Origin of the sequence: Tessaracoccus sp. MC1756, from assembly GCF_014164735.1 — a bacterium.
In the GTDB taxonomy this organism is placed as follows: domain Bacteria; phylum Actinomycetota; class Actinomycetes; order Propionibacteriales; family Propionibacteriaceae; genus Arachnia.
On sequence record NZ_JACJFZ010000006.1, the window covers coordinates 57,672 to 113,169 of the forward strand.

Annotated in this window: 57 protein-coding genes (2 of these 57 only partly in view); 32 read left to right on the forward strand and 25 right to left on the reverse strand. The window is 68.7% G+C overall.

Annotation, left to right across the window (positions count from 1 at the left end):
• Positions 1-636 carry the final stretch of a hypothetical protein gene (locus tag H5393_RS12720; protein ID WP_182766972.1) on the forward strand. 1,101 nt of this gene lie to the left of the window's left edge, so 636 of the gene's 1,737 nt are visible here — the last part of the coding sequence; its start codon lies off the left edge, out of view; it ends in the stop codon at positions 634-636.
• Here the strand turns inward: H5393_RS12720 and H5393_RS12725 are convergent.
• On the reverse strand, positions 608-2,404 hold the full coding sequence (locus H5393_RS12725; RefSeq protein ID WP_182766973.1) for a hypothetical protein: 1,797 nt from the start codon (positions 2,402-2,404) through the stop codon (positions 608-610). The genes H5393_RS12720 and H5393_RS12725 overlap by 29 nt on opposite strands.
• 239 nt (positions 2,405-2,643) lie before the next feature.
• Here H5393_RS12725 and H5393_RS12730 point away from each other — a divergent pair, with 239 nt between their 5' ends.
• Positions 2,644-3,186 carry a WhiB family transcriptional regulator gene (locus tag H5393_RS12730; protein ID WP_076062507.1) on the forward strand — a complete coding sequence of 181 codons (543 nt, stop codon included), beginning with the start codon at positions 2,644-2,646 and terminating at the stop codon, positions 3,184-3,186.
• A 69-nt stretch (positions 3,187-3,255) separates the two neighbouring features.
• Here H5393_RS12730 and H5393_RS12735 read toward each other — a convergent pair whose 3' ends face one another.
• On the reverse strand, positions 3,256-4,086 hold the full coding sequence (locus H5393_RS12735) for an HAD family hydrolase (RefSeq protein ID WP_255436518.1): 831 nt from the start codon (positions 4,084-4,086) through the stop codon (positions 3,256-3,258).
• 125 nt (positions 4,087-4,211) lie between these two features.
• Complete coding sequence (gene serS, locus H5393_RS12740; RefSeq protein WP_182766974.1) at positions 4,212-5,489, reverse strand: serine--tRNA ligase; 1,278 nt, start codon at positions 5,487-5,489, stop codon at positions 4,212-4,214.
• A gap of 156 nt (positions 5,490-5,645) precedes the next feature.
• Between serS and H5393_RS12745 the strand changes: the two genes are divergently transcribed.
• Together H5393_RS12745 and H5393_RS12750 are read left to right on the forward strand one after the other, a co-directional pair.
• On the forward strand, positions 5,646-6,833 hold the full coding sequence (locus H5393_RS12745; protein ID WP_182766975.1) for an MFS transporter: 1,188 nt from the start codon (positions 5,646-5,648) through the stop codon (positions 6,831-6,833).
• Complete coding sequence (locus tag H5393_RS12750; protein WP_182766976.1) at positions 6,834-7,718, forward strand: diacylglycerol kinase family protein; 885 nt, start codon at positions 6,834-6,836, stop codon at positions 7,716-7,718.
• Positions 7,719-7,748: 30 nt separating this feature from the next.
• On the opposite strand, the gene pheA is transcribed toward H5393_RS12750, so the two are convergent.
• Positions 7,749-8,663 (reverse strand): prephenate dehydratase, encoded by a 915-nt coding sequence (pheA, locus tag H5393_RS12755; RefSeq protein ID WP_182766977.1) that lies wholly within the window; start codon positions 8,661-8,663, stop codon positions 7,749-7,751.
• A 98-nt stretch (positions 8,664-8,761) separates the two neighbouring features.
• Here pheA and H5393_RS12760 point away from each other — a divergent pair, with 98 nt between their 5' ends.
• Positions 8,762-10,057 (forward strand): S8 family serine peptidase, encoded by a 1,296-nt coding sequence (locus H5393_RS12760; protein ID WP_182766978.1) that lies wholly within the window; start codon positions 8,762-8,764, stop codon positions 10,055-10,057.
• A 15-nt stretch (positions 10,058-10,072) separates the two neighbouring features.
• On the opposite strand, the gene eccCa is transcribed toward H5393_RS12760, so the two are convergent.
• Entirely contained in the window at positions 10,073-14,134 is a 4,062-nt protein-coding gene (eccCa, locus tag H5393_RS12765) for a type VII secretion protein EccCa (RefSeq protein ID WP_182766979.1), read from the reverse strand.
• Positions 14,135-14,205: 71 nt separating this feature from the next.
• Between eccCa and eccD the strand changes: the two genes are divergently transcribed.
• On the forward strand, positions 14,206-15,636 hold the full coding sequence (gene eccD / locus H5393_RS12770; RefSeq protein WP_182766980.1) for a type VII secretion integral membrane protein EccD: 1,431 nt from the start codon (positions 14,206-14,208) through the stop codon (positions 15,634-15,636).
• Positions 15,637-15,651: 15 nt separating this feature from the next.
• Here eccD and H5393_RS12775 read toward each other — a convergent pair whose 3' ends face one another.
• Both H5393_RS12775 and eccE read right to left on the reverse strand, forming a co-directional pair.
• Positions 15,652-16,323, reverse strand: a complete 672-nt coding sequence (locus H5393_RS12775; protein WP_182766981.1) for a hypothetical protein — start codon at positions 16,321-16,323, stop codon at positions 15,652-15,654.
• Positions 16,320-17,492 (reverse strand): type VII secretion protein EccE, encoded by a 1,173-nt coding sequence (gene eccE / locus H5393_RS12780; protein ID WP_182762911.1) that lies wholly within the window; start codon positions 17,490-17,492, stop codon positions 16,320-16,322. Before eccE ends, H5393_RS12775 begins: the two co-directional genes overlap by 4 nt.
• Before the next feature lie 128 nt (positions 17,493-17,620).
• On the opposite strand from eccE, the gene eccB reads away from it, so the two are divergent.
• The 3 genes from eccB (at position 17,621) to H5393_RS12795 (ending at position 19,828) form a co-directional block, all read left to right on the forward strand.
• Positions 17,621-19,018 carry a type VII secretion protein EccB gene (eccB, locus tag H5393_RS12785; RefSeq protein ID WP_182766982.1) on the forward strand — a complete coding sequence of 466 codons (1,398 nt, stop codon included), beginning with the start codon at positions 17,621-17,623 and terminating at the stop codon, positions 19,016-19,018.
• 175 nt (positions 19,019-19,193) lie between these two features.
• Positions 19,194-19,502 (forward strand): WXG100 family type VII secretion target, encoded by a 309-nt coding sequence (locus tag H5393_RS12790; protein ID WP_076062478.1) that lies wholly within the window; start codon positions 19,194-19,196, stop codon positions 19,500-19,502.
• A gap of 35 nt (positions 19,503-19,537) precedes the next feature.
• Positions 19,538-19,828: a WXG100 family type VII secretion target gene (locus H5393_RS12795; protein ID WP_076062476.1), complete on the forward strand. Its 291-nt coding sequence runs from the start codon at positions 19,538-19,540 to the stop codon at positions 19,826-19,828.
• A 55-nt stretch (positions 19,829-19,883) separates the two neighbouring features.
• Here H5393_RS12795 and H5393_RS12800 read toward each other — a convergent pair whose 3' ends face one another.
• Complete coding sequence (locus H5393_RS12800) at positions 19,884-20,693, reverse strand: DUF1206 domain-containing protein (RefSeq protein ID WP_182766983.1); 810 nt, start codon at positions 20,691-20,693, stop codon at positions 19,884-19,886.
• Positions 20,694-21,068: 375 nt separating this feature from the next.
• On the opposite strand from H5393_RS12800, the gene H5393_RS12805 reads away from it, so the two are divergent.
• The 3 genes from H5393_RS12805 to H5393_RS12815 all read left to right on the forward strand — a co-directional run bounded on the left by H5393_RS12805 (position 21,069) and on the right by H5393_RS12815 (position 22,994).
• Positions 21,069-21,356: a hypothetical protein gene (locus H5393_RS12805; RefSeq protein WP_182766984.1), complete on the forward strand. Its 288-nt coding sequence runs from the start codon at positions 21,069-21,071 to the stop codon at positions 21,354-21,356.
• The gene (locus H5393_RS12810) at positions 21,349-21,879 is read left to right on the forward strand and encodes a hypothetical protein (RefSeq protein WP_182766985.1); all 531 of its coding nucleotides are present in this window, start codon (positions 21,349-21,351) and stop codon (positions 21,877-21,879) included. The genes H5393_RS12805 and H5393_RS12810 overlap by 8 nt, the downstream gene beginning before the upstream one ends.
• Positions 21,880-22,268: 389 nt before the next feature.
• On the forward strand, positions 22,269-22,994 hold the full coding sequence (locus H5393_RS12815; protein WP_182766986.1) for a hypothetical protein: 726 nt from the start codon (positions 22,269-22,271) through the stop codon (positions 22,992-22,994).
• 32 nt (positions 22,995-23,026) lie between these two features.
• Here H5393_RS12815 and H5393_RS12820 read toward each other — a convergent pair whose 3' ends face one another.
• The 3 genes from H5393_RS12820 to aat are packed head-to-tail and all read right to left on the reverse strand — an operon-like array spanning position 23,027 to position 25,821.
• Positions 23,027-24,211 carry an alpha-amylase family glycosyl hydrolase gene (locus H5393_RS12820; RefSeq protein WP_182766987.1) on the reverse strand — a complete coding sequence of 395 codons (1,185 nt, stop codon included), beginning with the start codon at positions 24,209-24,211 and terminating at the stop codon, positions 23,027-23,029.
• Positions 24,212-24,218: 7 nt separating this feature from the next.
• The gene (locus tag H5393_RS12825; protein WP_182766988.1) at positions 24,219-25,082 is read right to left on the reverse strand and encodes a DNA-formamidopyrimidine glycosylase family protein; all 864 of its coding nucleotides are present in this window, start codon (positions 25,080-25,082) and stop codon (positions 24,219-24,221) included.
• Entirely contained in the window at positions 25,075-25,821 is a 747-nt protein-coding gene (gene aat / locus H5393_RS12830; protein WP_182766989.1) for a leucyl/phenylalanyl-tRNA--protein transferase, read from the reverse strand. The genes H5393_RS12825 and aat overlap by 8 nt, the downstream gene beginning before the upstream one ends.
• A gap of 132 nt (positions 25,822-25,953) precedes the next feature.
• On the opposite strand from aat, the gene H5393_RS12835 reads away from it, so the two are divergent.
• Positions 25,954-26,634 (forward strand): EcsC family protein, encoded by a 681-nt coding sequence (locus tag H5393_RS12835; protein WP_182766990.1) that lies wholly within the window; start codon positions 25,954-25,956, stop codon positions 26,632-26,634.
• On the opposite strand, the gene alr is transcribed toward H5393_RS12835, so the two are convergent.
• Positions 26,631-27,752 carry an alanine racemase gene (alr, locus tag H5393_RS12840; RefSeq protein ID WP_182766991.1) on the reverse strand — a complete coding sequence of 374 codons (1,122 nt, stop codon included), beginning with the start codon at positions 27,750-27,752 and terminating at the stop codon, positions 26,631-26,633. The genes H5393_RS12835 and alr overlap by 4 nt on opposite strands.
• A gap of 91 nt (positions 27,753-27,843) precedes the next feature.
• Here alr and H5393_RS12845 point away from each other — a divergent pair, with 91 nt between their 5' ends.
• Complete coding sequence (locus tag H5393_RS12845; protein WP_182766992.1) at positions 27,844-28,647, forward strand: DUF4282 domain-containing protein; 804 nt, start codon at positions 27,844-27,846, stop codon at positions 28,645-28,647.
• A 66-nt stretch (positions 28,648-28,713) separates the two neighbouring features.
• Here the strand turns inward: H5393_RS12845 and H5393_RS12850 are convergent, their stop codons facing one another.
• From H5393_RS12850 to pdhA, 3 genes are read right to left on the reverse strand one after another with little or no spacing between them, the layout of a single operon-like run.
• Positions 28,714-30,252, reverse strand: coding sequence for a dihydrolipoamide acetyltransferase family protein (locus H5393_RS12850; RefSeq protein WP_209455177.1), 1,539 nt, complete (start codon positions 30,250-30,252; stop codon positions 28,714-28,716).
• Positions 30,253-30,268: 16 nt separating this feature from the next.
• On the reverse strand, positions 30,269-31,246 hold the full coding sequence (locus tag H5393_RS12855; protein WP_076062458.1) for an alpha-ketoacid dehydrogenase subunit beta: 978 nt from the start codon (positions 31,244-31,246) through the stop codon (positions 30,269-30,271).
• Positions 31,243-32,334: a pyruvate dehydrogenase (acetyl-transferring) E1 component subunit alpha gene (gene pdhA / locus H5393_RS12860; protein WP_370585990.1), complete on the reverse strand. Its 1,092-nt coding sequence runs from the start codon at positions 32,332-32,334 to the stop codon at positions 31,243-31,245. Before pdhA ends, H5393_RS12855 begins: the two co-directional genes overlap by 4 nt.
• Before the next feature lie 273 nt (positions 32,335-32,607).
• Between pdhA and H5393_RS12865 the strand changes: the two genes are divergently transcribed.
• Positions 32,608-35,061, forward strand: coding sequence for a bifunctional UDP-sugar hydrolase/5'-nucleotidase (locus H5393_RS12865; protein WP_182766993.1), 2,454 nt, complete (start codon positions 32,608-32,610; stop codon positions 35,059-35,061).
• 70 nt (positions 35,062-35,131) lie between these two features.
• Here the strand turns inward: H5393_RS12865 and argF are convergent, their stop codons facing one another.
• Both argF and H5393_RS12875 read right to left on the reverse strand, forming a co-directional pair.
• Positions 35,132-36,121 carry an ornithine carbamoyltransferase gene (argF, locus tag H5393_RS12870; RefSeq protein WP_182766994.1) on the reverse strand — a complete coding sequence of 330 codons (990 nt, stop codon included), beginning with the start codon at positions 36,119-36,121 and terminating at the stop codon, positions 35,132-35,134.
• A 115-nt stretch (positions 36,122-36,236) separates the two neighbouring features.
• A complete protein-coding gene (locus tag H5393_RS12875; protein WP_182766995.1) occupies positions 36,237-36,692 on the reverse strand; it encodes a low molecular weight protein-tyrosine-phosphatase in 456 nt (151 codons plus the stop codon).
• Positions 36,693-36,805: 113 nt separating this feature from the next.
• Here H5393_RS12875 and H5393_RS12880 point away from each other — a divergent pair, with 113 nt between their 5' ends.
• The 4 genes from H5393_RS12880 to H5393_RS12895 are packed head-to-tail and all read left to right on the forward strand — an operon-like array spanning position 36,806 to position 39,883.
• Positions 36,806-37,492 (forward strand): response regulator transcription factor, encoded by a 687-nt coding sequence (locus tag H5393_RS12880; RefSeq protein ID WP_182766996.1) that lies wholly within the window; start codon positions 36,806-36,808, stop codon positions 37,490-37,492.
• A gap of 32 nt (positions 37,493-37,524) precedes the next feature.
• The gene (locus H5393_RS12885; protein ID WP_182767028.1) at positions 37,525-38,907 is read left to right on the forward strand and encodes a HAMP domain-containing sensor histidine kinase; all 1,383 of its coding nucleotides are present in this window, start codon (positions 37,525-37,527) and stop codon (positions 38,905-38,907) included.
• Positions 38,904-39,578: an AzlC family ABC transporter permease gene (locus tag H5393_RS12890; protein WP_370585991.1), complete on the forward strand. Its 675-nt coding sequence runs from the start codon at positions 38,904-38,906 to the stop codon at positions 39,576-39,578. The genes H5393_RS12885 and H5393_RS12890 overlap by 4 nt, the downstream gene beginning before the upstream one ends.
• Positions 39,575-39,883, forward strand: coding sequence for an AzlD domain-containing protein (locus H5393_RS12895; RefSeq protein WP_182766997.1), 309 nt, complete (start codon positions 39,575-39,577; stop codon positions 39,881-39,883). Before H5393_RS12890 ends, H5393_RS12895 begins: the two co-directional genes overlap by 4 nt.
• Before the next feature lie 12 nt (positions 39,884-39,895).
• Here H5393_RS12895 and H5393_RS12900 read toward each other — a convergent pair whose 3' ends face one another.
• The 4 genes from H5393_RS12900 to H5393_RS12915 all read right to left on the reverse strand — a co-directional run bounded on the left by H5393_RS12900 (position 39,896) and on the right by H5393_RS12915 (position 43,735).
• Positions 39,896-41,791, reverse strand: a complete 1,896-nt coding sequence (locus tag H5393_RS12900) for a hypothetical protein (RefSeq protein ID WP_182766998.1) — start codon at positions 41,789-41,791, stop codon at positions 39,896-39,898.
• Positions 41,792-41,794: 3 nt separating this feature from the next.
• Positions 41,795-42,283: a SigE family RNA polymerase sigma factor gene (locus tag H5393_RS12905; RefSeq protein WP_182766999.1), complete on the reverse strand. Its 489-nt coding sequence runs from the start codon at positions 42,281-42,283 to the stop codon at positions 41,795-41,797.
• 84 nt (positions 42,284-42,367) lie between these two features.
• Positions 42,368-43,384, reverse strand: a complete 1,017-nt coding sequence (locus H5393_RS12910; RefSeq protein WP_182767000.1) for an LLM class flavin-dependent oxidoreductase — start codon at positions 43,382-43,384, stop codon at positions 42,368-42,370.
• A 129-nt stretch (positions 43,385-43,513) separates the two neighbouring features.
• Positions 43,514-43,735, reverse strand: coding sequence for a DUF4177 domain-containing protein (locus H5393_RS12915; protein WP_182767001.1), 222 nt, complete (start codon positions 43,733-43,735; stop codon positions 43,514-43,516).
• Between the two features lie 259 nt (positions 43,736-43,994).
• On the opposite strand from H5393_RS12915, the gene H5393_RS12920 reads away from it, so the two are divergent.
• On the forward strand, positions 43,995-44,255 hold the full coding sequence (locus tag H5393_RS12920) for a hypothetical protein (protein ID WP_220488412.1): 261 nt from the start codon (positions 43,995-43,997) through the stop codon (positions 44,253-44,255).
• A 222-nt stretch (positions 44,256-44,477) separates the two neighbouring features.
• Here H5393_RS12920 and H5393_RS12925 read toward each other — a convergent pair whose 3' ends face one another.
• A complete protein-coding gene (locus tag H5393_RS12925; RefSeq protein ID WP_182767002.1) occupies positions 44,478-44,924 on the reverse strand; it encodes an arsenate reductase ArsC in 447 nt (148 codons plus the stop codon).
• Positions 44,925-45,084: 160 nt separating this feature from the next.
• Here H5393_RS12925 and H5393_RS12930 point away from each other — a divergent pair, with 160 nt between their 5' ends.
• From H5393_RS12930 to H5393_RS12945, 4 genes are all read left to right on the forward strand, one after another.
• Positions 45,085-45,585, forward strand: a complete 501-nt coding sequence (locus tag H5393_RS12930) for an NUDIX domain-containing protein (RefSeq protein WP_182767003.1) — start codon at positions 45,085-45,087, stop codon at positions 45,583-45,585.
• A gap of 33 nt (positions 45,586-45,618) precedes the next feature.
• On the forward strand, positions 45,619-45,873 hold the full coding sequence (locus tag H5393_RS12935; protein ID WP_220488413.1) for a YtoQ family protein: 255 nt from the start codon (positions 45,619-45,621) through the stop codon (positions 45,871-45,873).
• 207 nt (positions 45,874-46,080) lie between these two features.
• Entirely contained in the window at positions 46,081-46,560 is a 480-nt protein-coding gene (locus tag H5393_RS12940; RefSeq protein ID WP_182767004.1) for an ASCH domain-containing protein, read from the forward strand.
• Between the two features lie 90 nt (positions 46,561-46,650).
• Complete coding sequence (locus tag H5393_RS12945) at positions 46,651-47,940, forward strand: MFS transporter (protein ID WP_370585992.1); 1,290 nt, start codon at positions 46,651-46,653, stop codon at positions 47,938-47,940.
• Positions 47,941-47,950: 10 nt separating this feature from the next.
• Here the strand turns inward: H5393_RS12945 and H5393_RS12950 are convergent, their stop codons facing one another.
• Positions 47,951-48,412, reverse strand: coding sequence for an ATP-binding protein (locus H5393_RS12950; RefSeq protein ID WP_220488414.1), 462 nt, complete (start codon positions 48,410-48,412; stop codon positions 47,951-47,953).
• Between H5393_RS12950 and H5393_RS12955 the strand changes: the two genes are divergently transcribed.
• The 3 genes from H5393_RS12955 to H5393_RS12965 all read left to right on the forward strand — a co-directional run bounded on the left by H5393_RS12955 (position 48,411) and on the right by H5393_RS12965 (position 49,862).
• Entirely contained in the window at positions 48,411-48,557 is a 147-nt protein-coding gene (locus H5393_RS12955) for a hypothetical protein (RefSeq protein WP_182767005.1), read from the forward strand. The two genes, H5393_RS12950 and H5393_RS12955, sit on opposite strands and share 2 nt — an antisense overlap.
• 67 nt (positions 48,558-48,624) lie before the next feature.
• Entirely contained in the window at positions 48,625-49,161 is a 537-nt protein-coding gene (locus H5393_RS12960; RefSeq protein ID WP_182767006.1) for a putative immunity protein, read from the forward strand.
• Complete coding sequence (locus tag H5393_RS12965) at positions 49,158-49,862, forward strand: class I SAM-dependent methyltransferase (RefSeq protein ID WP_182767007.1); 705 nt, start codon at positions 49,158-49,160, stop codon at positions 49,860-49,862. Before H5393_RS12960 ends, H5393_RS12965 begins: the two co-directional genes overlap by 4 nt.
• A 3-nt stretch (positions 49,863-49,865) precedes the next feature.
• Here the strand turns inward: H5393_RS12965 and H5393_RS12970 are convergent, their stop codons facing one another.
• A complete protein-coding gene (locus tag H5393_RS12970; RefSeq protein WP_182767008.1) occupies positions 49,866-50,273 on the reverse strand; it encodes an SRPBCC family protein in 408 nt (135 codons plus the stop codon).
• Between the two features lie 61 nt (positions 50,274-50,334).
• A complete protein-coding gene (locus H5393_RS14940) occupies positions 50,335-52,563 on the reverse strand; it encodes a fused MFS/spermidine synthase (protein WP_182767009.1) in 2,229 nt (742 codons plus the stop codon).
• Between the two features lie 145 nt (positions 52,564-52,708).
• On the opposite strand from H5393_RS14940, the gene H5393_RS12980 reads away from it, so the two are divergent.
• The 5 genes from H5393_RS12980 to H5393_RS13000 form a co-directional block, all read left to right on the forward strand.
• Positions 52,709-53,047 (forward strand): helix-turn-helix transcriptional regulator, encoded by a 339-nt coding sequence (locus H5393_RS12980; protein ID WP_182767010.1) that lies wholly within the window; start codon positions 52,709-52,711, stop codon positions 53,045-53,047.
• Positions 53,048-53,067: 20 nt separating this feature from the next.
• On the forward strand, positions 53,068-53,553 hold the full coding sequence (locus tag H5393_RS12985; protein WP_182767011.1) for an SRPBCC domain-containing protein: 486 nt from the start codon (positions 53,068-53,070) through the stop codon (positions 53,551-53,553).
• Positions 53,554-53,700: 147 nt separating this feature from the next.
• A complete protein-coding gene (locus H5393_RS12990) occupies positions 53,701-53,970 on the forward strand; it encodes a hypothetical protein (RefSeq protein ID WP_076063342.1) in 270 nt (89 codons plus the stop codon).
• A gap of 97 nt (positions 53,971-54,067) precedes the next feature.
• Positions 54,068-54,706, forward strand: a complete 639-nt coding sequence (locus H5393_RS12995) for an NUDIX hydrolase N-terminal domain-containing protein (RefSeq protein WP_182767012.1) — start codon at positions 54,068-54,070, stop codon at positions 54,704-54,706.
• A 10-nt stretch (positions 54,707-54,716) separates the two neighbouring features.
• On the forward strand, positions 54,717-55,498 hold the 5' portion of the coding sequence (locus tag H5393_RS13000) for a DUF2332 domain-containing protein (protein WP_182767013.1). It continues 226 nt past the right edge of the window; the window shows 782 of its 1,008 coding nt (coding positions 1-782); the start codon lies at positions 54,717-54,719; the stop codon falls past the right edge of the window.

Genomic DNA, 55,498 nt, shown 5'->3' on the forward strand with positions numbered 1-55,498 from the left:
AGCGCCCAGACCCGCATCGAGATCGTGCCCAACGGCTTCGACGAACGCGTGCCCGCTCCGCCTGTCGTCGACCGCCAGCCCGGGTCCCCCGTGCGTTTCTCGCACGCGGGGCAGATCTACAAGATCACCCCACCTGACAAGCTGCTCGAGGCGATCGCCGGCACCGATGCGGAGTTCCACCAGATCGGCGCTCCCGTGACGCAAGACTTCGGCGCCCACGTCGTGCGCCACCCGCGGGTGTCACGCGAGGAGGCCCTGCGCCTGCTCTCGACCACGGACTGCGGCGTCACCTTCATCGGCGACTCCGGCATCGAGACCCCCACCAAGATGTTCGACTACCTGGCGCTCGGCCTCGACGTGCTCATCCTGCACCGTGACCTGCGCGAGGGGACGGCCATGTGGGAGATGCTCCGCGGGGTTGAGGGCGTTTACTGGGTGCGCGACGACGTCGAATCCATCAGGGAGTTCCTGGCGACCTACCAACCGCGGCAGCACCCAGAGCCGGAGCGTGCGGAACCCTTCATGCGCCGCTCGTCGACCCTGCGGCTGATCGAACTCATCCGCGAACTGGGCGACCACGGTTTCACACCGCCGGCGGAGTTGCGCGCTATCGCAGAGCGGAGCAGCGCTCGCTGAGCGCAGCCCCGTCCACCGGTGCCCACACCTCCAGGTCGTAGCCGCCTGAGCGGGCGGGAGCCGTCTCTCTCAGGGCCAGGCGGTAGTCGTCCGGGAACTGGAGACCGGCCTCACCCAGCACCTCGGGGTCGATGCGACGCGCCCCGTCGGGGCTGACGAGCAGCCAGGAAGCGCCGATGAGGTCGCAATCGGTATGGAGCGTCAGTTCCCGGGCGAGCCGGTCACGGGATCCGGGATACCTGCCGATCACCCAGGAGTCCGCCGTGGCCCGGGCCTGCAGATGGTAGACGAGACCCGGAGACTCGCCCGTCAGGTCGAGCACCGGAGTGCCGGCCACGAACCCTTCAGCGGCCACGCCGTCTGCCACCGCGCCGAGGTACCGCGCCATGTCCGGCGAAAGGTCGACCAGTCCCTTACCCGCCAGGTCGACGGCGACGTCCTGGGCGGCGAGCGGCTCCTGCCGGGGCGCGGCGCCCGATGCGGCATTCAGGCACAACGCCGTCGCGAGCAGCCAAACTCCTGCGACGGCGGGGAGCGCGGCCCGGCTCTCCCTGGCCGCCCCCAGCGCGACCAGTGAGCTGGCCAGCCAGCAGAAGGCCGCGGAGCCGGCCAGTGCCACGGTGCTGTAGTGCGTACCGAAGGCGTAGACGTAGGGCAGCAGCAGAAGTGCGCCGACGGCGGCCAGCACAGGGCGGCGAAGCCTTCGGGCAGTCACCAGGGAGGCGACGGTGCCGCCCGCCCAGAGGAGGAGGGCCACCGTTGCCGAGCGGAGGACCCGGCCAGTGAGGGGGGTGGACCCGTCGGCCATGGCCCAGACCGTCGCCGCGCCCAGGAGCGCGGTGAGCCCGGCCAGGCAGTGGGGCGCGTACCGGCCGGCCCGGCGAAGCACCATGGCGATCGCCAGCAGCAGCCCGAGCAGCAGACCCCAGAGGACGTCCGCCCGTTCCCACCGGAGATCTTCGGTAAAGGTGTTGACCATGGCGTCCAGGGCACCGCGCTGGGTCTGGATGCTGTACAGCTCCAGCCCTTCAAGGACGCGCTCCAGGAAACGGACGGGGCTGCCGTCGATCAGGAGCGTCATGATCAGGAACGAGGTCAGGGCGACGCCTGCCGCCACGCCGAGCCCGCGCCAGGTCCATCGGCCTGCCACGACGAGCGCGATGAGCACCAGCACCAGGAGGAGAGCCCCGGCCGTGGGACGCGAGGCGAAGCAGACCACACCGCCGACGCCCAGTGCCGCCCAGGGCCAGAGCCCCGGCACCGGACGCCGGGTCGGAGTGGGGGCGGGCAGCGGGATGCCGGCGAGCGCCGCCCCGGACACGAGCAGACCGATGAGGCCCAGCAGGTTGTAGCTGGGGGTGAAGAACACCGACTGCGATCCCACAGCCAGCAGGACCGTCGGCGTCAGCAGCGCTCCCCACGCCAGACTGCTCCCCCGGGAAAGCGCGAAGGCCCGCCGGACCACGGCGGCGAAGAACCCCACGCCCACCAGCAGGAGCAGCAGCACCGTCCACCGTCGAATGAGCACCAGGTCCTGGCCCGCCAGACTCCACAGCGGATGGAAGAAGAACGCGAACTGCGTGCTGGCCCAGGGCCAGTCCCACGGGGAGGTCATCCAATTGAGGTACATGCCCTCGTCGGTGAGGTCGAGGCCACGTCCCGTCATCCACCAGACCTTGGAGAGGATGGCGAGATCCGCCACGATCAGGCCCATCACTGCCACCCGGCGCCAAAGTGGACCGGGGCGGATGGCAGACTCTGTGGACACGGGCACATCCTAGTGAGTACTCACTCGGCCTTCACCGCCCCACCCGGCGCCTCTCCCCCGCGTCGTCCAGCCTCGAGGATGCGGCCGATACACATCCCTGAGCCCAGATACTCAAAGCAGCCTAGGTCCGGTACCCAGAGAAGTCGGGTAGATCTCCCCATGCCGTGAGCACCCACGGCCCGCGTTTTCACGACAGTCTTGAACCAGCACTCCACAAGGGGATCTACGGAAGGGCTGACATGACTGAACCGACGACCGCCTGCGTCGCATACCCGAATGTGTTCCTGCACCCGCTCCTCGACGACGGCACGTCTCCGACGTCACGCGGCGAGCGCCGTGAGCAGCAGATGCTCCGTTCGCAGGCCGAGAAGATGTGTGCCGGTTGCCCACTCATGGCGCAGTGCCTGACAGACGCCGTCGCGAAGTTCGACGTCTCCGGCTTCGTGGCCGGCACCACGCGTCGCCAGCGCCAGGAGATCCGCGCCCGGCTCGGCATCACGGTCACCCCCGAAGACTTCGACACCTTCGCGGGCGTGAACTCCGGGCGCCAGTTCGACCGTTACGAGATCCACCGGATGCGTGCCGCCAACCCGGATCAGCCGCTGAGCGTCATCGCGGCCAAGGTGGGCTGCTCCGTCTCCACGGTGAAGCGGCACCTCCGCCGCATCGAGGCTGAGGGCGGCGTCGCCCGCCCCGTTCAGAGGACGGCCCCCACGCCGGCCCAGATCGTGGCCGTCGCCAACGACATCAAGCGCGGTACCCGTCGGGTCGCCGCCGCCTGAGACCCCCCCACAAGCCGAAAGGGCCACCCTCTCCCCCAGGGGTGGCCCTTTCTCTCTGCCCCGGCGAAGTCAGGCGGCGCCTTCGGTCTCCAGCGCGGGGAACCACAGGTTGAGCTCCTCGACGACGCCGAGGTCGGCGAAGCTGCCCGTCACCGCGTCTGCGGCCGCCAGCACCTCGTCCGGGGCGTCGCCCATGGCCACGCCACGCCCGGCCCATTCGAGCATCTCGATGTCGTTTCGGCCGTCGCCGATGGCCAGCACGTCCTTCTGCTCGATGCCGAGTTCCCGGCACACCATCGCCAGGCCGAACGCCTTGTCGATGCCCTTCGGGGCGATGTCCAGCCAGGCGGACCAGCCCACGAAGTAGGCCACCTCCTGGAGCCCGAGCCGCCCCACCAATTCGCTGAACGCCTCTTCGGTGGTGTCCGGGTCCCGCACGATGACGCGGGACACCTCCTCCTTGGCCAGGTCCTCCACGGGGACGACCTCGACGTCGCCGAGCAACTCCCCGGGTGGGAACTCCTGGCTCACCCGCCAGTGGAGCCCGTCCTGGACGGCGATGCGGGCATGGGGTGCGATCTCGCTGACCTGACGGATGACGTCGGTGGGGTCGAAGCGCGTCTCGTGCCGGATCTCGAGCTCGGGATAGGTGACCACCATCGCGCCGTTGGCCGACACGTGCCAGCCCTCCGGCAGCCCGATCTCATCGGCGATGGGTTGCGTGGCCAGCCACGACCGACCCGTGGAAAGAACGACGGTGACCCCCGCGTCGAGGGCCCTGCGCACCGCAGCGCGCACCTCGGGCGGCATGACGCCGAACGCATCGACGAGCGTGCCGTCGATGTCCAGCGCAACAAGTTGTGGTGTGAATTCCATGGCGTTGCCTCTCTTCCCTGCCATCAGGGACGCCTGGTTGCTTGATCTGTTACCAGCCCAAGCATGCCACCGTTGTGTCAACCAACGGTAGAGAGCAGGCAAACGACGCGCTTCATCCGCTTGTGAACCGCGCATCCAGCCCATGATCCTCAGGAAGCAGGCGGGGTGATCAGGTCGCGGCCACCGAGGTACGGGCGCAGCGCCTCCGGTACGTGGATGGAGCCGTCGGCCTGCTGATGGTTCTCCAGCAGCATGATGATGATGCGGGTCATGGCGCAGAGGGTGCCGTTGAGGGTGGCGACGGGGCGCACGCCGTCCTCGAACCGGCCCCGGATGCCGAGCCGGCGGGCCTGGAATTCAGTGCAGTTGGAGGTGGAGGTGACCTCGCGGTACCGGTTCTGGGTGGGCAGCCAGGCGTAGCAGTCGAACTTCCTGGCCGCGCTCAGCCCGAGGTCCCCCGAGGCGACATCGAGCACCTGGAACGGCACTTCGAGGGCGTTGAGGAAATCCTTCTCGTAGCCGAGCAGCTTCTGGTGCCATTCCTCGGCGTCGGCCGGATCGCAGTGGACGAACATCTCCACCTTGTCGAACCAGTGCACGCGGAAGATGCCGCGGGTGTCCTTGCCGTGGGAGCCTGCCTCGCGACGGAAGCACGGTGAGTACGCCACGTAGCGACGCGGCAGGGTTCCCGCATCGAGGATCTCGTCGGAGTGGTAGGCGGCGAGCGCGACCTCGGAGGTGCCCACGAGGTACAGGTCGTCTGCGGGCAGGTGGTAGACGTCCTGGGCGGCCTGGCCCAGGAAGCCGGTGCCCTCCATCGCCGACGGGCGCACCAGCGCGGGCGGGATCATCGGCGTGAAGCCCCACTCGGCTGCCTTGCTCATCGCCAGGTTCAGCAGCGCGATCTCGAGTTGCGCGCCGAAGCCCGTCAGCACGTAGAAACGCGATCCGGAGATCTTGGCACCGCGCTCCATGTCGATGGCGCCGTGCATTTCGCCGAGCTCCAGGTGGTCGCGGGCCTCGAAGCCTTCGGCCGCGAAGTTGCGCGGGGTGCCCACGGTCTCGATGATCACGCCCTCGTCCTCGCCGCCCTCAGGCACGCCGTCGATCACGAGGTTGCCCACCTGCTTCATCAGCTCGTCGAAGCGGTTGCCCGCCTCGTCGGCGTCGGCCTGGGCGCGCTTGACGTCTGCCGCCAGCTGCTGGGTGCGCGCGATCAGCGTCGCCTTCTCCTCACCCTTGGCTTTGGCGACGTCCTTGCCGATGGCCTTCTGCTCCGCCCGCAGCGTCTCGAACGACGCGATCGAGGAGCGTCGGGACTCGTCCGCCGCGATGAGGTCGTCGACAAGCTCGACCGAGGCGCCACGCAGGGCCTGGGAGCGTCGGACGCGATCGGGATCGACGCGAAGCCACTTGGGATCAATCATGCGCCCAACTCTAGCGAGCACCGGCCTCCCCCCGGGACGCGGGCGGTGTGCCCAACTCGGGTTCCACTCCCAGCCGAGTACGGCAGGGCGTGGCACTTCCCCCCGGGGATAGGGTGAACGTGGTCAGTTTCGTGGCCCCCATAGGAGAGGCGAAGAGTGGCTAAGGCGACACGTAGGGAGCCCATCCCGGCGGAGATCTGGGTGCTGGTGGCAGCCGCGTTCCTCATCGCGCTCGGGTTCGGCATCGTCGCGCCGATCCTGCCCCAGTTCGCCAAGTCCTTCGACGTGGGCGTGATGGCCGCCTCCGCGATCGTGTCGGTCTTCGCGTTCGTGCGCCTCATCTTCGCGCCCGCCGGCGGCGCCCTCATCGGCAAGTTCGGCGAACGCCGCATCTACCTGCTGGGCCTGAGCATCGTCGCGCTCTCCAGCGCACTCAGCGGCCTGGCACCCGACTACTGGACACTGCTGCTGTTCCGCGGGCTGGGCGGCATCGGCTCGGTCATGTTCACGGTGTCGTCGATGGGCCTACTGGTGCGGCTGTCGCCCCCCGGGCAGCGCGGCCACACGTCGTCGCTGTACGGCTCGGCCTTCCTGCTGGGCAACATCTTCGGCCCCATCCTCGGCTCCGCCCTGTCCGGCCTGGGCCTCCGCGTGCCGTTCTTCCTCTACGCCGCTGCCGTCTTCGCCTCGGTGCTCGTGGTGATGGTGTTCCTGCGCCGCGACACAGGCGCGCCCGAGGTGCCGGGGCAGGCGCAGCCGAGGATGACGCTCAGCGAGGCCATGGCCCTGCCGTACTACCGGGCGCTGCTGGTGACCGGCTTCGCCCACGGCTGGGCCAACTTCGGCGTGCGCATCGCGCTGCTCCCCCTGATGGCGGCGGCGGTCCCCACCATCGGCGCGGCGGCCGCGGGCATCGCGCTGACGCTGTTCGCCGTCGGCAACGCGATCACCCAACAGGCCACGGGGCGGCTGATCGACAGGCTGGGCAGGCGCCCGTTCCTGGTTGTCGGCCTGGGCCTCTCCGCCCTTGTCACGCTCCCGTTCGGCTGGTTCGACACCCTCACCTGGTTCTTCATCCTCTCGGCAGCGGCCGGCGCCGGCGCGGCGTTCATCGCCCCCGCCTCCCAGGCGCTGCTGGCAGATCTCATCGGGTCGAACCGCAACGGCGGCCAGGCGCTCTCGACCTACTCCATGGCCACAGACCTCGGCTCCATCGCCGGCACCCTGCTGGCCGGGGCCATCGCCGACATCCTCGGCTTCGGCTGGGCCTGGGCCGTCACCGCGTTCGTCCTGGCGGTCGCCATGCTGCCCTGGTTCTTCGTCAAGCGGCCGCGGCGGGCGTAGATGCGGGTCGCGGTCGTCGTCAATCCCGCCTCGGTGCGCCGGAGTGAGCGTTTCCGCGCGATCATCGACGGCGAACTCAGCGCCCGCGGCCTGCCTGCGGCCCGGTACCTGCTGACGACACCCGAGGACCCGGGCACCGGGCAGGCCGGGGCAGCCCTCGAGGCCGGCGTCGACCGGGTGCTCGTGGCAGGCGGCGACGGCACCGTGCGGATGGTGCTGGCGGCGCTGCGCCGAACAGACGTCCCCGTCGGGCTTTTGCCCTCCGGCACCGGGAACCTCCTGGCGCGTAACCTCCGGCTCCCGCTGCGGCTGCGCCCTGCGCTGGTGAAGGCGCTCGACGGCACGCCCCGCCCATTCGACCTTCTGCGCTACACGAATCTGGACACCGACGCCCAGGGCTACGCCGCGGTGATGGCGGGGCTGGGCGCGGACGCAGCCGTCGTGACCGACGCCACGGCCCGGCTCAAGCGGCTGGGACAACTGGGCTACGTGCTCGCCGGGCTGCGCCACGTGCGGGCCAGGCCGGTGGGCAGCAGGATCGCCGTCGACGGCGAGGTGCTGCTGCGCGACGCCTCGCTCGTCCAGGTGGGGAACCTGGGCGAGCTCCGTGCCGGAGTGCGGCTGCTCCCCCACGCGGACGCCTCCGACGGGCTGCTCAACCTGCTGGTCGCCTCGCCGCGTCACTCACGCGACGTGCTGCGCATGATGGCGGGCGTGCTGTTGCGCACCAGGCGCGAGCCGTTCGTCGACCGACGGGTGGCACGCGACGTGGTCGTCAACTGTGACTGCCTGGTGCCCTACCAGGTCGACGGCGACGTCATCGGCGCCGTCAGCGCCATCCGGTTCGAGGTCCTGCCCGGCGTTGCGCGGGTCGTGTCGGCCTAGGCCCCCTCGACCAGGCGCCGGGCGCCTGGCTCAGGGCAAGAACGGCAGGCCGAGGCTCTCCACCCAGGCCGCGGCCGCGTCGTACGAGTCATCGGTGAAACCGTCGCCCACCTTCGGCCGCGACTCATCGGCCCGCGGGTAGGAACCCAGGAAGTGGACGCGGGGGCAGACGCGGTGCAGGCCTTCGAGGGCCTCGCCCACGCGCTTGTCGTGCAGGTGCCCCTCGACGTCGATCGAGAAGCAGTAGGACCCCAGCGTGGTCTTCGTCGGGCGCGACTCGATCCGGGTCAGGTTCACCCCGCGCACGGCGAACTGCTCGAGGATCTCCAGCAGGGCACCCGAGTGGTCCTCGCGCATGTAGGCGACCAGCGTGGTCTTGTCGGCGCCCGTGCGCCGGGCGACCGGCCCGGCCTTCCCCACCTCGACGAAGCGGGTCACTGCACCCGGGTTGTCCTCGATGGCGTAGGCCAGTTCGGTCAGGCCGTAGGTGTCGCCGGCCACGCGCGCGCAGACGGCCGCGTCGTAGCGCGACTCCGGGCGTGCGACCTCCGCAGCCGCGCCGGCCGTCGAGCCCGCCTCCGTGACCTGCGCCCGGGGCACCTTCTCCGCCAGCCACTGACGACACTGGGCCGCGGCGTGCCCGTGGGTCAGCACCTGCCGCACGTCGGCGAGCTGGGTGCCTTCACGGGCATAGAGCCCGAACTCGACGGGGATCACGATCTCGGCACGGATGGCGAGCGGCTCGCCGGCGATCAGCTCGTCGAGCGTGGCCGACACCCCGCCCTCGACGGAGTTCTCGATGGGCACGACGGCGCCGCTGACTTCACCGTGGCGCACCGCATCCAGCGCCTCGCGCACGCTCGAGAACGCCACCGCCTCTTCGTCGGTGATCATGCGCAACGCCTGATGGGTGAACGTCCCTGCGGGACCGAAGTATCCGAGCACGTCCCCATCCTCCCCCTTCCGCGCCCGCGCCCGCCAACCAGATCCGAAATGGGGGAGCCAGATTCGCGCTGGCCCCGCGGGCGACTACCCTGACCCGCGTGAAGCGATACCTCTGGCGCGCCACCGCGGCCGCGATGACGGCGGGCATCCTGCTGTCCAACGCCGCCGTCGGGGCATCCGCCGAGGAGGCCGATGTCTTCCGGCCCACCCGCTGCGAGATCAACCAGCCCACCCCTGAGGGACAACTGCTCGACGCGTGGCACCTCCAGCGCCTCAACATGGATGAGGTCTGGCGCCTCGCCACCGGCAAGGGCGTGACGGTGGCCGTGATCGACACCGGCGTGAGCACGGCCGGCAGCCTGTACTTCGATCCGGACCAGGTCCAGGGTTTCGACTTCGTCGGGGTCTCTGACGACGAACGCGACAAGAAGGTGAAGGTGGACTGCCTGCACGGCACGTTCGTCACCTCGTTGCTGGCGGCCGGGCTGCGGCCGGACGGCAGCACGGTCCATCCACTGACGAACTTCGCCGGCATCGCCCCGGACGTGGAGGTGCTCGCGTACCGGGCCCTGGCCCATTCCGCGGTGCAACCCGACGAGGGGCAACAGGCACCTGCCCCGGAATCGCTGGAGCCTGCGGTGCGCGCCGTCAACGCCGCCGTCGACGCCCAGGTCGACATCATCAACCTGTCGCTCACCGTGCAGCGTAACGTGCCCTTCTTCGACGAGTTCGAGGCTGCCATCCACCGGGCGCTGAGCGCCGGCATCGTCGTGGTGGCCGCGGCGGGCAACGGTGACCAGAACGTCGGCCCGCTGTTCCCCGCTTCGTTCCCCGGCGTGATCTCCGTCGGGATGAGCACGGAGCAGGAATCGGCGCACCCCCAGTCCTACGCCTGGTCTCGCGTCGAGATCGGCGCCCCCGGCGCCGGCATCGTCGGGCTGGCCCCCTCGCAGGACGACCGCAACGCCACGACGGCGAACCAGGCCTTCCACCTGGACACGGGCACGTCGTTCGCCGCGCCGATCGTCAGCGGCGTCATCGCGTTGATGCTCGAGTACGACGCGGCGACGGGTCGCGAGCGGGCCTCCGCCGCGGAGCTCCTCACCCGGTTGCAGCTGACGGCGGACCCGCCCCCGGCCACCGCGCCCGACGCCCAACTGGGCTGGGGCATCGTCAACCCCCTGCGGGCCGTACTGGACACCCGCCCCGCGCCCATGTCGAGCGAGGCCGCTGAGTTCGCCCCCCCGCCTGCACCGACGCCGGAACCCGAGCCCGTCGACGCCCGCATGCCCGTGTTGGGCCTGGGGGTCGCCGTCGGGGCCGTGCTGATGGTGGGGCTGGGCGTGGTGGCCGCGATCGCGATCCCCGCCGCGGCCCGCCGCCAGGCCCGCTGACCCCCGCCCGGTGCCTCAGGTCTCGGATCGGGGCAGGTGCGCCGTCTGGATGAGGCCCTTGAAGGTGCGGGTGACCAACGTGCCGCGGCCGGGGGGCATGGGCGAGCCCTGCACGTCGCCGTAGAGCTTGCCCTCCTCCTTGTTGCCGCTGAGGATCAGCGCCGGGTTGACGGCGTCCTTCATCTTCGTGATCAACGGGTCACCGAACACGGCACGGCTCGCGCCGCCGAAGGCCCTGGTCATGATGATGTGCAGGCCGATGTCGCCCGCCTGGTTGATCAGGTCCGAGAACACCGCCATCGGGTTGCCGGACTGGGTGGCGACCAGTTCGTAGTCGTCGACGATCAGGAACACCTCGGCGCCGGTCCACCAGGAGCGGTCGCGCAGCTGCTGTTGCGTCACGTCCGGCCCTGGGAGCCGCGCGCGGACCGCCTCCGCGGTCTGCTGCAGCATGGGCGTGGCCGCGGAGGCCGACGGGTAGTAGCCGATGAGGTGCGGCGTCTCCACCTCGCCCAGCAGCGAGCGGCGGTAGTCGACGATCATGATCTTGGCTTCCTGCGGCGTGAAGCGCGTGGTGATGCCCTTCAGGATGAGGCGCAGCAGGTTCGACTTGCCGGATTCCGGGGCGCCGAAGGCCACCAGGTGCGGCTCGGTCATCGTCTCCAGGAAGACCGGCGACAGCTCCAACTCGTCGATGGCGAACGGGATCCGGCGGTCCGCCGGGTCGTGGCCGATCGCGGGCAGTTCGTTGATCTCGAGGCTCTCCGGCAGCATCCGCACCTCGGCGGCGCGCGGCCCCTTCCAGGCCTGGTTCACCGCCTCGATGAACTGGCGCTGCCCGGTGGCGACGTCGTCGGCGTCCTCCACCGAGTCGACTCGCGGCAGGCCGACGAGCGCGTGCAGCCCGCCTGCGGTGATGGAGCGGCCCGGCCGGCCCGTGGGGATCGCGCCCTGCAGCTTCCGGTCCACCTCGGAGTCGAAGGCGTCGCCGAGCTTGAGTTCGATCTTGGACTGCAGCGCGTCCTTGGTCGCCGCCCGCACCTCCATCCACTTCGTGGCGCTCACCCACAGGTGGATGCCGAAGCCGAGGCCGCTGTTGGCGAGCGTCTGGATCTGCGGTTCGAGGTTCTCGAACTCGGTCTTCAGCGTTGCCCAGCCGTCCACGACGAGGAACACATCCGTCGGGAACCTGTCTGCGGGGATGGAACCGTCGCGGCGGCCCTGGCGGTAGGTGGTCATGGAGTCGATGCCCAGTTCGCCGAACTGCGCCTCGCGCGCCGAGCGCAGCGACATCAGTTCCGCGACGGTGCGCCGGACGCGGTCGACGTCCAGCCGGCCGGTGACCGAGCCGATGTGCGCCAGGTCGCGCATCGAGGTGAGCGCCCCACCGCCGAAGTCCAGGATGTAGAACCCCACCTCCTCCGGCGTGTGCGTCAGAGACAGGCCCGCGATGGCGGCACGCAGCGCCATCGACTTGCCGGACTGCGGCCCGCCGGCGACCCCGAGGTTGCCGCCCGAGCCGGAGAAGTCGATCCACCAGGGGTCGCGCCGCTGCTGACGCGGCCGGTCGATGAGCCCGACGGGGGCCTGGAGCCTCGCCCGCCGCTGCGGGTCCGCCACCTGCAGGCCCCGGCCCTCGACCTCGGCCAGCCCACCCAGCAGCTGGTCCATGGCCGGCGGCACGTCGAGCGGCGGCAGCCACACCTTGTGCGCGGGCCAGCCGTGGCCCTTCAAGCGGCCCACCGCGATGCTGAGCAGCGTCTCGTCGTCGTCCTCATCCTCGACGGGGTCCTCCGCCGGGGCCGCGGCACGCGCCGGCGCCACAGCCGGTTCCGGCGCGGGGGGCGTCACGGGCATCACGTAGTCAGCGGTGAACTCGAGCACGGGGGGCGTCCAGGAGCGTGGTTCGATCACGAGGTCGTCGAGGGGGCTGTGCTGCAGCGGCGTCGCCACCGGGTCTGCGTTGCCGTGCCAGGGACCGGAGACGTAGGCCGCCTTGAAGCGGGTCATACCGGTGGTGTCGTACTTGAGGTAGCCGTTGCCGGGCGGCGTCGGGAGCTCGTAGGCGTCCGGCACGCCGATGACGGTGCGCGACTCCGCGGGCGAGAACGTGCGCAGCGCGATGCGGTAGCTGAGGAAGGTGTCCAGGCCGCGCAACTTGTTCTCCTCGAGCCGCTGCGACGCGAGGAGCTGGTGCACCGCTATGGACCGGCCGACCCGGCCGATCTGCACGAACAGGTCGATGAACTCGGGGCGGGCCGACAGCAGCTCGGAGAACTCGTCCACGACGATGAAGAGGCTCGGCATCGGCGGCATGTCCGCCCCGTTCTGCCGGGCGGCCTCGTAGTCTTCACGGTTCTTGAAGTTGCCCGCCGCCCGCAGCAGTTCCATGCGCCTGTCGAGTTCGCCGCTGATGGCGTCCTGCATGCGGTCCACCAGGCCGAGCTCACCCTCCAGGTTGGTGATCACCGCAGAGACGTGGGGCAGGTGTTCGAGGCCGAGGAACGTCGCGCCGCCCTTGAAGTCGACCAGAATGAAGTTCAACTGCTCGGTGGAGTGGGTCATCGCCAGGCCCAGCACCAGCGTGCGCAGGAACTCGGACTTGCCGGAGCCCGTGGCGCCGATGCAGATACCGTGCGGCCCCATGCCGCCCTGCGCCGACTCCTTGATGTCGAGCTCGACGGCGCTGCCGTCGTCGGCGGTGCCGAACGGGATGCGCAGGTGCTGGCGCAGGGGCCGCGGGCGCCACGAGACGCGGGGATCGAGCGTGAGCGGATCGCCCACCCCCAGCATTGCGGGGTAGTCCTTCGGCGGCGCGAAGACGACCTCGGCGGGCCCGTCGTCGGCGGCCTGCCCAGCGGCGAGCTCCGGCATCCGGTAGGGCGCCATCGCGCGGGCGAGCATCTCACAGTAGACGACGGGCACGTTGTCCGGCCGCCCGAACGGCGTCTGGGCGTGCGGCGTGCGGGTGGTGCGGCGGTGCAGCACGACGGTGTCGCCGCGCACCTCGAACACCGCGACGCCCAGTTCCAGGGACCGGGGCACTTCACGGTTGCCGGTGACCTCGATGGTGACGGCCTTGGTGTCCGGGGTGACGAACTGCTGCGACGCCACGCCCTCCACGCCGTCGGAGACGATGACCGCCAGCGACGGAGGGTTGTCGCCGTTCTGCGCCGAGGTGGCCATCTGGGAGAGCTCGCCGGCCGCGGTGGCGAACATCCGGACGGGGCCCACGCCGTCAGCCTCGGTGGGGTGCTGGAGGTGCGGCAGCCACTTCACCCACTGCCAGGAGGCCTGGTGGGCCGGGTCAGCCGCCACCATGAGCGACACGTCGGAGGGCGCGTGCCAGGCCACCAACTGGGCCACCATGGCCCTGGCCAGCGCCCGGCAGTCCTCCTCGTCGCCCACGAGTTGGACCGCGCGGAAGCCGCGCAGGTCCACCGCGAGCGGCACGGACTGGATCACACGGTGCGTGCGGATGAACCGACGCAGCGCTCCGGTGGTGAGCGGCTCGAGGTCCTCGATGGGCTGCGACTCCGGCGGCGTGATCCGCTTGGCCGACTGCTGCCGGCCGACGGAGACCCGGACCGAGCCGAAATCCTCCGCGTCTGGGCGTCGCTCCCACATGCGCATGCCGCCCACGATGGTCCACAGCGAATCCGGCGACGGGTGGCGGTAGGCCACGGATTCCCGCTGCTCGTCGGCCGTCTTCGCGAAGTTCTTGCGCACCTGGGCCAGGTAGCGGAAGTAGTCGCGGCGGTTGGCGTCCAGCTGCGCCGACTGGTCGTCGTTCTGCCGGCCCACCTGGGACAGCATCATGCCCATCATCGAGACGGCGTAGAGGCCGCCGATCACGCCGCCGAGCGCGCCGCGGCCACCGCCCATGCCGCCCATGTTGAACATCATCAGGCCCATTGCGAGGCCACCCGCGACCATCGGGAGCATGCGCAGGAGGTTGCCGAACGGCTTCGACGCCGCCGGAGGGGGGATCTCCGGCGGTGACTCCAGCAACAGGTCTCCGCGCGGCATCGCCGGGGGCGACACGCGCTTCGGCCGGTGGAACGTGATCTGGCCCATGAGCGCCTAACTTAATGGACTCCAGGGGCAAGCCGGCGCCCGTGCGCCCCCGGCCGGTTAAGGTATCCGACGTGAACACCACGGCCGAGGAAGATCTGTCGCGCGTCACGGTTATCTCCAGCAGCCGTCGCGTCGACCTCGCACTGCCCGGTTCCGTGTCCCTCAGCGAACTGCTCCCGAGCATCCTGCGGTTCTCCGGCCTGGAGTCGAACAACCCCACCGACGCCGTGCACGCCTGGGTGCTGCAGCGCTTCGGCTCAGACCCGTTCGACCTCTACACGCCGGTGCACAAGCTGGGGATCCGCGACGGGGAGACGCTCCACCTGCGCCAGCGCGAGAGCGCCATCCCCGACGCCGCGTTCGACGATGTCGTGGACGCCGTGGCCGGCGCCACCAACTCCCGCCCCTCCTGGCAGGCGAAGCACTCCCAACGCATGGGCATCACGTTGATGCTGCTGGCCCTCATCGGCATCCCGCTGCTGGTCATCCTCGGCCAGAAGCCCATCGACCTCGCCGAGGCCCGCTTCGACCCGTCGCTCCGGCTTCCCATGGCCCTGGCCGTCGGGGTCACCGGCTTCCTGAGCTTCGCCGCGGCGATCGGTGCCATCGCGTTGGCCCGTGCCGCCGGTGAACGGCGCACCGCCGCGGCCCTGGCCTGGGGCAGCGTGGCGCTGGCCGGCATCGCCGGCTGGTTCCTGCCGGACCCCATGTCCGCGATCGTGCCGCTCGCGGTGCGCATCATCCTGGCCGCGAGCCTCGTGCTGATCGCCTCCGCCGTCTGCGCGCTGGCCGCGAACGTGCAGCCCATGCCGCTGTTCAGCGCCGCCCTGGCCGCACTGCTCATCGTCGTCGGTTCCAGCTTCATGCTGCTGTTCCCCGGTCACGACGTGGAGGTGGCGGCCATCGTGGTGACCATCTCCTCGTTCCTGACGGCCTACCTGCCGCCGTTGTCCTACCGGATCGCGGGCGTGGCCCTGCCGAACCTGCCCACCACCACGGAGGGCATCCTGGCGGACGAGACCCCCGTGCAGTCCGACATCGTCAAGCGGGCGCTGTTCGCCGACAGGCTGCTGGGGGCGATGCTGGCCGCCATGTCGGTGGTCGCCGTCCTCGCCGCCTTCGTGGTGATCAGCCAGGGCACGCTCTGGTCGACGCTGCTGATGCTGTGCATCGGGTTCGCCTACCTGCTGCGCGCCCGCGCGTTCGTCGGCTTCACCCAGCGGCTCGGCCTGCTGCTCGGCGGCGCGATCACCGTGGTCATCAGCCTGTACGCCGTCGCCACCGGCCCCGTGCAGTCGCTGGGCGGCATGGTCACGCTCTTCGCGGTCGCCCTGGCACTCACCTACGTCTTCGCCCACTACTCGGCCTCGTGGTACCAGCGCATCCTGGCCCCCACGTGGGGCCGGTGGGGCGACGTGCTGGAGTGGCTCGCGATCATCGGCATCGTGCCGGCCCTGTTGGGCGTGCTGAACCTGTACGCCTACTTCAGCACGTTGCTCTGAGGCTCGCCGGGCCGCTCAGGCGGGGCCTGACTGGAACAACAGGCGGTACTCCGTCGGCGAGGGTGGCACGCGGACCTTCACGACGCGGCGCACCGACGCCAGCACCACCTCGGACTCGTCGAGGTCCGTCACGGCCTTCACCTGGCCGGACTGCAACGCATAGGCGCGGCGGAGGTTCTCCCCGCTCTTGGGGCCCAGCGGCGACACCATCGCCATCTCGCACACCCGCAGGTCCGCGATGGCCTTGGGCGACGACGGGTCGCCGACGATGGCGACGGCCTGCCAGGCACCCAACCGCGCGGTGGTGCCCACGGCGCCCGTCTCGTCGATGATCAGGCTCGGTCGGAAGGGGCGACCCTGTCCCGGCAGGTTCTCCGGGGTGTTCAACACGTCGATCGTGCCCCCGCAGGCCCGGACGGTGTCCGCCAACGTGAGCCAGCGACGGTGGTCTGTCGCGATCACGGACAGGTGCGCGCCGATGCACATGGCGCGGAACGCCACGAGCCACCGCAGGTACTCCGGCACGGCCAGGTACACGCGGGTGGGCTCCGGGCGGAACAGGCGCATGGTCACCGGCCCGCCGGGGCCGGAGCCGAGCAGCAGCCCTGCGGGCCCCGTCGACATCGTGGGCAGCTGCTGTTCGATGGCCTTCTCCGGCGCGAGCGCCTGGAACGAGATCTCGCTCACTCGTCGATCCGCCTTCCGAGGGGGACGGTGGCCAGCAGACCGGGGACCTGCACGCCGCCCAGCGGGGCGAGCTTCACCACGCCGTCGAGCTTGGACACCATGAAGTCGTCTGCGGCGATGGCCTGTTCGAGGCTGGCCGTCACGAGGCGCACCGCGCCCTCCGGCGGGCGGCCGGGGCTGACGGTGAACGAGGTGACGGCCATCATGGCCGGAGCTTTCGCCACCACGTCCAGCACCCGCTGGTAGGCGGCGCTGGGCGAGGCCCCGAATCCGCCCAGGGCGCGGGTCTCATGCACGAGGCCGTCGCCGAACCAGGCCGACCACTCCTCGCGGCTGCGCGGCTCCGCGGGCGCGGGAGAGGCTCCGGAGGTGAGCGTCAGCACGTCGGAGATCCCGTGGGGGTCCAGTGGAGCGGTGAGCATGCCCTGCCGCTTCAGGAGCGCCTGGGCGCGGTGGAGCCCGAAGCGCAGGGTGGCGAACACGCCGGTCTGGCCGTCGCCCCGTCGGCCGACCGCCTCCAGGCAGAGCCGCGGGTCGAGGCGGAGCGCCACCCAGGTGCGGCGCAATGCCGGTGGCGGGGTGCCGGGGATGATCTCGCGGTAGGCCTCCAGCGCGGGTGACCCCGCCGGCAGCATCGCCCCTGACGGCGCAGGAACCGTCAGGGTGACGACCTGGACGCCGGCGAAGGCGACGTCGTCCTGCCGGGTGAGCGCGCCGAGCGCGTCGAGGTCGAGTTCGGCGCCGCGGTCCGTGAACAGGGTGTGGTCTGCCGTGACCTCGAGGATGCCGGACCAGGATCCGCCGTCCGCGGTGACGCCGATGTCGCCGTCGTGGGCATCCTTGATCTGGGTGAGTTCGAGGCCGGGCAGCCACTGCGCGAGCGGGACCAGCCCGGACGCATGCTCGGGGTGCTCCACCCACCGCCGCGCCCTCTGCCGGAACGCGGAGCGCAGCTTCAGCGTGGCCGGGATCGAGCGCCCGTTGACGGGGAGGCTCATCAGGATGGCGACGAGCAGCACGGCACCGGCCGTGGCCAACGCCCACGCGGAGCGCTGGACGACCAGCAGGGCCACGATCACCAGCACGATCTGCCAGGCGACGACCATGGGCAGGAATCGCGTCGAGCGCGCCCGCCGTTGCAGCGCGTAGCCGTTGGTCCTCCGCAGCATCTGACCTCCTCCGAGCGCCCACTCTAGGACGTGCAGCGGTCCACGCCCGCCGCTGCACACCGCCGGCATGCGCCCGACGGCGGCTACAGTTGCCCCCGACCCCCGGCCCGGACACACGCAGGACATCGATGGCGACTCGCAAGGACCTTCTGAAGGCGCACGCCTTCACCTCGCGCCGCATGATCGCGGCCTTCGTGGACCGCGACCCCGATGACCCCACGCCGCCGCTCAGGCGGGTGAGCACGGCGACCTTCGTCTCCGTCCTCCTGGGCGTGGTCCTGCTGGCCGGCACCGCGCTGATCGGGCTGTTGCGCGGTGGTGTGACCAACGAATCGTGGCGCGATCAGGACAACGTCATCCTCAACGACGTCCAGTCGGGCCAACTCTTCGCGCACACGAACAAGCTCGTCATCCCGGTGACCGACGTGGCGACAGCCCGGCTACTTGCCGCCGGCGACGACCCCGGCGGCCCGCCCCGGATCATCGACGTGAAGACCGAGGCGCTCGTCGGCACGGAGATGCAGCCGCGTCAGGGCATCCCCGGCGCTCCCCCGCAGCTACCGGCGGCCAAGGACCTGGCGTCGTTCCCGTTGCGCCTGTGTTCCACCGAACCCATGGGTCGCGGCCGCTACCTCACCCTCCAGTTCGGGGCGACGGAGGCCTCCAGCATGGATTACAGCTTCATCGCCAAGGCCAGCGAGGGCACCCGGTACCTCGTCTCGGGCGGCCAGAGCCACGAGTTGTACAGCGCGCGGGGCAGCGGGGGCGTCGTCTCCTTCGACGTGCCCGAGGTGGAGCCGGGCAACTCCTGGATCTATGCGCTGCCGATGGGGGCACCGATCAACCCACCGCAGATCACGGGCTACGGCGACACCCCGGTGAAGGCCTACCAGGGCAAGACCATCGGCGACGTGGTGGCGGTCACCGGGAGCAACCCGGTGCGCTACTTCGTCCAGCTGAACGACGGCCTGGCCCAGATCTCCTACCTGGAGGCGAAGCTGCTGTTCCACGAGAAGAACAGGGACTTCACCCAAGAGGTGGGCGCCATCTCAGAGCGTGACCTGTCGGGTTACCTGATCGAAGACCTCGAGTCGATCACCGAGGGCGGCATCCCGATGTACCAGCCGAAGGCCCCGCCCGGCTACGAGAGCGGCCGGGACGCCTCCGTGTGTGCCACCTTCAGCGCGGAGACGCCGGACAGGGTGTCGGTGTCGATGGGCCAGACCACACCCGCGCTCGACCAACGCCAGCTGGGCGCCCCCACCGGCAAGTACATCGACCACATCGACCTGCCGCCGCTGAAGGGCGCGCTACTGCGCAACGGCGAGGCCGGCACCGACGAGGCCGCCGCCACCCTGCTGCTCAACGGCCGGGGCTACGGCATCCCGACGATAGGGGCACGCCAGGCACTGGGCTACGGCGAGGCCACGCCGCTGCCTGTCACGGGGGGCTTGCTGAACCTGATCCGTTCGGGGCTGCCCAGCGGGGTGGCCCTCGGGCGCGACCATGTTGAGCCCGCAGGATGAGGTCCCCCATCCCGTCACCCACCGGGAATAGGTATCCCTACTTGAATGTGTCTCGGGCCGCGCTAAGTGACCCTCTCCGCAGCCTAGGGTTTCGGGAGACACCACCGCAGCCACGAGGAACTTCCCCTGTGGCTCTTACAGGGCCACAGTGGCTCGACGTCGAAGGGAATGAATCATGAGCGACAAGTCCGTAGACCGCGCTGCCATGCAGAAGGCGACGCAGCAGATTGAGGCCAAGCACCAGCAGATCCACAACCTGCAGAACCGCCTCCAGGGCCAGATGAGCGACCTCGCCTCGCGCTGGCACGGCAATGCGTCCACCGCTTTCCAGAACGGCTACCGCCAGTTCGACACGGAGTTCGAGAAGGTCAAGGCCGGTCTCGACAAGATCCACGGCCAGCTGGTCGAAACGCTGCGCGAGTACGGCGTGCGTGAAGAAGAGAACCAGGCCACCGCCAACCAGATCGCCGGACTCATCGGCTGACGGCCGCTGACCAGAACTGACCAGGAGAGATTTTCATGAGCGACTCAACCATTTACTCTGTTGCCGGCCTGCAGGAAGGCATCAGCAACCTCTCGGCCGCGCACCGCGAACTCACCAGCCTCCTCGAGGACCTGAAGGGCGAGCTGTCGTCGTCCCTCGGGCAGTGGGATGACAACGCCCGCAACTCCTACCAGGAAGTGCAGATCCAGTGGGATCAGTCGGCCAAGCGCCAGCAGGACATCGTGCAGCGCATGCCCGTGCTCCTCGGCAACATCGCCGACGGCTACAACGCCACTGAGAAGCGCAACGCCGGCATCTGGGGCTGACCCCGATGGAAGAAGGGCCCGGCTCGCCGGGCCCTTCTTGCATGCCGTGAACCGCTCAGCTGCGGCGGCGGGTGTTGGCGAGGGCACTGGCCCGGGCGAAGCAGAAGATGCCGTAGGCGATGACGCCCACGGCGATCTCGATCAGCAGCGCAGTGCCGTACGGCAGTTCCGTGAGCTTCTTCAGCGCTCCGTCGAGCCCACCCGCCTCATCGGCGTCGCGGCTCAGCACCGCCACCACCAACAGGATGCCCACCACGCCGACGGCCACCCCCTTGGCCAGGTATCCGGTCATCCCGAGCGCGGTGAACACGCGGCGGGTGCGCCCGGTGACGTCCACATGCTCGAGGAAGGACTTGCGGAGGCCGCCGATGACCATGCCCACGCCGATGGCGAGGATCACCAGGCCGATGATGGCGAGCAGCCAGGAACCCCACGTCGACTGCATCAGGGTGGCGCTGAACGAATCGGTGGATTCCTCGCCGTCGGTGCTGCCGCCCGTGGCGTAGACGACGGCGACGCTACCGACGGCGACATGCGCGATGCCCCGGCCTGCGGCGCGCGCGGCCTGCCAGGGTTCGCGCCGGACGGAGGTGGCCGCCTCCGCGAAGGAGTGGAGAGCCAGGGCGAACATGGCGATGCCTGCCACCCACAGCGCGATCGACCCCACCGGAGAGGCGTCGATGGCACGCATGGCGCCGCTCTGATCTGCGGACCCGCCGCTCCCGAGCGCGATACCGACGGCGATCAGGCCGATGATGATGTGCACGATCCCGTTGACGACCTGCCCCGCTGAGGCGGCGATCACGGCAGCGGGGTGCCGCTCGACCTTATTGGCGGTTCGTTCGACCTTGTCACGCTTGCCCATTAGGCCATCGTAGGGCGTGGCTCTGGCCATCGAGGCCGGAGTGAGGAGCGCGCCGCTTCAGCCCTTGCCCATCACCGAGTCGGAAGAGCCCTGTACGGCGTACCTGAGCCGCAGAGCCGCGCTGGAGGCCGCGTGCAGCACGCCAGACGGAGAGGGGCCCGGCCCACGGCCAGAAACAGCCTGAAATGACGTGTTCCCGCGACCATCCTTGCCAGATCTTTACCGAAGCTCTCAACCAGATTCGGGACCGAATTCGACCGGAAACATGAACAAGTCTCAACGACACACCATAAGCGTGGCTACGCAAGACTTGTGGGGCCCGGATTAAGCCCACCCCTGAGTAGGCTCAAAACAATGGGATGATACGTTCGCCGCATGAGGAAATTGATCGCCGTTGCGTTGTTCGCTGTCGTGTCTCTGGCACCATCGATTGCCCTGGCGGACGACTCCACAGACTCCAAACTCCAGGAAGTCCTGCGCGTCAACCCTGGACTTGCCAGAGAGGATCTGGAAAGCCGAATTCAGGAGATGGAACGGACGACCGGACGTACTCGGTCCTCCATCGTAGAAGACCTATATACGGACTCTGCCTCGGCCCGGGACCTCGCCGGTGCGGAGAGCCTGACCGAGGCTTCGGCACCGGACATTGGGCGAGATGAGTAGCGGCGACAGCCTGGCCGGTGACGATCCCGGCACCGTTTGGGTAAAGCTCGGCTGTTCAGCACCCGGACTCTACACTTATTCCTATGCTAAAAACATTGTCCGACATGGGCACAACACACTGTTCGTGGAGCAATGCGCAGCGGTTCACATGGTGGGGGGTAAGGACAAAATTGGAATTCGGAGAATCGACCAAAGCTATAGCCGACTTAAGCACCACCCACAGTACGGGATTGCGCATGTTCGCCGAGTGATCGGACAGTCCACCAACATGGCTGAACGTGCGGCCACCTTCGGTACAACCATGCTCAGCCGCAACCCTAGCTATAACGACAACTTCGCGTTCAACAAGTGCGTCTGGTGCTCAAGTCACAACTGCTCATCGCTGGTGTGGGCGGCCTGGATGTACGCTTCTACGGATAACGTTGATCTCGACGGAAACAAGAGCACGAATATGGGCGTATATCCGGTCGACCTTGTCAACACTCCGTTGAGCGCCGTGAATCGCTACCTGGAACGCGCGTGATCCCCTTCGTCAGCCGCCGGTCCCTCCTTGGTGGGATCGGGGTGTGCATCGTGTCCGGGTGCCACAGCGACGATGTCGTTTCACCCGATGACTTCGCCACCAGCAGTCCAGTGTCCGAACCGTCGGCTATCCCAGGGCCGGGGTATGCCCTCCTCTTCACAAACATGGGGGCGGGTGAATCTGTGGACGGAAAGAGCGGAGCCGTTCTCATCACAGACCCGCAAGGGACATCCGTCACCAACGTTTCGTTTACCCCTGAAGAGCAGTCAACCATTACCTCCAGTGGCACCGAGCTCGTCTGGCTGGGACATGATCGCATATGGCGCTGGGGCCATTCGCTAGAGAGTTGGCCTGCACCATTCGAATATGGGGCAACGCAAGCAGTCGAGGTGCACGATGAGCGCGTATTACTGTCGATCAACGGGTACCAGACAGATGATGCCTATCGATGGGCATTCGCGATCGTTGATGGCGCCGGGGCGCGGACGTGGGAGGTTCCGAGAGTGGTCACGGAAGGTGTGGCCTGGGTGGAGAACAGGGTCTACGGATTCGCCGGGACGGACATCGCCGAGTCCTCCAGCACACTAACCGAGTTAGGACCAGATCCCTCCCTCGCAACTTTTGGACCGACAGTGCCTAACGATGCCCTCTGGGGGGTGACTGGATGGGATAACAACGTTGTTGCCCTCACCGCGAATGAGAAGGGCGCAGCCCAACTTCTGATATTGAGCCCGAGCACTCAGGCGGTGCGGAGCGTTCGACTCTCGGGGCTCTCACAAACCGCAGTTCGGTCTTGGGCCACGGGATCGCGTGGGCCTGATGGGCTAGTAACGATTGGGGGCCTGCTCTACTGGATCAGTGACGACCATCTCTGGGAGGTGGACCCTGTCGACGGCATCGTCAGTGAACTTCGACCCCTGACGACCACCGCTCGCTGGCTGCTTGATGCTACAGGGCTCTACTCACTCCACTTCACAGACCTCCCGGACGGGCGTAGGAGTTGGTCAGTCTCCCACTTCGATCCAACGACAGGCGAAACCGTGGCGACTCTGGAGAACCTCATCATGAATGGCCCGAGGGACTTATGGCTCCAGAACGTGACTCGCGTTGGCTGACCTGGCGAGGAATGTGGGGGGTCGCTAGTTAGCTAGGCGAGGGCGACGATGTGGAGGTGTTCGCCCTCTCCGGTGACCCGGACGCCGGGCGTGGCCAGGTCGAGGTCGACGGTGAGCGCGCGACCCCCGTCGTACACGCGGTAGGTGAGGTGCTCGTTGGACTTGTCCAGCACCTCGACAGAGGCTGTGGCCAGCCATGGATGCCTGCGGCGCAGCGCCACGGCCGCGCGGTAGTGGTGCCAGATGTGGGCGCCCAGGCTGGAGAGCCCGGCGGGGGTTTCCGGCAGCGGCGGGCGGATCTCGTCGTCGCCGTGCCAGGTCTCGGTCTTCGTGCCCGTGAAACCCTGCTCGTCGCCGTAGTAGATGCTGGGCGCGCCGGGCAGGGCCATCAGCAGGTAGGGCACCACCGTCGTGGCCCTCGGCACGCGGGTGGCGATGCGGCTGACGTCGTGGTTGCCGAGGAACGTGTTGGGGAGGAAGCGCTCGGCGAAGACCGCGTGCCGTTCGATGGCGTGCGCCAACTCCCACCCGTTGACATCCGTGAGGGAGCTCCAGATCCCCTTCCACAGCTCGTACTGCGTGAGCGTGGTCAAGGTGGACTCCCCGATGAAGCCGAGGTAGTCGCCGTGGATGACCTCGCCGACGAAGACGGCATCCGGGAACTCCGCGCGGACCCGTTCGGCGGCCGCGCGCCAGAACGACGCGGGCACCGCATAGGCGACATCCAGTCGCCAGCCCGCAATGCCACGCCGCAGCCAGTGCAGCATGATGTCGACGACGAGGTCGAGCACTTCCGGGTTGCCGTGGTCCAGTTCGACGAGGGCGTCATGCCCCTCCCACCCCTTCGGCCGGTCGCCCTCCCACCTGACCAGTTCAGGGCGTTCGCCGACGAGGCGGTGCTCCCTGGCCACATGGTTGAACACGCCGTCGAGGATGATGTGCATCCCCCGGGCGCGGGACTGCTCGACGAGGTGGTCGAAGTCGGTGTCGTCGCCCAGCCGGGCGTCGATCCGGTAGTGGTCCAGCGTGTCGTAGCCGTGCGACACGGACTGGAAGACCGGCCCGAGCAGCAGCCCGTTGCAGCCGAGTTCGACGGCGTAGTCCAGCCACGCGTCAAGCTTGCGGAGCCTGGGCGAGGGCGCCCCGTGCTCCGTGCGGATGGGGGCGCCGGTGGCGCCCAGGGGATAGACGTGCCACCAGATGGCGTGTTCGAGCATTCGGCTCCTACTTCAGCAGCCGCGACAGGCGTCGATCGGCCAGGGGTTTGCCGCCTGTTTGGCAGCCGGGACAGTACTGCAGGGACGAGTCTGCGAAGGAGATCTCCGCGATGGTGCTGCCGCAGACATCACACGCCTCACCGGTGCGTCCGTGGACGCGCATGCCGGCGCGTTTGGCGTCCTTGAGTTCGGCGATGGGGGTGCCGACCGCGGAGGCGAGCGCCCCTCGGAGCACCTCGCGGAGGTGGGCGAAGAGGTCGTCGGCCTCGTCGGGTGACAGGGAGTTGGCGGCCTTGAACGCGCTGAGTTTCGCGGCGTGCAGGATCTCGTCGGAGTACGCGTTACCGATGCCGGCAAGCACCTTCTGGTCGCGTAGCACGCCCTTCAGCTGGGAGCGGCCCGCGCGCGTGAGCACAGCACGGAAGTCCTCGGCCGTGAACTCCGGCGCGAGCGGATCCGGGCCCAGCGCGGCGACGCCGGGCACCTCGACGGGATCCTCCACCACATAGATGGCCAGTCCCTTCTGCGTGCCGGCCTCCGTGATGCTGAAACCGGACCCGTCGTCCAGCACCATCCGCAGCGCGAGCCCGGACTTGCCGCGGCGGGCGGGGACGGTGGGGGCCACGTCGTGCCAGGTGAGCCAGCCGGCGCGGGCCAGGTGGAAGATGAGATGGACGCCCTGCGCGTCGATGTCGACGAACTTGCCGTGCCGCGTCACCCCGGTGACCTCGAGGCCGGCCAGCGCGTCGAGGCCGATGCGGAAGGTCTTCAGCGCGGCGAAGCTCACGAGGTGGCCCTCGGTGATGATGCGTTCCCGCAGTTTCTCGTCGAGCGCGGCGGCCAGGGCCGCCACCTCTGGTAGTTCAGGCACGACGCTCCCCTCTCAGTTGCAGTGCCGCCCGTGCGCCGTCGTCGAAGGCGCGGAGCAGGTCTTCGCCGGCGACGGGGCCCAGGTTGTCCCATTCGAGGCTGGGATAAGCCATGGCGGGTGCGAGCTTGCGCAGGTAGTCGTTGCGGGGGATCTCGTAGGCCCCCAGTGAGCCGAGGTGCTCGGTGAGCCACTGTACGTCGAGGATCCAGACCCCGACGTCGCGCAGCTGGGTAACCAGGCGGATCAGGGCCACCTTCGAAGCGTCCCGGCCTCGCACGGGGTCGTGGAACATCGACTCCCCCGCGAACATCGCGCCCACGTGCACGCCGTAGAGGCCGCCGACGAGGGCGCCGTCGTCGGTCCACACCTCCACGGTGTGCACCCATCCGGCGTCGAACAGTTCGCGGTAGGCGGTACTGATGCGGCTGTCGATCCAGCCGTGCGGCCGCGACGGGTCCGCGCACCGGGCGAGCACCGCGTCGGGGTCCGAATCCACCGTGGTGACGTACCGCTTGGCGTTCTTCCGCAGGGAGCGCGTGACGTGCAGGCCCTCCACCGGCAGGATGCCGCGTCGCATCGGCGACCACCAGCCCATTTCCTCGTCGCCGGTGCCCAACGGCATGGGAAAGACGCCGCAGCGGTAGGCCTCCAGCGCCAGGGCAGCACTGAACTCCTCGGACCAGCCGATGAGATCCTGGCTCGGCCACTCTTCCGGCCGGCCGAACGTGACGCCCAACATCACTCCAGTCTTGCAGGTGCCGGTCCAGATTGCGCCCCCTCCGGTGCACCCCCGGTTCGTCCCTGGTTCGCCCGGCGGGCTCTCGACTCGGCTTGGCACGCGTGGCAAGCTGAATGCCATAAGGAGGCCTCCATGATGCAACCAAGCGATGCCGTGGCCGTGGCTGAGGGCCTGACCGCCGATGTCTTCCACCAACTGCTCGACCTCGCCATCCGGGGCAAGGGGAAACTGCCCGGTGCCAAGCACTCCGCCAAGCAGACCCTCCTGAGGCAGGGCGACTCCGAGGCGGCGATCCGCAGCCTCGTCAACACCCACATCGCCATGGCCGGCGGCCAGGGGTTCGCCACCAACTGGGGCGGCTTCTTCGTGTCGCTGCTGACCATCCCGGCCAACATCGCGGCGGCCTCGTTCCTGCAGGCGCGGCTCGTGGCGGCCATCGCGCACCTGCGCGGCTACGAACTCGACGACCCCCGGGTGCGCACCGCCATCCTGATGGTCATGCTGGGCCCCGGCGGGAACGCAGACCTGCTGGAGAAGGGCATCATCCCGTCCTCCCCCGCCACGGTGGCCACCGCCCCCGTCTTCGACGCGAAACTCGACAACCAGATCTCCAAGGCCCTCCTGGACCGCGCCATGAACCAGATGACCGGCAAGCGCCTGGGCGTCTGGGTGGGCAAGCGCATCCCGCTGGTGGGCGGTGGCGTCGGTGCCGCGGTCGACGGGTGGTCCACGCGCACGATCGCCATGCACGCCCTCACCGAACTCCCCAGCCGGCGCCGGAAGCTCAGCGGCGGCATCGTCGAAACGGGTTAGCCGAAGTACTCCCTGGGCACGCGCGCCGCAATCAGGCACGTCACCTCATAGGTGATGGTGTCCATGAGTTCGGCGACCTCCTCGACGCCCAGCCGCTCGGTGCCGCTGGTGCCCATGAGCACCACCTCGTCGCCGACGCGCACGGAGGGGTCCTCCGGGCCCAGGTCGAGCATCGTCTGGTCCATGCACACCCGCCCCACGACCGGGTAGGAACGACCGTCGATGAGCATCCGTCCGCGGGAGGACAGGAGGCGGGAGTAGCCGTCTCCGTACCCGACGGCGACGGTGGCGATCCACGTGTCGCGCGGGGCCGTCCACGTGCGGCCGTACCCCACCGATTCCCCGGCAGCGACACGCTTGACGAAGTTCACCCGGGAGACCCAGGTGCCCACGTCGCGCAGCTCGCGGCTGGGCGGAGTCTCGACGTCCGGGTACGAGCCGTAGATCATGATGCCGGGCCGCACCATCGTGGTGCGGCCGAGGTCGTGCCCGAGCACCGCCCCCGAGTTCGCCGCGTGCACCCACTCGACGGGAGCCACCGCCCCCTCGATCTGGGCGACCACGTCGTCGAAGAGGGCCAGTTCTGAGCGGGTGAAGTCGTCGCCGGCGGACACGTCGCTGACGGGCAGGTGCGTGAAGACGCCGCCCAGGTGCAGGCTCCCCGAATCCACGATGCGGCGGGCCAGTTCGACGCCGTCCCGGGGCTCGGCGCCGACCCTGCGCATGCCGGTGTCGATCTTGAGGTGCACGTCCGCCACCAGCCGGCCGGCCTTGGCGGCCGCGGCCGCCTCGTCGATGCCTTCGACCGTGCCGACGGACAGGGTGACGGCGGCGCGCAGCGCGGCGGGCAGCTCGTCGGCGAAGGTGGGGGTGAACTTCAGGATGGGCAGCGTCACGCCGGCCGCCCGGAGCTCCTCGGCCTCCGCCGTCAGGGCCACGCCCAGCCACTCCGCCGAGCCGCGCTCCTGGATGCTGCGCGCCACCGGCACCAGCCCGTGTCCGTAGGCGTTGGCCTTGACCGCGGCGAGGATCGCGCGGTCGCCGCTCAGTTCGCGCACGGTGGCCAGGTTTGCGTGGATCGCGTCGAGGTCGACCCGGAATGTGGTGGGAGACGCCATGGGTCAACTATTGCGCACGCCGGAGACGGCGCGCGCACAGGCACGGATGACGTCCGCGACGCTGGTCCGGGGTCGTGGCAGACTTCATTGCATGTCTAACCAACAGTGGAACACCGGCCAGGGCGGCGACTACCCGCCCCAGAAGCCGGAAAGTGGCGCAGCAGAACAGCCCACCACCCAGCATGACTGGGCGCAGCAGCAGGCCGACTGGACACAGCAGGGCCAGACCTCCGCCACCGAGTGGGGGCAGCCGCCGCAGCCCGCCGCCGGTCAGGAGTGGCAGCAGGCCCAGCCGCAGCCCGGCGCGGGAGACTGGCACCAGGCCCAGCCGCAGCCCAGCGCGGGAGACTGGCACCAGGCCCAGCCGCAGCCCAGCGCGGGAGACTGGCACCAGACCCAACCGCAGCAGCAGCCCGTCCAGGACTGGAACCAGCAGGACTGGAACCAGCAGCAGGGTTGGGACCAGCAGCAGGCGTGGCAGCAGCAGCAGACCCAGCAGCAGAACTGGGACCAGCAGCAGGGCAACTACCCCGCCGGCACCGGCTACACCGGCCAGTGGCAGGGTGGGCCGGCGCCCGTCCCCGCGGAGAAGAAGCCCAGCCCGTTCGACTTCGGGTTCAAGCGCGCGTCGCTGCCCGGCTCCGCCGGACTGATCTTCCTGGTGGGCACCATCGGCATCGCCGTGTGGTGGCTGTTCCAGCTGATCGAGTCCTTCAGCTACGTGGTCGAGTACCCGCTGGACCTTTTCATCACCCTCTTCGGCACGGCCGGCCTGGCGGTGTTCGGCATCATGATGCTGCGCGCCGTGCTCGAGGTCGGCGTCGCCGCCGCCGGCCTGCTGAGCAGGCAGGACACCACGGAAGCCGCCCCGGCGGAGGACACCCCCCTGGTCTGAGCACCAGCACAGAGAAGGGGCGGAAGCGTTACGCTTCCGCCCCTTCTGCGTGCCCGCTGCCAGGTGTCAGTAGAGCAGCGCCAGGGCCGGTTCGGCGAGGATCGACGCCACGTCGTGCAGGAACCGCGAGCCCTGCTCACCGTCGATGATCCGGTGGTCGAAGGCGACGGCCAGGGTGGTGACCCACCGAGGCTCCACACGCTCGTTGTGGCCCTCGCCCACCACCCACGGGCGGCGCTGGATGGCCCCCATGCAGAAGATGGCCGATTCGTTGCCGTTGATGATGGGCGTGCCCGCGTCGATGCCGAAGACGCCGACGTTGGTGATGGTGAAGGTGCCGCGGGCGTAGTCGCCGGGCTGCAGCTTGCCCTCGCGGGAGACCTGCACCAGCTGGTTGATGGCCTGGCACAGCTGCAGCAGGCCCAGCCGCTGCGCACCCTTGATGTTGGGCACCATCAGACCGCGCGGCGTGGCCGCGGCGATGCCGAGGTTCACGTCGGCGTGGTAGACGATCTCGTGGGTGTCGGCGTCCCAGCTCGTGTTGAGGTCCGGGTTGCGGCCCAGCGCCAGGCAGATCGCCTTCGCGTAGACCAACAGCGGCGACACCCTCAGCCCGGCGAACTCGCGCCGCTCCTTGAGCGTCTCGACGAAATCCATCATGCCGGTGACGTCGACGGTGATCCATTCGGTGACGTGCACCTTGGTGCTGACCGAGCGGACCATGTTCTCCGCCGTCACCTTGCGCACGCCCTTGATGGGCACCCGCCGCTCCGAGCGGCCCTGGAACGGGTCGAAGCCGCCGAGCCCCTCCGTCGGCCCGAAGCCGCCCCCGTTGGCGGTGTGCGAGTCGCGGGGTGTGCCCTGGAAGCTGGCCTGGTCGTTGATGATCCGGCCCTGCCTGGGCTGTTCGTCGAGGAAACTGAATGCGGCGGCGGCCTCGACGTCGCGTCGGGTCACGGTGCCGTCGGGGCCGGTGCCCACCACGGTGCTCAGGTCCACGCCCAGGTCCTTGGCGTACTTGCGCACCGGCGGCTTGGCCTTGGAGTCGCCTGGGTCCGACGCCAGCACCAGGGTGGATTCCGACGGGGCGGTGCCCGGCGTGGGCAACGGATCGCCGGTGGCCTGCGCGTGCACCGCCTCGGCCGGGTGCACCTCGTCGGGGCGACGGCCGGGCTCGTGCTGGCCGTAGGCAGCCGAGAGGGCCTCGCTGGTCTGGTTGACCTCGGAGGGGCTGCTCTGGTGGCGACGACGACGGCGTGTCGACGGCGTGTCGGACGCGCCGTATCCCACCAGGTTGGGGCCTGGTGCCTCGTCGGCGTCGTCGGCATCGTCCTGCGGCGGGATGGCGGGCGTGGCCTCAGCGGGCGCGCCGTCCTCGATCTCAACGACCGGGGTGCCGATGTCCACCGTGGTGCCCTCGGCGACGAGCAGCGCGGTGACGGTGCCTGCGTAGGGGGACGGCAGCTCGACGAGCGACTTGGCGGTCTCGATCTCGACGAGGACGTCGTTGACCTCGATCACGTCACCGACGGCGACGCGCCACGCGACGATCTCGGCCTCGAGCAGGCCCTCGCCCGGATCGGGAAGCAGGTACTGGCGCAACATGGGTGCTCCTTCGGGCTCAGAATGCGAGGGACTGGTCGACGGCGTCGAGGATGCGGTCCACGGAGGGGAGGAACTCCTCCTCCACCCGCGACGGCGGGTAGGGCGTGTCGTAGCCGGTCACCCGCAGTACAGGCGATTCCATCACGTAGAACAGGTCCTGGTGGAGGCGGGCTGCGATCTCCGCGCCGAGGCCCAGGCTCAGCGGGGCCTCGTGCACCACGATGGCGCGCTTGGTGCGACGCACCGACGACATGATCGTGACCCAGTCCACGGGGCTGAGGCTGCGCAGGTCCACCACCTCCAGCGAGGTGCCCTCCTCTGCGGCGACGGCGGCCGCGTCGAGGCAGGTCTTCACCATGGGGCCGTAGCAGAGCAGCGTCGCGTCGGTGCCGTAGCGGGTGATGGACGCCTGGTGCATGGGCTCCGGGCGCGACGCGAAGTTGACGACGCTCTTGGTGTGGTAGCGGCGCTTCGGTTCGAAGAAGACCACCGGGTCGTCTGACTGGATGGCCTGCTGGATCATCCAGTAGGCGTCGTTCGAGTTCGAACAGGTGACCACCTTGAGGCCAGGCGTGTGCGCGAAGTACGCCTCGGGTGACTCCGAGTGGTGCTCGATGGCGCCCACCCCGCCGCCGTAGGGCATCCGGATCACCATCGGCATCCGGGTCTGACCGCCCGTGCGGGCGTGCAGCCTGGCCACCTGGGTGACGATCTGGGCGAACGCGGGGAACACGAAACCCTCGAACTGCATCTCGACGACGGGGCGGTAGCCGCGCATCGCCAGCCCGACGGCAGTGCCGACGATGCCGGATTCGGCGAGCGGGGAGTCGATCACCCGGTTCTCGCCGAACTCTGCCTGCAGGTTCTCCGTGATGCGGAACACGCCGCCGAGCTTGCCGATGTCCTCACCCGCGAGCAGCACCTTGGGGTCTGCCTGAAGGGCGCGTCGGAGGCCCCGGTTGAGGGCCTTCGCCATGGTGAGTGTCTCGGTCATGCGTCCTCCCCGGCGGCGACGTAGTTGTGGTACTCGCGGCGCTGCGCCTCGAGGGCGACGGAGGGCTCCGCGTAGACGTTGGCGAAGACGCTGTCCATGGTCACCGACTCGAAGGTGGAGATGCTGGCCCGGAGGTCGACGCCGAACTGCCTGGCCTCGTCGTCCATCCGAGCGAACCACGCGTCGTCGATGGCGCCCTCGTTGCGTAGGTACGTGGTCAGGCGCGAGATGGGGTCGCGGCCCTTCCACTCCTCCTCCTCGGCGCCGGTGCGGTACTTCGTCGGGTCGTCCGAGGTGGTGTGGGCGCCCATACGGTAGGTGAACGCCTCGATGAAGGTGGGGCCCTCGCCGTTGCGGGCGCGCTCCAGGGCCCAGTCCGTGACGGCCTTCACGGCCAGCACGTCGTTGCCGTCGACCTGCACGCCCGGGAAGCCGAAGCCGCGGGCGCGTTCGTACAGCGGGATGCGGCTCTGCAGCGCGATGGGCTCGGAGATGGCCCACTGGTTGTTCTGGCAGAAGAAGACGACGGGCGCGTTGTAGGAGGCGGCGAAGACGTAGGCCTCGTTGACGTCACCCTGGCTGGAGGCGCCGTCGCCGTGATAGGCGATGACGGCGGCAGGCTCGTCGGCGTCGGGGCCGACCGCGCCGTCGAACTGCAGGCCCATCGCGTAGCCGGTGGCATGCAACGTCTGGCAGCCGATGACGATCTGGTAGTTGCGGAACTTGTCGAGGTTGTCCCAGTTACCGTGGTCCGTGCCGCGGAACAGGCGCAGGAAGTTGGTCATCGGTACGCCGAGCACCATCGCGACGGCGTGCTCGCGGTAGCTGGGGAACACCACGTCGGGGGGGCGCACCGCATGGGCTGAGCCCACCTGCGCGGCCTCCTGGCCGAGGAGGGGCGGCCACATGCCCAGCTCGCCGTGGCGCTGGAGGGCGGTGGCCTCGGCGTCGAAGCGCCTGGCGAGGATCATGTCGCGGAGGTAGCCGACGAGGTCGTCGATGCTCCCGCTGAATTCGAAGTCGTCGTTGTGGACCCGTTGCCCGTCGGGGGTGAGCAACTGCACCATGTCGTGGCTCTGACCGCGCACGCGGCCTCCTTCCGGTCTCAACCTACGTAACCGTAACTTACGCAAGCGTAGCTTAGGGGTTCGGCCCTCCCTCGTTATCCCCAGCTCCACAGCTCGGCGCTATCTCTTGTGGGAACCTCACAACAACACTTCCCCGGCCCCGTACGGGTGACTTTGTGGTGAAGTGAACGTTAACAATCGGTGACGGGCTTGACCTTCCCCTGACAAGGCTCAAGAGTGACAACTAGCCACCCGGGGGGGTGGCGGTCTTAATGCCCACAGCATCGGAGAGACATGACCAACACCTTCACACGAGCGACTGCGTCGTTCGCCGCCACCGCGTTGGTGGCGAGCGGGCTCGCATTCGCCACCTCCACACCCGCGAACGCCGCCATCAGCGAGTGCGTCGCGGCCACCGACACCGTCAGCGTGTTCGGGTTCAACGATTTCCACGGCCGCATCGGAGCAGCAGCGAAGCTGTTCACCCCGGTCGAGGAGGCGCGCGCCACCGCCGGCGTCGACAACGTGTTGCTCCTGAGCAGCGGCGACAACATCGGCGCCTCGCTCTTCGAGTCGATGATCGCCGACGACAAGCCCACCCTTGACATCCTCAACGCCATCGGCCTCGACGTGAGCACCGTCGGCAACCACGAGTTCGACAAGGGCTGGGCAGACCTGTCCGGCCGCGTCGCCGCCGGTTCCGACTTCAGCTACCTCGGCGCCAACGTCTACACCGCGGGCACGACCACCGTCGCCGCTCCGTTGAAGGCGTACGAGACCTTCGAGAAGGGCGGCGTCACCATCGCCGTCGTGGGCGCCGTCACCGCCGACACCCCCTCGCTGGTGGACCCGTCCGGCATTGCCGGCCTGGAGTTCGGCGACCCCGTCGAGGCCGTCAACCGCGTCACCGCGGAACTCCTCGACGGCAATGCCGCCAACGGAGAGGCCGACATCGTCATCGCCTCGTTCCACGAGGGCGCGGCCAACGGCTCGCTGACCCCCGCTGAGAACGCCGCCAACTCGGAGGCCTTCGACTCCATCTACAACGACGTGGACCCGCGCGTCGCGGCCATCTTCAACGCCCACACCCACCAGCTGTACAACTGGGTGACCACCGGCGGCGTCCCCGTCATCCAGGCCGCCTCCTACGGCAGCCCGATCGCGCAGCTGGACCTCTCCGTCGACTCGAACGCCGATGCCCTGTGCGGCACCACGGTGACCATGGTGACGCCTCCGGCCACCGCCGGAACCACCCCGGCGATCACCGCGATCAACGCGATCGTGACCGCGGCCAACGCGTTCGCTGCCGAAGAGGGCCAGCAGGTCATCGGTTTCGCCGACGAGGCCATCTCGACGCCCACCGGCAACGCCGACAAGCGCGACACCGAGTCCCCCATGAACAACCTCGTGGCGCAGATGTTCTTCGAGGTCCTGGGCGATGCCGATGCCGACAACTTCATCGGCATCCAGAACCCCGGTGGCACGCGCGATTCGTTCAACGCAGGCGACATCACCTACCGCGAGGCCGCTCTGACGCTGCCCTTCGCCAACTCGCTGTTCACCACGCAGATCACCGGCGCGCAGTTCAAGACGGTGCTCGAGCAGCAGTGGCAGCGCAACACGGCCGGCGAGGTCCCGTCACGCCCGTTCCTGCAGCTCGGCCTCTCGGACAACGTGTCCTACACCTATGACGAGTCGCTGCCTGAGGGCGATCGCATCACCTCGATCAGCATCAACGGCCAGGCCATCGACATGGACAAGCTCTACACCGCCGGCGGCGCCTCGTTCCTGATCGCCGGTGGCGACAACTTCCGCGAGCTCGGCGAGGGCATCAACACCGCCGACACCGGCTGGGCCGACCTCGAGGCATGGGTCACCTGGGTGGGCACCCACGAGTCGCTGTCCCCCGACTACTCGAAGCGCGGCGTCTCCGCCAAGCTTCCGGCCACCAACACCCTCGTTGAGGGTGGCGCAGGCCTGACCTTCACCTTCGGCCTGCCGCTCGAGGGTGGCGTCGCGCAGCAGACGCTGGACATGTACCTCGAGGCCCTCGTGAAGGACGGCGTCGCCCTCCCGGTGTCGCCTGACCTGGCCAACACCGAGATCGTCGCCTTCATCGGCGACGTCGAGGTCGGCTCCGGCACCGTCACCGACGGCGTGGCCACCATCACGGTCAAGCTCCCGGCGGGCACCGAGGCTCCGGCCGGTGCGCAGGTCCTCACGTTCGTCGTGCTCGACTCCGGGACGATCATCGATTTCCCGGTCACGGTGGAACTGAAGGCCAAGCCCGAACCGACGCCGACGCCCAACCCGAATCCCGGGTTCACGCGGACCGCCCCGTACACCCTCCCCGGTGAGCACAACCTCAACGGTCGCCTGTGGCGCACCACCTGCGAGCCCTACTCGCAGACCGAGCGCTGCCGCACCGAGATCTGGGCCAGCACCATCAAGATCGTCGACGGCAAGTTCGTCCAGACCAACGGCTGGGCGTTCAACAACCTGACCTACCTGCCGGCCAAGCGCTCGCTGTGGGGCAACAACCCGCTGGCGAACACAGGCTCGTGGACCGCCACCGACGGCCGCCAGTGGAAGACCGAGTGCGGCACTGCCGCCACCGGTCGCGACGGTTGCCGCTCGTACGCCATGGCGACCGTCTACAAGGCCGTCGCCGGCGAGAAGAGCGGCTACGTCTTCTCGCAGAGCAACGAATGGGTGTTCAACAACATCGTGATGTTCGCCAAGAACTGATCGGTTGAAACCGGCAAGGGCCGGGCTTCCCCAGTGGAAGCCCGGCCCTTTGCTGTGCCCGTCGCGCCGGTCAGCCCGCGAGTGTGGCGACCAGCACCGCCTTGATGGTGTGCATGCGGTTCTCGGCCTGGTCGAAGACAACGCTGGCCGGCGACTCGAACACCTCGTCGGTCACTTCGACGCCCGTGAGGCCGAACTGGCTGAAGAGGTCCTGCCCCACCGTCGTGTTGAGGTCGTGGAACGCGGGGAGGCAGTGCATGAACTTCGCGCCGGGCCCGGCCTTGGCCATGAGGTCGGCATTGATCTGGTAGCCGCGCAGCAGGTCGATGCGCTCGGCCCAGACCTCCTTGGGTTCACCGAGCGAGACCCACACGTCGGTGTAGAGGAAGTCGCAGCCCTCGACGGCGTCCGTGTCGTCGGTGATCGTGATGCGCCCCCCGCTGGCCTCCGCGAGGCGGCGCGCCTCGGCGACCACCCCCTCGGCGTTCTGCTGCTGCGCCGGGGCGATCATCCGCACGTCCATGCCCATGAGGGCGCCGCTGATCAGGAGCGAGTTGCCGACGTTGTTGCGCGCGTCGCCGAGGAAGGCGAACGAGATCTCATTGAGGGGCCTCCCGGCGTGCTCCATCATGGTGAGCTGGTCGGCGAGCATCTGCGTGGGGTGCCAGTCGTCGGTGAGTCCGTTGTAGACCGGCACACCGGCGTGCTCCGCCAGGGTCTCGACGACGGCCTGGCCGGAGCCCCGGTACTCGATGCCGTCGTACCACCGGCCCAGGACGCGGGCGGTGTCGGCGGCCGACTCCTTGTGGCCGATCTGGGACCCGGAGGGATCGAGGTAGGTGGTGGTGCCGCCCTGGTCCGCCATCGCCACCTCGAAGGCGCAGCGCGTGCGGGTGGAGGTCTTCTCGAACAGCAGCGCGACCTGCTTGCCCACCAGGCGTTGCTCCTCGCGGCGCTCACGACGGGCGGCCTTCAGCTCGCCGGAGAGCTCCAGGAGGGAGCGCCACTCGTCGGCGGTGAAATCGAGTTCCTTGAGGAAGGAGCGGCCGAGCAGGCTCATGGTGTCGCCTTTCGCTGAGTTCGGAAGCTCACAGGATATGCCCGGCCCGGGCCCGGCCCTGCGATGTCGCCATCGCTGGAACGGACCAGCGGCGGAAGCGGGGTGCCGGCTACAGCTAGGCGCGCAGCGCCGCGTCGAGGATGCCGGGCATCGCGGCCTCGATGTCGGTAAGCGTGGCGTAGAAGCCCTCCTGGTCGCCGTACCAGGGGTCGATGAGCGGCTCGCCCTGGGGCTTGGCGGGGTTGAGGTCGTTCAGCAGGACGACGTTCGCCGTCGGGACGAGACGACGGAGTCGCTCCACCTGGAAGGGCTCCACGGCGACGAACAGGGTGTCGCCGGTGAGGTCCTCTTCCCGGATGGTCCGGGCTCGGTGGCCGGCCGGGTCGTAGCCGTGCTCGGCCAGCACGGCGACGGCGCGGCGGTCGATGCCGTTGCCCGTCTCCTCCGTGGACAGGCCGAAGCTCTCCACCTCGATGTCGAGTCCCAGCTCGTCGATCATGCGACGCGCAACGCGCTCCGCCATGGGAGAGCGGCAGATGTTGCCCCAACAGACGAAAACCAACCTGGACATGGGCCCCAGCGTAGCCAGACGACCACCTGACGGGCGCGCGTCGCCGGTGCATGGTTGAATCAGAGACGCAGGTAGGATGACATCTCGTCCGGCGATGATGACAGGGTAGGGCTATGCAGATCTTGGTGGTTGACGACGATCAGGCCGTCCGTGATTCCCTGGCACGTTCCCTGACCTACTCCGGTGACGAGGTGCAGACGGCCGCTGACGGCGTCGAAGCCCTCGCGAAGCTCGTGAGTTGGCAGCCCGACGCGATCATCATGGATGTCATGATGCCCCGGCTCGACGGGCTGGAAACCACCCGCATGCTGCGGCAGGGCGGCAACGACATCCCCATCCTCATCCTGACGGCGCGCGACGCCGTGGGCGACCGCGTCGACGGCCTGGACGCCGGCGCCGACGACTACATGGTCAAGCCCTTCGCGCTCGACGAGCTCCTCGCCCGCCTCCGGGCGCTCACCCGGCGCTCTAAGCCCGTCACCGAGGCTGAATCAAAGGTCCTGACGTTCCAGGACGTCACGCTCGACACGCAGCACCGGGAGGTGACGCGCGACGGACAGAACATCTCGCTGACGCGCACCGAGTTCGCGCTGCTGCAGGTGTTCATGGAGAACCCCCGCCGGGTGATGGAGCGCAACACGCTGCTCAACGAGGTCTGGGGCTTCGAGTTCCCAACGACGGCGAACTCACTCGAGGTGTATATCGGCTACCTGCGCCGTAAGACTGAGGCCGGCGGCAGGTCGCGCCTCATTCACACGGTGCGCGGGATCGGTTACGTCCTCCGTGAAACGCCCCCGTGATCTGGAGTTGGTGGATCCGTCTCCGACGCGGGATCGGTCGTCTCGTCAGCGGCCAGTCGCTCCAGTGGCGCCTGGCGCTGCTGACAGCCGTGTGCGTGGCCGCGTCGGTGCTCGTGGTGGGCGGCGCCTCCTTCGTCACCACCAGGTGGTCGCTGCTGGAACAGCTTGACGAGGAACTCGTGCAGGTGGCACAGAACGCCTCCAGCACGGTGTCGCTCAACGTGGCGACCCTGGGCGGCCTGTCGCCCGATTCACTCGGTTCCTCCGGCGGCCTGCTGGGCGTGGTCTCCGCGAGGGGCACGATCAGCCAGGTGTCAGGGCAGCGCGAGACGCTGTACGCCGGCCCGGAAGAGATCGCGATCGCGCGCCTGAACTCCGGATCGTCGGCGCGCAGCGTAGAGTTCGCGGGCCAGACCTACCGCATGGTGTCGGTGCCGATGCGGGTTGAGGACGAGCACTACGCCGTCATGTATGCGCGCCCGCTGACCGCCCTCGAGGCCACGCTCGGCTCGCTGTGGGTGGTGTTGTTCGTCGCCGGCATGCTCGGCATCCTGACCACCACCGCCGCCGCGCTGTGGGCCGCCCGCGCGGTGTTGGCTCCGGTGCGCCGGCTCTCGCGGGCGGTGAAGTCCGTCACTCAGACCGATCAGCTCAACCCGATCCGCATCTACGGACGCGACGACCTGGGCGAACTCACCACATCCTTCAACACCATGCTGCGCTCGCTGCAGCAGTCGCGGGAGCAGCAGCGGCAGCTGATCGCGGACGCCGGCCACGAGCTGCGCACGCCGCTCACGTCGATGCGCACCAACGTCGAGCTGCTCCTGGCCGACGACAACACCGGCATGTTGCCAGAGGGCGCCCGCTCCGAGGTCCTTGGCGACGTGGCCGCCCAACTGGGCGAATTCTCCGCCCTCGTCGGCGACCTCGTCGCGCTCACCCGCGACGACCACCTGCAGCGACACCACGAGCTGCTGGACATGGCAGAGGTCACGGAGTCCGCGCTCGCGCGGGCCGCACGACGGGGACCCAACCTGCACTTCGACGTCGCGCTCGAATCCACCCCCGTGATGGGCGACGCCTCCACACTGGAGCGCGCCATCACTAACCTGCTCGACAACGCCGTGAAGTTCTCCCCGTCGGAGGCCACCATCCGGGTGTTCCTGATGGACGGCACGCTGACGATCATCGACCAGGGGCCGGGCATCGAGGAAGAGGACCTGCCCAACATCTTCGACCGGTTCTACCGCTCGGACAAGGCGCGCAACACTCCCGGCACCGGCCTGGGCCTGTCCATCGTGGCCCACACTGTTGAAGCCCACGGCGGCACGGTGAAGGCGAGCAACGATCCCGACGGCGGCGCGCGCTTCACCATGCGCCTGCCCGTCGTCGAGTTGAGCGAGCAGTACGAGTGAAGGCCCTGACTCCCGCGCAGAAGCGCGGGCTGTCCGTTGGGCTGGCCACCGGGCTGTATGGCATCTCCTTCGGCGCCCTGGCGGTGGTGGCCGGCCTGTCGGTGTGGCAGGCCTGCGCGTTGAGCCTGTTGATGTTCACCGGTGGCTCCCAGTTCGCCTTCATCGGGGTGCTGGGCGGCGGCGGCTCGCTCGGCGCGGCCACCGCTGCGGCGTCGCTGGTCGGGGTCCGCAACGCGGTCTACGGCGTGACGGCCAACGCGATGCTGCGCCCGCACGGCTGGCGGAAGCTTGCCGCGGCCCAGGTGACCATCGACGAGTCCATCGCGGTGGCGTCCGGCACCGAGGACTGCGACGAGGAGCAGCGCGGTTTCTGGGCCGCCGGCCTCGGGGTGTTCGTGCTGTGGAACGTCCTCACCCTCCTGGGCGCGCTGGCTGGTAACGCGTTGGGCGACCCCAAGGTGTGGGGGCTGGACGGCGCCGCCGTCGCCGCGTTCCTTGGGCTGCTGTGGCCCCGGCTGAAGGGCCGCGACCCCATCGTGATCGCGGTGCTGGCCGCCGTGGTGACCGTCACGGTGGCACCCGTGGTTCCCGGTGGTATTCCGATCATCCTCGCCGCAGTGGTGGCCATCGTGGTGACAGTGCTGCAGACCAGGAGGGCCAACGCACAATGAGCCTGTGGATCTGGATTCTGGTGGCCTGCCTCATCGCGTTCGGCACGAAGTTCGTGGGCTACCTCGTGCCCGAGCGGTGGTTGGAGAACCCGTGGGTGCTGCCGCTCAGCCACGGCGTCACCGTCGGCCTCCTGGCCAGCCTGGTGGCGGCCAACACGTTCGTCACGGGCCAGGAGGTGCGGCTCGACGCGCGGGTCGTGGCCCTGCTGGCGGCCGCCGTCGCGCTGCGGCTGAAGGCCCCCTACCTGGTGGTGGTGGTCGTCGGCGCCGTCGCGGCCGCCCTCACCCGCCTGATCGCTGGCTAGCCAGCCGGTCGGTCAGCCGTCGGTGCGCATCGCGGCAAGCACCTTCAGGAGCACGCCACGCTCCTCCTCCGTCGGTTCCCAGAGGCCCTGCTCACCGGTGACGTCGTTGATGAACGCCACGGCGGTGGCGTCGGGCGCGACGGTGGCGGTCACCGGGTCGCCGTACTGGTTGAGCAGGATGAGGACGGGCAGTCCGAGGGGCCAGCTCGCGTGCTGCGGCTGGATCGGGTCGAGCGTTGCCAATGGGGCCTGCCCCATGGCCAGCACCAGTTCCGGCGGCAGCGCAACCTCCAGCGGCGCCAAGTCGAAGCCCTCACTCCCCTGGGGCAGGCCGCACGCCACGCCTCGGGTCAGTTCCGCGCGCGCCACCGGCAGCACCGAATCCAGTCGCGGCGCGTAGCCGAACTCGTCGTAGGGCGAGCAGAGGGCCACGTCGTCCGTGAAGGGCTGCGGCGTGGCCTCGCGCTGCGCCTGCCACAGGGCCAGGACGTCGTCGACCAGTTGGCCCCCGCCCTCGCGGGTGCCCGCCACGAACTGGCAGTTGACGGTCTCCATGGCGATGACGCGACGCTCGCCGTCGGCGTAGTCGAGCACCACGTGGTAGGTGGGGCCGCCCACCTCTGTGCAGGCGTCGGCAGTCGAGACCGGCAGCCCGTTGATCGCCTCAACGATCCGGTCGGGCTGCGTCGTCAGCGGCTCGACGGGGCCAACACCGCCGAAGCCCCGGGGGTCGCCGCAGAACCAGGCGCGCAGCACGCCGCCGGGCAGGATGTCGGTGGGGCCGAGCGCATCGGGCGACAGTGCGCCGCCCACGACGTCGGCGCACACCTTCGGCAGCAGGCCTTCCCGGGGCTCTTCGGCGAGCGGCGCATGCGTAGGTTCGACTGGGGGATCATCGGTCGGCGCCGGCAGCTGGGCGAGGAAGTCGTCGATGCGCTGGCGCAGCGCTTCCGGCATGGTCCAGGTGCGGTAGGCGGAGTCGTGGTGCCACGCCAACCCGTCGCCCCATCGGAGCAGGGCGACGGGGTCGCCGGCGGCGGTCAGCAGCACGAACTCCGGGGCGCCGGAGATCAGCGGCTGCCGACCGTCGGAGGTGAAGTCGGCCGCGACGGAGGCGAGCATGTCGTCGGTGATGTCTGCGGGGAGCACCACGGGTTTCCCGTCGACGCAGGCCAACGCGCGGGTCAGGCGTGCCGGGTCGACCGCGGACCACAGCGACTGGGTTGTCCCGGTGCATGAGACGTCGATGCCGTTCCACGCTGTGGCCTTGTCGTCGCGCTGGGCGGCCCAGAGCTTCTCGAGCGTAGCGAGGTACGCGTCGCCACCCTCGCGGAACCCGCCCGTGTAGTCGACGGCGTCCACCAGTTCGCCGCAGCCACCCATGCGGACACCCCTGAGGGTGCCGTCGGGATACTCGGCCACCGCGGTGAACGGCACGTGGAAGCCGCCCATGCAGTCGAGGACGCCCTCGGAGCGTGCCAGGGCGTTGAAGCTGTCCAACGCCTCGGCTACGCGCTCCCCCTCGAGGGGTTCACTGGCGCCGACGAAGGCGACCGGGTAGCTGTCGCTGGCGGGGGCGCCGCACAGCCAGAGGCGGGCCGCGTCTGCCGGGAGGTCGCCGTCGACGAGCGGTTCGGCGCCGGTCAGGCCACAGGCCTCCGGGATCCATGCCGCGGCGGGCTCGGGTGGCGCGGTGGTGGGGGCCGGCGAGGCGACGATGTCGCGGGGGTCGCCAGACAGCTGCGTCACCAGTGGGACGGCTAGGGCGGTCACGGCCACCACAGCCGCGGCTGCGACGCCGACGCGGCGGGTGCGCGCCCTGCGTCGGGCGCCGTCGGCCCATCCCTTCGCGTTGGGGCGGGGCGGCAGCGAGCGGCGCATCGCGTCGGAGAGTTCGTTCTCGTTCATGTCTCAGTCCTTCAGGTGCGGTGACCGGCGCAGGGCGGCAAGACCGCGCGAGGCGTGGGAGGCGACGGTGCCCTCAGGGAGGCGCAGCACCTCGGCGACCTGGCGGATGGGCAGGTCGTCGAAGTAGCGCAGGACGAGCACCGTGCGTTGGAGGCGCGGGAGCTGCGCGAGGGCGCGATGCACATCGGTGTCGGGGCCGTGGTCGTCTGCGCCGCGGTCAGGGGCGTCAGCGGTGGGCAGTTCGGCGCGCCAACTGCGTCGCCGCCACCACGACACGAACGTGCGGTACATGGTGGTGCGCACATAGCTCTCGAAGTGGCGGTCGTTGTCGAAGGAGGCATAGCGCTGATAGGTCTTCGACAGCGCGGTCTGGACCAGGTCCTCGGCGTGCTGGTGGTCGGCCGTCAGCAGCCAGGCGGACCAGTAGAGGTCGCCGGCACGCCGCTCGACGTACTGGTCGAAACCCGCCGTCGCGGACTCGATCCGGGTCATCACTGCCTCCATGCCCATCTAGACGCGGTGGGCAGCATGTTTCCATGCATCTCGGGACACATGGTGCGACCGGGGGCAATCCGTTCAGCGCCAGCCGAGTTCCTTGGCCACCTCCAGCACCGAGCCCACCACGTGCGCGCAGTAGTCGACGCCCAACTGATTTGGTACTGCGAGCAGGACGGTGTCGGCCGCGGCGATCGCTGCGTCCCGCGCCAACTGCTCCACCAGCACCTCGGGTTCGGCCGCGTAGGTCTTGCCGAAGGTGGCGCGGCCACCGTCGATCATCCCGATCTGGTCTCGGCTGCGCCGCTCGAGCGCGAAGTAGTTCTGGTCCTCCTGGGTGACCAGCGGGAAGATGCTGCGGCTGACCGAAACGCGCGCCTCACGCTCGTGGCCGGCCGCCGCCCATGCGTCGCGGAAGACTTGGATCTGCTCGGCCTGGAGTTCGTCGAACGGTTGGCCGGTGGCTTCGGTGACCAGCGTCGAACTCATCAGGTTCATGCCGAGTTCAGCCGCCCACTCAGCCGTGGCGCGGGAGCCTGCGCCCCACCAGATGCGCTCACGGAGCCCTTCCGAGTGCGGCTCGATCCGCAGCAGCCCCGGCGGGTTGGCGAACATGGGGCGTGGGTTGGGCTCGGCGAAGCCCTCGCCGGAGAGGACCTCCAGGAAGCGCGTGGTGTGCCGGCGGGCCATGTCGGCGTCCGTCTCACCCTCGCGCGGGACGTGGTCGAAGAGGCGGTAGCCGTCGAGCACCTGCTCCGGCGATCCGCGGCTGATGCCCAGCTGGAGCCTGCCACCTGAAATGAGGTCTGCGGCGCCGGCATCCTCCGCCATGTAGAGGGGGTTCTCGTAGCGCATGTCGATGACGCCGGTACCGATCTCGATGCGGCTGGTCTTCGCCCCGATCGCAGCGAGCATGGGGAACGGCGAGGAGAGCTGCCGGGCGAAGTGGTGCACCCGGAAGTAGGCGCCGTCGGCGCCCAGTTCCTCGACGGCGACGGCGAGGTCGATGGACTGCAGCAGCACGTCGGAGGCCGACTGCGCGGCCGACTGCGGGTGTGGTGTCCAGTGGCCGAAGGAGAGGAACCCGATGCGCTTCATGGGGCAATCATGCCCCGTACCCGAGCTGGGCTGCTGCATGGGACGGAACCGGTAGTGGGCAACTTGAGTGCACCGGCCCCGCCACACTGCTACCGCGCGAGAAGACCGACCGGTCCACAGCGGAGACCATCAGAGCGACTCAAAAACAAGAGTCGCCTGGATCCGGTCACCTCCCAACAAACCTTTGTTGCCAGAAGAGGATGTACTGATGGTGTGTAGCCGGAAGCCTCGCTTGGCCTGTGCATTGATGACCTTTTCCAGTTCAGAGAGATTCCCCGAACCCGATCCCATGACTTTCTCCTTAAGGACCACCTGAAGGACGACATAACTGGGCGCGGTTCTTCCATCCATCTTTCAAGCCTCTCTTCATTGGGAGCAACCTGACTATTCATTCTCAATATAGCTACTCCTGGGCCGAGCACGTGCTCGTAGAGCGAGGAGGGCAGTGGGTCACCAGCGCAGCGATGGAGTTCACGCACACTGACACCGCTGTCCGTTCTGAAGTGCACACGGCAACCAGCGGGCCTTCCTTCTGCTGCGCACCATCTTCACCGTCGCCCCGATCCTGTTCGGGCTCGACAAGTTCTTCAACCTGCTCACCGACTGGACGATGTACCTGGCCCCGCTGGCCACCGACATCATCCCGGTGAGTCCCCAGGTGTCCATGTACGCCGCGGGCGTTGTGGAGATCCTCGCCGGCGTGCTCGTGGCGCTGAGGCCCAAGATCGGCTCGCTCGTCGTGGCGGCCTGGCTGTTGGGCATCATCGTGATCCTGCTGATCGTGGGTGGCTTCTACGACGTGGCCCTGCGCGACTTCGGCCTCCTCGTCGGCGCCTTGGCGCTCAACCGCCTGGCCTCGCGTCGTGAGTGAAGATCGGTCCCGGTGGTGGACACCCGCCGGGGCCCAGCTATCCACGGATTCCGAGCGCCGTCCACACCCTCTACACAGAGTTATCCACAAGGTTGTCCCCAGCTGTCGATAAGTTACCCGCATGTAATTCGGTCACGGCCGGCTAGCCCGGCGCTGTCGTCTGTGAGCGGCCGCGGGTCAGCCCAGGGTCAGCCCAGAGCCGTTGCCAGAGCGCGACGCGGGCTACGCCTCGCCGGCGTGCGATGCTTCGGCCGGCGTTGGATGCACCTCGACACCCAACTCGGTGAGCAACTCGGTGATGCGGCGGCGGATGTCGTCGCGGATGGGGCGCACGGAGTCGACGCCCTGCCCGGCCGGGTCATCGAGCGTCCAGTCTAGATACGTCTTTCCGGGGTAGAACGGGCACGCGTCGCCACAGCCCATGATGATCACGACATCCGAGGCCTCCACGGCCTCGTTGGTGAGGATCTTCGGCTTCTCCTGTGAGATGTCGATCCCCTCCTCCAGCATTGCCTCGCGCACGGCCGGGTTGATGGAGTCTGCAGGGGCGGAGCCTGCGGAGCGGACCTCGACGGCGCCGCGGGAGAGGTGCTGGGCGTACGCCGCGCCCATCTGGGAACGGCCTGCGTTGTGGACGCAGACGAAGATGACGGAAGGCTTCTTGGTCACGAGGGTTCCTCTCGGGATGGCTCAACTTGTCGTCGCGAATGCTGCGCGCACTGTCAAATTACCCTCAAGCGGGTCGTCGATCATCCAGCTCTGATGAGGTCGACGACAATCGTCGGCCCGGACGGGGCACCCCCGGCGACTCAGATGGTAGGTTCCGACCGTGAGCGAGCACATCCGTGACTGCGGCTACGACGACGACGGGCTGTGGTTCCGCTACCGTGCGGCAGCCGTCATCCTGCACGACGGCCACGTACTGATGGCGCGAAACGACACCAACTCCTACTACTACTCCATCGGCGGCGGCGTCCACCACGGGGAGAGCGCCCTGGAAGCGGTGCAGCGGGAAGTCCTCGAAGAGACCGGGGTCCACATGGAAGTGGACCGTCTGGCGTTCATCCACGAGAACTTTTTCCGTGACACGGAGACCGCCGCCCTCAACGGACGTCAATGTCATGAGGTGGCGTTCTACTTCCTCATGAAGTACGACCCGGACATGAAGCTCAGCACTGAACCGAGCCTGACCACCGTCGGCGACGTCGAGTGGCATGAGTGGGTTCCGATCAGCCAGTACGGCGTGAAGGCGGTCATGTACCCGCCCTTCTTCGCGGACGAGTTGGCGGCCATCGGTCCCGACCCGAAGTGGATCACGAGCCGCGATTAAGGCACGCGTGGCGATCATGGGGGAGGTGGGCACATGCCGGTCAACGCCATCCGCACCCGCACCCTGATCCAACAGGCCGACTTCGTCGTCGTGCGCTTCGGGGACAAGTACAAGCAGTGGAACGCCGCGTTCGACGCCGGCTACTGTGCCGCCCTGGGGAAGCCCTACGTGACCCTCCATGACGCCGACATCGTCCATCCGCTCAAGGAGGTCGACGCCGAGGCCCAGGCCTGGTGCACGACCACCGACCAGGTGGTGGAGACCCTGCGTTACGTACTCAAGGGATAGCCCTGCCCCGCATCTCTCGTCGCAGAGCCAGCGCTCAGCGGTCGATGTGAGACGGGCCGTTTCTGGCACAACGTTCGAGCCATCGTCGTTGTGTCAGAAGTGACACCGCAGACGGTGTCAGATCCGCCACCATCCAGCGGCGCGAAACCGTTCAGCCAGGTGGTCGCGCGGCCGACCCCCAGGCGAACAGCCACGTACCCTGGCCTCATGGACGTCAACGAGTTCTGGGAACGGGCGCGCCAGGGGGCCCAACTCAATCCCATCCAGGAATGGATCGGCCCCCGCGTCTCCGGCACCGTGCCGCCCGCGGCCTGGGCCTTCGGCGAGGACGCCGAGACCGCAGACCGGATGGCCCACGAGGTCGCCGTCGGCGCGGAGACGACGAACACCAGCCTCCTGTGGCAGTACGAGGCCGAGGGAGCGCAACTCCCGGAGAAGGGCGACCTCAGCATCATCCTGGACGGCAGCGAGCAGCCCCGCGCGCTCATCATGACCACCGACGTGCAGGTGCTGCCGTTCGCCCAGGTCGACGAGGGGCTGCTGCCCGACGAGACGCCGTTGGCCCGCTGGCGCGAGACCCACGAGGACCTCGCCCGGGCGGCAGATGACGGCAGCCACCCATTCGCGCCGGACATGCCGGTGGTGCTGGAGCGCTTCGAACTGCTCTACGCGCTCCGCGCCGACTGACCGCACGGGGCGCCGCCGGCCAGACGGAGCGGCGGCACGATGCCGGGCCCAAGGTTGGACATTCCCCCGACGCTGGAGTTGACTTGGGCGGTGCATCGCCGCCCCCGCAACCCCATGATCGCGACCCTCCTCGGGCTCCGCGGTAACGGCCGCGCCTCCGTCTACACCGAGCCCATGTGGGGCCTGTCGATGATGCTGGTGCTGCCCTACGCGTCGGTGTACATGCTGGCGCTGGGCGTGCACGACGCGCAGATCGGCCTGCTCGCCACGATCTCCATGCTCTCCCAGGTGGTGTTCGGCCTCCTCAGCGGCGTCATCACCGACAAGCTGGGCCGACGCATGACCACCGCCGTCTTCGACATCATCGCCTGGGTGATCCCCTGCCTGGTGTGGGCGCTCGCGCAGAACTTCTGGTGGTTCCTGATCGCATCCATCATCAACGGCGCCTGGCAGGTCACCCAGAACTCGTGGGACTGCCTGCTCGTCGAGGACGTGGATCGCGCCGAGATCCCCAAGGTCTACTCGCTCGTCAAGGTCGCCGCCGAGTTCTCCGCGCTCTTCGCGCCCATCGCCGCCCTCCTCGTGGCGAACCTGGGCATGGAATACGCCGTGCGGATCCTCTACCTCAACGCGTTCGTGATCATGGCACTCAAGGTCTGGCTCCTCTACCGCTACACGACGGAGACCGCGACGGGCCGCGTCCGCATGCAGCAGACCCAGGGCGTCAGCATGTGGAAGCTGCTCTCCGAGTACCGCGGCGTACTCGGCCTGATCCTGCGCTCCAAGGGCACCATCTTCTCGCTCTGCGTGGCGGCCATCGTGGGTGCGGTCACGCTGGTCAACGGCACGTTCTGGCAGGTGGTCATCAACAAGGAACTGGGCGTCCCCGACGCGCTGCTGCCCTTCTTCCCGATGGTCCGCTCGCTGCTGTCGGTGCTGTTCTTCTTCACGATCATCCCGCGGCTCACACACGCCAAGCACCTCAGGTCGCCGACCCTCATCGGCTTCGTCGTCTACCTCGCCGGCCAGTTCCTGCTCGTGGGCATCCCCTCCCCCGACGGGGCGGCCGTCGCCTCCACCTATGCGCTGCTGGCCGTGTGCCTGCTGCTCGACGCGTTCGGCGCGGGGATCCTCTTCATGCTGGCGGAATCGCTGGTCGCCCTGCACGTCGACCGCGATGAGCGCTCCCGCGTGATGGCGATCCAGCGCACCGCCGTGATGCTGGTCACTGCGCCCTTCGGTTGGATCAGCGGTTGGCTGTCGAGCATGGACCGTGACTGGCCGTTCCTGCTGACCTCGGCGCTGCTGGTGCTGGGCCTGGTCGTCGCGGGCCGTTTCTGGGTCACCACCCACGAGGAAACCACCCCGGCACAGGCCTAGCCGCACCCGCTCAGCGTCGGATGGTCAACGGACCTTCGTCTGCGGTCGGCGGTTGGAAGTGATCGAAATACCGCGCCGCGACCTCAGGTGCCAACGCGAAATCGTCGCCGTGGGAAAGCGCCCTCGCCCGGATGCGGTCGAGGCAGGTCTGCCGGTCCGTGGCCAGGTAGACGACGTCCGGCACGACCCCGTGGGGAGCCAGCAGTCGCCGCCAGTCGTCGCGCATGTCCCGCGACCAGAACGAGAAGTCCAACACGACGTCGCGCCCCTGGGCGACGAGCTCCAGCAGTCGCCGTCGGAGATGGGCGGCGATGTCGGCGTGGTCGTCCGCAGGCAGCGGCATCGAGCGCAAACCCCGGACCCAGGCCTCCTGGTCGAACGAGAGCCGGGTCATGCCGTCGGCCTCGAGCTCGCGCGCGACGGTGGACTTGCCGGACCCGGCGGGCCCGCACATGAACACGACGCGAGACATGCCCAGACCCTACCCGTCACTGTTCGAGCAGCGCCACGGACTCCACGCAGCCACGACGGCGGTGTGCCCCAGGCCGGTCACGCCGTCATCGTCGGGAATCGAGGGGTCGGCCCCGGCCTCCGCCAGCGTCCTGACCGCCTATTGAGACAGAGGAGGGGGTCGGCTCACGCGTCGGGACTCGAACTGACTGAAGTGACTGGCACAGTAACCGCGTGACCTCCATCCAGACCCTCAGCGAACCGGAGCGCCGGGCGGTCGCCCGCTGGGCCGCCGCCTGCGCCGAGCACGTCCTGCCGCTCTTCGAGGCGGACCAGCAGGCAGAGGAACTGATCCGCGACGCCGTGGCCCGGGCCCACGCGTTTGCGCGCGGTGAGAGCACGGCGGCCGCGGAGATCAAGCTGCGGATGGTCGCCGTCAAAGCTGCCGGGGCCGCCACCACCCAGGCGGGCGCCGCGGCCGCGCGGTCGGCGGGGCAGGCAGCTGCCGTCGCGCATATGGGGGCACACGCCCTGGGAGCGGCGGCGTACGCGGTCAAGGCCGCAGCGCTGGCCAACCCGCAGCGCCCTGACAGCGCCGAGGAGGAGGTTGCCTGGCAGCTGTCGCAACTGTCTGCCGCTGAACGGGAGGCGCTCCGCCTACTGCCGGAGCTGGGGTCAACCTCCGGGCCGCTCGGCCCCGGCCTGCTCGCCCAAGGCATCCTCGGCGACACCATCCGCCACATCCAGGCAACCATCATGGGAGAACGATGAGCAGCTACGACGACTTTGCCGCCGCCTACGCCGAAGAGAACGAGACCAGTCTGCTCAACGCCTACTACGAGCGCCCCGCGATGTTGGGCCTCGCCGGCGAGGTGCGCGGCCGCCGCATCCTCGACGCGGGCTGCGGCACCGGCCCGCTCTTCGCGGCGCTGCGCGAGCGCGGGGCCGAGTTGGCGGGGTTCGACGCGAGCGCCGGCATGCTTGAACTCGCGCGCCGTCGGCTCGGCCCGGACGCTGACCTCCGCCAGGCAGATCTGGGCGAGATCCTGCCATATCAGGACGAGGAGTTCGACGACATAGTCTGCTCGCTGGCGCTCCACTACTTGCGCGACTGGACCGGACCGCTCCGCGAACTCCGACGGGTCCTCAAGCCCGGCGGCAGGCTTCTGCTCTCGGTCAACCACCCGCTGGCCTACGCCCTCAACGAGGGCAGGTATTTCCCGATCGTCGAATGGCCGATGGAGGTGGAACTGGCCGGGACGCCGGCCACCCTCATGACCTGGCACCGGCCGCTGCACGCCATGGTCGACGACTTCACGACGGCAGGTTTCCGCATCACCTCCATCAGCGAACCGCCCGTCTCGGACGACACGCCGGAAGAACTCCTGCGTCAGCCGGACGGCAGGCCGATTCCCCGTCGCTTCGTCTCCTTCCTCTTCTTCGCCCTCGAGAAGGTCGCCGATCAGCCGTGAACCCTAGCCCCGACGAGCCGCGGGACCCTCGACGATCTCCTTGAGCCTGGTGAGGTCGTCGGCCACCATCTGACAGTCCCGGTCGAACTCCTCGACGCTGAGATCCAGTTGCCGCACGGTGAAGACGATCTCCGCCCCGTCCGGGTGGGCCAGCACCCTCAGCGGGTTGTGCACCACCTCCCCTGACGGCAGCGTGACGTCGTGGTCCAGCACGCCGTACTCATTCCGGGCCACGAACTGCACCTCGACGCGACCCATGGGCGAATCGACGACGACGGTGCCCGCCTGCCGCTCGACCTCCGCCTCTGCCAGGCCCGCCGCCCACAAGGGCAGCTTGTCCAGGTCCGAGGCGAACTCGTAGACGCTCTCCGGCGAAGCCTTGATGACGCGGCTGAGGTGGCGACTGTCCATGAGCCCAGCCTGTCACCTGAGCGCGCGCTGCGAGGGCACCGGACTCAAACTCAGCCTCGGCCTACTTGAGATCAAGAACGGTCAGTACCGAAGAGAAGTCGTCGGTCCACTCCACACGCCGCTCACCGGGTTCCCGCCAGCCATCTTGCGCGAGCAACTCGGTGATCTTGTCCCGATCGGACGACATCGCGACCCATTTCGAGGGTGTCGCGCCGGTTTCATCGTCCGCCTCACCCGAGCCGACGGCGAGTTGCCACCCCAGTTCATCGGCACCGGCGGCGACCACGGGTTCAAGATCGAACACCCGATTGCTGATGTGCACCATCAGGAGCCCGTCCTCGCTGAGCGTGTCGGCGTAGGTTGCGAACGCCTCCTGGGTGAGCAGATGGACGGGGATGGCGTCAGAGGTGAACGCGTCGAGGAGGAGCAGATCATACGAACCGCGTGGTTGCTCCTCGAGTTCGAGCCTCCCATCACCCACGACGTACTGAACATCTGCGGCGCTGTCGCTCAGGTACGTGAACAGCTCGGGATCCGTGGCAACCTCGATAACTGACGGGTCGATCTCGAAGAAAGTCAGGCTCTGCCCAGGTTGGCCGTAGGCGGCGATGGTGCCCACACCCAGACCTACTGCACCCACGGCGGTCGGCGCGTCGGCCGCCTCGAACGCATCCCCGACGGGACCGCTTCGGGCGTAATAGGTCGATGGCTCTTGGCCTCGAGTCAGCGACTGCTGCCCATGGATGGTGGTGCCGTGAGAGAAGACACGCCACCCGTCGACGTCTTTGACGGCGTAACTGCCGTAGAAGGAGCGGTCCCGGAGCACCACCTGGTCGCCAGTAATGATCGGGAGAAGGGCCAACGCGATCAGTGCGACCGTCAGGGCCTTCGGACGGGCGCTCATGACCAGGGCGAGTGCTGTCCAGAGACCCAATAGGAGAAGGACGGGCATGCCGGGCTGGCGAACGGAAGCCAGCATCGCCACTGCAAGGAGGATGAACATCGCTGCGGATTCCACGATGACGACGAACCCGGGGTGGTAGCGCTCGCGGAGGACGCGGAGCGGCCTGCCCTCAAGCGCCCACGCGAGCGCGACCGCGGCCACAACGGCCACCGGGAATTCCCACACCCCGTTGAAGAGAACGGGGGCGATGAAGCCATTGAGGAGACCGCCGAGGGCACCGCCGGCCGCCACGATGATGTAGAAGAACGTCAGGTGGGCCGTGGATGGGCGACGCGCGGCGAGCTGGGCATGGGCAGTGAACGCGACCGAGAGCAGTAACAGGAGATCGATGAGCACCACCGCCCAGATGCCGAACACCGGACCTTGTACCCATGCCACGATGGAAAGAGTCGCTGTCACAGCCACGCCAACGAGCCAGCCCCTTCCCACCGTCCGCGATGATCGGGCGAAGGCCACGACGAACGTTGCCAGGTAGATCGCCAGCGGCACCACCCACATCAGGGGGACGGCCGCCACGTCGGTGGAGACGTGTGCGGTCACGCCGAGCATCAGAGTCGACGGGAGGAACGCGAGCCCCAACCAGCGCAGGACCTCCGAAGGCCGTAGGCCTGGAGCTGAGGGCAGTACCGCGGCAGCGGTTGGCGCCGCTGCCGCCCCCGACCGGCGCCATGACACTGCCGCAATGACGGCGCATGCGGCCATCAGCACCATGAAGAGCCCGAAGCCGAGCGACCATCCGATCCGCTGCTGATCCAGTGTGAGGAGGGGCTCAACGAGGAAGGGATAGGCCAAGAGCCCCCCAAAGCTCCCCAAGTTGCTGGTCGCGAACAAGAAGTACGGATCCTCAGATCGTCGGCCGACGGTCCAGGAGTACCACTTCTGCAGGAGCGGCCCAGTCGTCGAGATGACGGCGAACGGCAGGCCGATGGTGAGAACGAGCGTGCGCAGGAGCCACAGCACGGGCGAACCGTCCACCTGCACCACTTCCGGGACCGCCACGGGTAGCGCCATCAAGGGCAGCAGCAGGAGTGCGACGTGCAGCAGAGGCTGCCTCTTTCCGCCAAACGTCTTCGTACTGACATGGGCGTAGAGGTAACCAACCAGGAGCACCACCTGGAAGAAGAGGCTGCTGGTGCTCCAGACCGTTGATGAACCGCCGAATTGCGGGAGGACGAGCCGGGCCACCATGGGTTGCACGACGAAGAGCAGTCCGGCGCCGACGAACGACGTCAGAGCGAAAACAACGGGAACGGCAAGAGAACCTGCTCCAGCCGCGCGGACTCCCGGTGGCTGTGTTGTGGTCACGGCCTCAATGTCGACGCTCACTGTCGGTCCCCCTACCCCAGTCGCCCACCGGACAACGAGGACACTTTAGCGCCCGGGCGCTATCGGTTCGCCGGGAAACGATGGCTGCAGATGACGCCAGCCCATTCGCCCTTGACATACAACCAAATGGTTGTAGATTGGGACCATGGATGAGACGGACGAGGATCGCGCAGATGCGCTGTTCCACGCGCTCTCGGATCGGACCCGGCGCGACATCCTGCGCCGCGTCCTCGCCGGTGAGCACTCCGTCTCCGTCCTGGCAGCGAAGTACGACATGAGCTTCGCCGCCGTCCAGAAACATGTCGCCGTGCTCGAACGCGCGGGCCTCATCACCAAGCGCCGCCAAGGGCGCGAGGCGCTCGCAAGCGGCGACTTCGAGGCAGTGAGATCAGTCGCCTCCATGCTCGACGAGCTGGAGGACATCTGGCGCGGACGCGTGGCGCGGATCGACGACCTCCTGCGTGAATCCCCAGGCACCCACTGACCGTCCCCGAGGAGGACACCATGCCTGTCACCGATATCTCCCGCAATCTCGACGAACACAGCCTGACGCTCACCGCCGAGTTCGCCGCACCCGTCGAACGGCTTTGGCAGATCTACGCAGATCCTCGCCAGCTCGAGCGCGTCTGGGGCCCGCCCGGATACCCCGCCACGTTCGTCGACCACAGCCTCACGCCCGGCGGCCGCATGAACTACTACATGACCGGCCCCGAGGGCGAGCGTTTCCATGGCTACTGGGACATCAAGGAAGTCGACGACGGCCAGAGCTTCCGCTTCCTGGATGGCTTCGCCAACGACGACTTCACCCCGCAGGAGAACCTCCCGGTGGGCGAGAACACCTTCCGCTTCGAGTCCACCGAGGGCGGGTCGCGGCTGGTGGCTACCACCGTCTACCAGTCGGCCGAGGATCTCCAGACCGTGCTGGACATGGGCATGGAGGAGGGTGCCACCCAGGCGGTCAACCAGATCGACGAGTTGGTGGCTGCTTGAACAAGGAGGGAGATTCCAGCCACATCCCGCTGAATATGGGCGATGTGGCAGGAATCTCCCTCGAAATTCCAGCTAACGCGTCCCGCCCGGTGTACCTCTACCCCCAAGGGGGATGCGACCAGTCAACACCCCTTGTCAGGGTGGAGCATGAGCACTGATGACATGGCCCCAGAGAACTTCGTAGACCCCGATCAGGACAACGAACTGCTCGCGCAGCGGATCGACGACGCGGCGCGCGAGCACCGCGAGGTGATCCGTGAGGATCTCAGCACCCAGGATCTCATCGACGAAGGTGAGGACGCGGCCGACATGACCCCCGACAACCTGGAGCGTCCTGTCGACGACGCCCTGCACCTGGATGAGCCCGGCGAGGAGACCATCGAGGACCGCATTGCCCAGGAGGAGCCCGATCTCTGATCGTTCGCTGACTCACGACAGGATGACCAGCCAGGCCATCGACCTTGGCCTGCAGCCCCGCGTCGAGGCGGACACACAACCCGCTACGGTCGGAAGCATGAACACGGCGTCCCAGGACCTGCACCGCATCGCCATGGAGCTCACCGCCATCTCGGAGAGCGCGCTGGCCTATTGCACGGACGATTTCGACATCGGGCGGTTCCATCGGGTGGCGGAGATCGGCCGCGACCTCCTGCAGATGGTGTCGCGGGACGAACTCCCGCCGTTCGACCGGGAAGTGGCCTCGACGGCCGGCTACACCACGCCGAAGATCGACGTGCGCGGCGCGGTGTTCGACGACGATGGCCGCGTCCTGCTGGTCCGCGAGATCCTCGACGACGACCTCTGGACCCTCCCCGGCGGATGGTGCGACGTGGGCGAGACTCCGCGCGGCTCCATCGAGCGCGAGGTCCTCGAGGAGGCAGGGGTAGCCGTGCGGGCCGGGCATCTGGCGGCAGTTCTGGACCGCGAGGTCTGGGGGCACCAGCCGCCGCTGGACCACCACTGCTACAAGATGCTGTTCGTCTGCGCGCCCCTCGCCCCCGTCGACCTGGCCTACACCAGTGACGAGACCAGCGAGATCGGCTGGTTCGCCGTCGACGCGCTGCCCGAGTTGTCGGTCTCCCGCATCCTGCCGGAACAGATCGCCCTGCTGCACCGCCACTGGCAGAACCCCGGCCCGGCGACGCTGGATTGACGAGGACGACGTGAGGGGCAGCAGATTCCTGGAGTCGGAGCCGATCGACCGGCTCTACGAGTGGTTCGCCACCCAGACGGCCGCCACCTCCCCCACCTGGGAGGCGCTGTGCCGCTGGATCGCCGCCACCCCGGCGGTGCACCGTCGCCTCGACCACCTCCCCGGGCAGGCGCGCCAGCCCAACCGCTTCCTGGCCGCCGTCCGTTACCTCGACGGCCCGACCGAGCGCGGCCCCCACTTCGCGGCGTGGCTCGACGAGCGCTGGGCGGAGGTGGAACACGTCATCCTCACCCGCACCACCCAGACGAACGAGCCGGGCCGGTGCGCCGTCGTCGCTCCGGTGCTGGCGTCGCTGCCGCAACCCGTCGCGCTATTGGAGCTCGGCGCGTCCGCTGGCCTCTGCCTCCTGCCAGACCACTACGCGTACGCCTACGACGGCGCACCCTCGCGCCCGGCGACCGCCGAACCCGGCGCGCCTGAGTTCCCGTGCCGCGTCACCGGCACCCCGCCAGGCGACTCCGCCTCCCTCACCGTCCAGGCCCGCCACGGCATCGACCTCAACCCGCTCGACCCCACCAACCCCGACACCCGCCGCTGGCTCCGCGCCCTCATCTGGCCAGGCGAGGAGGACCGTGAGGAGCGGCTGGGGGCCGCACTGTCGATAGCCGCCGAGGCCCGGCCGCCGGTCTCGCAGGCGGACCTGACGCAGGATCCTGCCACCGTGATCTCGGCTGCCCTCGACAACCTCCGCCAGCAGGCGCCCACGGCCACGCCGGTGATCACCCACTCCGC

Coding starts and splice junctions, on each gene's coding strand:
- H5393_RS12730 (WP_076062507.1), top strand. CDS start 2,644: ATGACTGAACCGACGACCGCCTGCGTCGCATACCCGAATGTGTTCCTG.
- H5393_RS12735 (WP_255436518.1), bottom strand. CDS start 4,086: ATGGCAGGGAAGAGAGGCAACGCCATGGAATTCACACCACAACTTGTT.
- serS (WP_182766974.1), bottom strand. CDS start 5,489: ATGATTGATCCCAAGTGGCTTCGCGTCGATCCCGATCGCGTCCGACGC.
- H5393_RS12750 (WP_182766976.1), top strand. CDS start 6,834: ATGCGGGTCGCGGTCGTCGTCAATCCCGCCTCGGTGCGCCGGAGTGAG.
- eccCa (WP_182766979.1), bottom strand. CDS start 14,134: ATGGGCCAGATCACGTTCCACCGGCCGAAGCGCGTGTCGCCCCCGGCG.
- eccE (WP_182762911.1), bottom strand. CDS start 17,492: ATGCTGCGGAGGACCAACGGCTACGCGCTGCAACGGCGGGCGCGCTCG.
- eccB (WP_182766982.1), top strand. CDS start 17,621: ATGGCGACTCGCAAGGACCTTCTGAAGGCGCACGCCTTCACCTCGCGC.
- H5393_RS12790 (WP_076062478.1), top strand. CDS start 19,194: ATGAGCGACAAGTCCGTAGACCGCGCTGCCATGCAGAAGGCGACGCAG.
- H5393_RS12795 (WP_076062476.1), top strand. CDS start 19,538: ATGAGCGACTCAACCATTTACTCTGTTGCCGGCCTGCAGGAAGGCATC.
- H5393_RS12800 (WP_182766983.1), bottom strand. CDS start 20,693: ATGGGCAAGCGTGACAAGGTCGAACGAACCGCCAATAAGGTCGAGCGG.
- H5393_RS12805 (WP_182766984.1), top strand. CDS start 21,069: ATGAGGAAATTGATCGCCGTTGCGTTGTTCGCTGTCGTGTCTCTGGCA.
- H5393_RS12810 (WP_182766985.1), top strand. CDS start 21,349: ATGAGTAGCGGCGACAGCCTGGCCGGTGACGATCCCGGCACCGTTTGG.
- H5393_RS12820 (WP_182766987.1), bottom strand. CDS start 24,211: ATGCTCGAACACGCCATCTGGTGGCACGTCTATCCCCTGGGCGCCACC.
- aat (WP_182766989.1), bottom strand. CDS start 25,821: ATGTTGGGCGTCACGTTCGGCCGGCCGGAAGAGTGGCCGAGCCAGGAT.
- H5393_RS12835 (WP_182766990.1), top strand. CDS start 25,954: ATGATGCAACCAAGCGATGCCGTGGCCGTGGCTGAGGGCCTGACCGCC.
- alr (WP_182766991.1), bottom strand. CDS start 27,752: ATGGCGTCTCCCACCACATTCCGGGTCGACCTCGACGCGATCCACGCA.
- H5393_RS12845 (WP_182766992.1), top strand. CDS start 27,844: ATGTCTAACCAACAGTGGAACACCGGCCAGGGCGGCGACTACCCGCCC.
- H5393_RS12850 (WP_209455177.1), bottom strand. CDS start 30,252: ATGTTGCGCCAGTACCTGCTTCCCGATCCGGGCGAGGGCCTGCTCGAG.
- H5393_RS12855 (WP_076062458.1), bottom strand. CDS start 31,246: ATGACCGAGACACTCACCATGGCGAAGGCCCTCAACCGGGGCCTCCGA.
- H5393_RS12865 (WP_182766993.1), top strand. CDS start 32,608: ATGACCAACACCTTCACACGAGCGACTGCGTCGTTCGCCGCCACCGCG.
- argF (WP_182766994.1), bottom strand. CDS start 36,121: ATGAGCCTGCTCGGCCGCTCCTTCCTCAAGGAACTCGATTTCACCGCC.
- H5393_RS12875 (WP_182766995.1), bottom strand. CDS start 36,692: ATGTCCAGGTTGGTTTTCGTCTGTTGGGGCAACATCTGCCGCTCTCCC.
- H5393_RS12880 (WP_182766996.1), top strand. CDS start 36,806: ATGCAGATCTTGGTGGTTGACGACGATCAGGCCGTCCGTGATTCCCTG.
- H5393_RS12895 (WP_182766997.1), top strand. CDS start 39,575: ATGAGCCTGTGGATCTGGATTCTGGTGGCCTGCCTCATCGCGTTCGGC.
- H5393_RS12900 (WP_182766998.1), bottom strand. CDS start 41,791: ATGAACGAGAACGAACTCTCCGACGCGATGCGCCGCTCGCTGCCGCCC.
- H5393_RS12905 (WP_182766999.1), bottom strand. CDS start 42,283: ATGACCCGGATCGAGTCCGCGACGGCGGGTTTCGACCAGTACGTCGAG.
- H5393_RS12910 (WP_182767000.1), bottom strand. CDS start 43,384: ATGAAGCGCATCGGGTTCCTCTCCTTCGGCCACTGGACACCACACCCG.
- H5393_RS12915 (WP_182767001.1), bottom strand. CDS start 43,735: ATGGATGGAAGAACCGCGCCCAGTTATGTCGTCCTTCAGGTGGTCCTT.
- H5393_RS12920 (WP_220488412.1), top strand. CDS start 43,995: ATGTACCTGGCCCCGCTGGCCACCGACATCATCCCGGTGAGTCCCCAG.
- H5393_RS12935 (WP_220488413.1), top strand. CDS start 45,619: ATGCCGGTCAACGCCATCCGCACCCGCACCCTGATCCAACAGGCCGAC.
- H5393_RS12940 (WP_182767004.1), top strand. CDS start 46,081: ATGGACGTCAACGAGTTCTGGGAACGGGCGCGCCAGGGGGCCCAACTC.
- H5393_RS12955 (WP_182767005.1), top strand. CDS start 48,411: ATGCCCAGACCCTACCCGTCACTGTTCGAGCAGCGCCACGGACTCCAC.
- H5393_RS12950 (WP_220488414.1), bottom strand. CDS start 48,412: ATGTCTCGCGTCGTGTTCATGTGCGGGCCCGCCGGGTCCGGCAAGTCC.
- H5393_RS12965 (WP_182767007.1), top strand. CDS start 49,158: ATGAGCAGCTACGACGACTTTGCCGCCGCCTACGCCGAAGAGAACGAG.
- H5393_RS12970 (WP_182767008.1), bottom strand. CDS start 50,273: ATGGACAGTCGCCACCTCAGCCGCGTCATCAAGGCTTCGCCGGAGAGC.
- H5393_RS12980 (WP_182767010.1), top strand. CDS start 52,709: ATGGATGAGACGGACGAGGATCGCGCAGATGCGCTGTTCCACGCGCTC.
- H5393_RS12985 (WP_182767011.1), top strand. CDS start 53,068: ATGCCTGTCACCGATATCTCCCGCAATCTCGACGAACACAGCCTGACG.
- H5393_RS12990 (WP_076063342.1), top strand. CDS start 53,701: ATGAGCACTGATGACATGGCCCCAGAGAACTTCGTAGACCCCGATCAG.
- H5393_RS12995 (WP_182767012.1), top strand. CDS start 54,068: ATGAACACGGCGTCCCAGGACCTGCACCGCATCGCCATGGAGCTCACC.